The sequence below is a fragment of the Leptospira interrogans genome, from assembly GCF_900156205.1.
Classification (GTDB): Bacteria; Spirochaetota; Leptospiria; order Leptospirales; family Leptospiraceae; genus Leptospira; species Leptospira interrogans.
The window spans coordinates 1-57,671 of sequence record NZ_FTNA01000005.1; the positions used below are offsets into that span (position 1 = coordinate 1).

The window sequence follows — 57,671 nt, forward strand, 5'->3', positions numbered from 1 at the left end:
GTGGGAACTCTCACAAACTTAAAGATTTTACTGCTCAACCTTCAAAACGTGGGAACTCTCACATTTGATATTTACGGAAAAATTTTAATCAAAAGACTCGTTTGTTTTTGAGAATTGGGACAAAATTTGGAAGAGGTCTCAAATTTCCCAAAAAGATTCCGACAAAACATTTTGTCTTTCTCGAAAACCCAAAGTTATTTTAACTCGACTTGATTTCATCTTGAAGATTCGAAATGAAACCGGTCCGGGTCAAGATTTTAGTATCTTCTTGACCTCGCATTCTCACTGCAAGTGTGTTCGATTCCATTTCCTTTTCTCCCAATATCAAAAGATAATTCGCTTTTTTTAATATAGAATCCCTGATTTTAGCTCCAATTTTTTCGTTTCGAGTATCCAGTTCCACTCGAAAACCGGAGTCGAGTAATTCTCGATAAACGTTTTTAGCGTAATCGGTTACTTTTTCGGTTACGGTCAAAATTCGGATCTGATTCGGAGAAATCCAAAGTGGAAATTTTCCTTCGTAATGTTCAATTAAAATTCCGATGAATCTTTCTAAAGAACCGTAGATGGCGCGATGGATCATCACCGGTCTTTTTTTCTGACCATCACTATCCGTATAATCCAAATCAAAACGTTCTGGCATAGAAAAATCCACTTGAATCGTTCCACACTGCCAAAGTCTTCCAATAGAATCTTTAATATTAAATTCTATCTTCGGTCCATAGAACGCACCTTCGCCTTCTTTAATTCCATACGGAATCCCTTTTTTTTCTAAAGATTGTTTTAAGGTGCTCGTAGCAAATTCCCAATCTTCGTCTTTCCCCTGTGATTTTTCTGGACGGGTTGCTATAAAAGTTTTAAATTCTGAAAATCCAAATTTCTTATATACTGTAAATGTAAAGTCTATGATGTCCATGACTTCGGATTCCAAATAATCCAAAGGAGCATAGATATGAGAATCGTCTTGAGTAAATGCCCTAACTCTAAAAAGTCCGTGTAACACTCCGTGTAACTCGTGACGATGTACACTTCCAAATTCGGCAAATCGAAGCGGAAGCTCCCGATACGAATGCAGATGATGTTTATAAATTAAAGAACATCCTGGACAGTTCATCGGTTTGAGTGCGTAATCTTCTTCGTCTATGTCCGTAAAATACATGTTCTCATGAAAATTATCCCAATGACCGGACTTCTTCCAAAGTTCGGAAGAAAGTACCGCAGGCGTTTTGATTTCCTGATAACCTCTTTTGTTACATTCGGAACGAAGATACTCTGCGAGTGAATTCCAAAGAATTGTTCCTTTGGGATGCCAAAAAGGAAACCCTGGACCTTCCTTTTGAAAAGAAAATAGATCCATCTCTTTTCCGATCTTTCTATGATCTCTTTTCTTCGCTTCCTCAATTTGAAAAAGATATTGATCCAATTCTTTTTTTGTTGGAAAGGCAACTCCATAAATACGGGTAAGCATCGAGTTGTTTTTGTCGGCTTTCCAATACGCACCTGAAATTGCAGTTAGTTTAAAAGATTTTAATACTCCAGAATTAGGAACGTGTGGCCCACGACAAAGATCGAACCATTCTCCCATCCCATAGATGGAAACTTCCTCGCTTGGTATTCCGTCTATGATTTCTATTTTATATTTTTCCCCTAGTTTTTGAAAGGTTTCAATCGCCTGTTTTTTAGAGACTACCTTTCTCCAAACTGGATGATCTGCTTTTACGATTTTCTCCATCTCAGCTTCGATTTTAGGAAAATCTTCCGGAGTGACAATCGCTCCTTGAAAGTCTATATCGTAATAAAAAAATCCAGGGCCGTTATCGATCACAGGACCTACGGTGAGATTTGCATTTTTATATAAATTTTGAACCGCCATTCCGAGCAAATGCGCCGCGGAATGTTGAAACGTTTCCCAACCTAATTTTTCGGAATAGGTCAATACTTCTATGTTTGAATTCTTTTCCACAGTCCTGGACAAGTCTAAAATTTCTTCACCATTCAAACGCACTGCAAGTGCTTTGTTCTTTAAAAAGGGTAATTCTTTTTCAATAAAGTCACGATAAGTGAAACCGGATGCAACTTCTTTGATTGATTTGTCCGGCAGAGTCAGTTGATACATATTCTTACGGCTTATCCTAAAATTCTATTTTTTCCTGTCTGAAAAATTCGGCTATAAAATCAAGATTTCACGCCACAAATATTAAACCTTCATTCTCAAAAACGATGATCAAACCTAGATTCTAATTCTATTTTTCAGGTCGGTTTTTTTACTCTCCATTCACAAAAATCGTAGGTATTTTTCAACCGATTTGTAAGGACTCAAAAAAAACCTGTGTTGACTATACTCAATACCTCATTGAGTTTGTAATTGATGAAAGCATTCTTAGTTCTTGATAACGGAACAATCTTCGAAGGTGAATCCTTCGGTTATGAAACTGAATCCGTTGGAGAAATTGTCTTTAATACTTCTATGGCGGGTTATCAAGAGATTTTAACGGACCCTTCTTACTGTAATCAGATCATTACACTGACTTATCCTATGATCGGAAATTACGGAATCCATCCTGATAACATGGAATCTTCTAAAATTCAAGCCAGCGGTTTAATCGTTAAAGAATACGTAGATCTACCTTCTAACTTTAAATCCGAAAAAACGTTATCTCAGTTTTTAAAAGAATATAAAATTCCAGCCATTCAGGGGATAGACACTCGTAAATTGACCCGGTTTATACGCACAAACGGTTCTCCCAATGGTGGAATTTTTGTGGCTTCGGAATATTCTCCTTCTTTTTTAGAAAAGGTAAAATCATTTCCAGGAATCATCAACGCAGATCTAGCTGAGGTAGTAACTACTTCCAGTAAATATATCTTTGGAACTCACACTGGTAAAAAATTTAAACTCGCAGTATATGACTATGGCGTGAAAACAAACATACTACGTCTTTTAGATGCGAATGGTTTTGCAGTAACAGTTTATCCAGCAAAAACTCCTTCAGAAGAAATTATGAAAGAAGGAACCGACGCATTTTTTCTTTCTAATGGCCCTGGAGACCCCGCCCCCTTAGATTACGCGATTGCTTCAACTCAAAAGATTATGGAAAAAAGATATCCTCTTTTTGGAATCTGTCTGGGTCATCAAATCATTGGGCTTTCTTTAGGAAAAAAAACGGAAAAGATGAAATTCGGTCATAGAGGTGGAAACCAACCGGTCAAAAATCTTGAGACTGGTCAGGTAGAAATTACTTCGCAAAATCATGGTTTTGCGGTAATAGACGACCAGAAACAGGATGAACCAATTTCTTTTCTGAACCTAAACGATCATACTGTAGAAGGAATTTTAAAATCTGGTTATCCTCTATTGACCGTTCAGTATCATCCGGAAAGTGCTCCTGGTCCAAACGATTCACGGTATCTATTTCAAAAATTTTATGATTTAGTAGAAAAAACAAAAAAAGGTTAAAACTTATGACAGAATTTACACAACTCCCCGACAGAATTTTAGGACTTCCCGTTGGCAAAGATTTTTCCATAGAGGCTTTGGTCAAAGACGTTTGGAATCCAGAAACGGACGATCTTTTTCCTCCAAAAAATTTTTTAGGCATTGGTTATGGTTTGAACTTTTACGCGATTGCGAGAAAAACCGGGCTACTTTGAAAGAAAGATAAAATTTTCAAAACTACGACAAGGGAATAAAAATTTATATTCTATTTTACAAAAATAGAATATTCAAAAAGAAAGAAATTTCTTATATTCCCTTGTTTGTTTCTTACCTCGTTTTTTATAAACCATTTAGAGTAGCGATTCGCTCGCAATTTTTTCCTGAGTATAGCACGAGAGTTAAAATGCGACCATAGAAAGCATTTTTGTAAATTCTACGCTTTCACTTCAATCCTCGTCAAAAAAAAAAAACATTCAAAAAAACGAATTTTATTCGGTCTTCGTTTCTATGTATTCTTCTATGTTCGGCGAGAATTTTCGTTTCAATTGTTATTGTGGGATCGTTTCATCCATCCTAATCCGTTTTGAAATTAAAAATCTCTTACCGACAATTATAAATCGAATAGAAAAATTTCGTAGTGTCGAACACCTTTTTTCGCACATTATGAATGAAATTCAAAATCGTTCACTTCAAATAAAATCAAATAATGTCCCGACTTCTAAAACCACTAATATACCAGTTAGAATTTGAACATTTGTTTTATATTTTTCGTCTTGAATCTTAACGATAAGCTTCATATACAGTAAAACCTCAAGGTCTCTTTGTAATGTTCGTTTTGACTTTCTTAAGTATTAAAGTTATAAAATATTGTTTGTTTCGATATTTCTTCTAAAACATATTCATTTTCTATATCCATAGAAAGAATCAAAGCTAACCTTCGATTATTTACTGATTTGATTTTCCGCAATAATTACTTGTTTTAAAAATTTCATGAACGTAATTTTTCCAAGCTAATTCGATTTTGGTTTCACGATATTGAAAACTTCTTACAACCGTCTTTAAAATCTTGTAACGCATAGTTTATAAAATGAGTCAAATCCACTTCGTTTTTTGATATCTCATTTAATTTTCTATAATATTCGCTTCTTGTGGAATTATAAAAATTCGATAGGATATGCACTGCTATATCCGGAACACCGCTCGCAATAATAGATAAAATTCAAGGAGCCTGGCCGTATGACTGTTACCATCTCCGAACGGGTGTTTCCACGCACAATCTATACGTGAGAAATTATCGCTTAGATAATCTCTGTTGAAAAGGTTTGACCTTTTTCACAATGGAATTCTACTTTACTCCATTCGCAAAATGAGTTATCAAACTTTCTACGTCTCTATGCTCTGGCGCTTTATATACATGTCCAACTGTAACATTATGTTTTCGGAACTCGCTCGGAATTATAGTAAAGTTTTCACCGAGATCTTTACCGATCAAAGTATGAAATTTTTTAATTAAATTTTTATTAAGTAACTGGTTTTGCAATCTTCAACGATTCTATTTCGAAGCAAGTTAAGCGCATTCCATACGTTTTTAACTTCGATTTCCATATATTGTTTCGATATAGGCAATGATTTCCCTTTGTAAATCAGAGTAATTTCTTCTTCTGACAAAACATTCCCTTCTATTGCAGTAGTCGCCCAAGCCCCCTTTATAAGATTTACGGAATATATTTTCGAACGATAAACAGGAGTATTGGAAATAGCTCGAATGAGTTCTTTACTTTGCCCTAATTTAAACCAAACTTTGTCACTTATCGTCCATTTTTTTAAAAGAGAGAGTCAATACTTGCCATGACAAAAATATCGTCAAAACACTGGTAATTTTTGTCCAAAATTTCTATTACAGACTATGTAAATCCCTAATCGAACCAAAAAATCAAAGACAAAAATCCCACCAGATTTAATCGTTAAATTCGATTGAACTTGAATACCTCGATTATATTCGATCAATATTAGAATAAAGATGCAAGACCTCAAATTAGAATCACATTAAAACGAAACAGATATGAAAGAAAATTATAATATACTTAATATTCCACAAGACTTAGTCGAAGACCTAACTACGGTGAAAAGAATCAACACCAATTCTCAAGGCTGGTTCGATCTCGCTTCCATTCGAGAAATCCAATTCGGTTCCATACAAATCGGCCCGTTTAAGACAAAAGAAAACGGACAATATTATACAAACTCGTTCGGTCTCATCTTAAACTCGGAGATTTATGATGAAAGTCACGAAATACTCGTTTGGCTTCCTCGCTTGCAACACTACGGGACCTGGGATTCGAGTCACGACGAACTTCATATTTTCCCCAATCAAACCTGGACGAGTGTGAAATCCGATTTGATTCCTTTTATAGAAGCTCAGTGGGGAACCTATGAAGGCGCAAATAAAATCAAACACCTAACTATAAAAGGGATAAGTAAATATGCGGACGCTTTCGACTTTATTCCTTATCACTTGAATGAAACGGTAGAAAAACTTTCTGACGACCAATTAATCAATTTTTTGGACCAATACGAAAATACAATCCTTAGACATCCCAATGTTTCCACTTTGGACGAAGCCTATTTCGCATTAGCAAAAGTTTATTTTCGTCTGGGACAAAAAGATCCCAATCAGAAAAATGTATGGAAAGAAAAATGTCTTCAAATTTTAAATTATTATCCACAAGGTCGCTTCCATCGAGAGAAGGATGCCGCCGAAATCTGCGTTTGGGCTTCTGCGGAATTTGGATTGAAAGTTTTTAAAAATCTTCTGGAAAAGGATAAAAGACAACCGGAATACGCCGGTGGAGCCAGCCTCGTCTCTGCGTTTTTAATACATTTTCCAGATCAATGGGAATCTATCTTAGAAATTTCTAAAGTTAAAACAAATACAATCGGCACACTACATTCCATCGAAACTGCAAAAACTTGGGCTCTCAATGTAGCCAATAATGCGCTCGCTGCAAAACTCAAACAAAATCAAAATGTTATGGAACTGATTTCTAAACTTCTGACTCAGATCGAAGAATTCATTCTTTCCGCGCCATTAGGAGAATTCTCCGAACAGGAAATTCACGAAATTCGACACAAAAAGATAGTAGATCGTCTCACTCAAGGCTGGGAGTATTTAAAGAAAAAAGAATATTCTAAAGTAGAAGAATTACTTAATTCTATATTCGCAGCGTATGAGAAGGATGGAGAGGCGCTTTTTTTAGATGCAAGACTTTTTTGGTTAAAAAGCGGTTCGGCGGAAGAAGGAATGAAACGAGCCGAAAAAAATTTACTCTTAGCCTCCAATGGCGACAGATTGGGAAGAGGCAGACTTTACAATCTAATCGGCTGCGCGTTAGACGAATTGGGAAAATGGGAAGAAGCCCTCCTTTCTTTTCAAAAAGCGGAAGAATTATCTCCCCAAGATTCCATTTATGTGGCAAACCTTGCAGAAATTTTCTGGAAATTAGGAAATAAAACATCCGCCGGTCGATACGCTAAAAAGGCCAAAAGTATGGGGAATCAATCGGAGATCGTAGAGACGATCTTTCGAGAAACGACGAAAAATTCCCCAAAAGAATAAAAAAATGTTTTTTGAAACACAGGACTTGAACGCAGAATAATTTGTTTTATCGTAAGCGACGAAGTTGTAGTAGTCACTCGTTCCGCAAAAGATAAAACAACATGAATTGGTTGAAAACCAAGGAGAACCTACTTGGCTATGATAAGCAGTTCTGAACTCTGTTCAATCAATTGCATACAAGAAACGTATACAGCAGTCGCCTTTAGTTTCAAACCCGATCCGTCGAACGATCCATAGAAAATGAGACGTTGAGTTATTTCGAGCGACCCGTAGGAAGCGATAACCAACCCCACAAATATTTGATCTCAATATAAATCTGTCGGAGTTACGACAAATCCTCTGTAAAACTTAGTTCTCACAACGCGATTCATAGAGAGCCTTGTGTTTCAATTCCTTTTCGCGTTATACGAAATTTATAGTAAAACACAAAGGCCGGACTACCGACCAAAAAATTCAAACTTCTAAAATTTTTGTTTTGGGCGTATAGAATGTGGTAGTTCCCACAAAAACGTTGTAGTGTATAATTTGTAGTTTTTTAATCAGTATCATAATAACAAAGCTCCCAATGTTTTACACTAGAACAGGTTCTACGATAAAAATTTACTGAATTCAATTTTATAGGATCAATAACATTTTTTTGTTACTGAGAAGCTAAAACATTTCTCTTTTATAGTCGCTCAAAAATTTTTGTCTCAGACTCCAAGTAGATAAATTCATTTTTTTTGAATATTCTAAAATACTCAAAAATTAACATTTGTCTTCATCTAAATGTCGAGTAAATACTAATATCATTCTAAATTATATCCCAAAAAATCGTAAAATAAGACAGCGAATTTGAATCAGTTGTTCTACAAATATTTCATATTGACAAAAGTTTAATTCTATGCACGTGGAATCCGACTTGACCCAAACTTATCCTTACATTCTTACTATTTCTTTGAAATCTAATGAAAAAAGAGCTATCTTGTGAGTCATAAGTTCCAAGTCAACTTACGTGGAATCATCAATCTACTTTCAGAACATCTTTACAGTGGGCCGCAAGTATTCGTACGTGAACTTTTACAAAACGGAGTAGATGCAATCCAAGCCCGCTCCTATCTCGAACCAGAAAACGAAGGAGAGATCCATCTTGAAATCATTCCCGGAAAGGACGGAACACCTCCAACTCTTATCTTTACGGACAACGGAGTCGGATTGGTAGAATCGGAAATCCACGAGTTCTTGGCAACCATAGGACAAAGTTCGAAACGAGGAGAATTTCAATCTCCGAAAGGATTTATCGGTCAATTTGGAGTGGGTTTACTCTCTTGTTTTATCGTAAGCGACGAAGTTGTAGTAGTCACTCGTTCCGTAAAAGACAAAACACAACCTGCTTTCGAATGGCGTGGAAAACAAGATGGAACTTACTCAATTAAAACCCTTGGAAGCGACTTGCCCTTTGGAACTCAGGTCTATCTTCTTTGTAAACCTGGCTCTGAAGAATACTTTGAACGAGAAACTCTTTGTAATCTTGTAAAAAAATTCGGTGGTCTGTTATCCGTTCCTCTTCAATTTTTAGAAGGAGAGTCCACCGAGCTTCTAAATCCGGAACCTGCACCTTGGAACCGCACGTATCGAAGTAAAGCACAAGAAAGAAAGACATTTCTTGATTTCGGAAAAAAGTTATTTGAAACTTCATTTTTTGACGCAATCCCGCTGACTTCCGACATAGGCAAGGTACAGGGAATCGCTTTCGTTTTGCCTTATTCCCCCAGTCTTGCACAAAAAAACATACATCGCATTTATCTCAAAAACATGCTTTTATCTGAGTCAGCCGCGTCCCTTCTACCAGATTGGGCGTTCTTTGTCAAATGTGTAGTCAACTCTGACGAACTCAGACCCACTGCATCACGAGAAGATTTTTACGAAGATCAATCTCTCGAAAAAGCGAGAGAAACATTGGGGCAATGTCTTAGAGATTATCTGATCGCACTTTCCGAAGACGAACCAGAACGTCTTCGTCATCTGATCAACCTTCATCATCTATCCATGAAAGCGCTTGCGGTTCAGGACTCCGATTTTTTCCGTTTGATCATCGACTTTCTTCCGTTTGAAACTACGTTCGGGAGAATGACCTTAAAAGAATTTCGGGAAAAAAATCCAGTAATCCGTTATGTATCCAGTCATGATCAATATCGACAGATTTCAGGAGTTGCAGCGGCGCAAGGAGAGGCTATTATCAACGGAGGTTACGTCTACGACAGCGAACTACTCGAACGTTTTAGCGAACTATATCCAGTAGAACAGGTGGACGCAGCTGGATTCGCTCAAACGTTCGAAGACATTACTCTCGAAGAACGAGATTCTGTATTCGATTTTTTGCAAGTAGCAGATCAGGTTTTGCGTCCTTTTCAGTGTGTGACCGACATCAAAAAATTTCTTCCGATCGAAATGCCTATGTTGTATCACCTAAGTCAAGAAGGAGACTTTTTACGTTCTGTAGAACATTCTAAAGAAATTGCAAATAAGATGTGGTCTGACATATTAAACAATCTCTCTGATTCTTATTCAAAAGAAATCAACGCGTATCTTTTTTTCAATCTACGGAATCCTTTAATTCAAAAGCTCGTAAAACTAAAAGACGTCCAATTGATAGGCAGAGCCGTTCAGATGCTTTATATACAAGCGCTTTTAATGGGACATCACCCACTTCATGTTAAAGAGTTGTCTCTTCTTACGGGTGGACTTTCGGACTTAATCGAAGGATGTATAAACAATCAAATTAGGGAAAATCAATGATAGAGATAAATCCCAACACAGAAGATTTGTTTCCTGTCCTATGGGACGTGGAATCCATGAAAAACGATTTCTCAAAGTGTCCGCTTTTAGAAGAAATCATCCGTTTGGCAGATTTGAGAAAAAATAAAGAATTAGGTTTCGAAGCTCGACTTGTTTTAGTAGAAGCGGGGATTTTTTCCGGAGCCATTGATAAAGCTTTGGTATCTTTCTCTTGGTGCCTTTCTCAGGTAGATCAAAATCCAGAACAATTCAACGAAGAAGATTTGCTGTGGAAATACAAATGGATCGTAGAGAATCTTCCTGTGTTTCCCCAAATCAAAAAGGAACAGATTTTGGAAATGCTTGAAGATTTAGAGAAACGTTACGAAAAAAATGGAGGGAACAAATATCCGGTTTTAATGCTGAAACGTAGTATTTCAATGATGATGGGAAATATAGAAGAAAGCCAAAAATATCACGAGTTGCTCAAACAAACGACTGCTAAGGGACGCCTTGCGGATTGTGCTGCTTGTGTACAAAATTCGGAAGTATTCTACGCCGTCCATTTGGGTCAAGACGAACTCGCACTCGAAAAAGCCCAACCGATCCTTTCGGGTAAATTGCGTTGTGCAGAAGTACCACATCTAACGTACGGTACTCTGCTATTGCCTCTCCTCCGACTCAATCAACCGGAAGAAGCGGCCCGACTTCATAAGATAGGGTATAAACTGGTTTCGAATTCTACGGGCTTACTCGGAACCATTTCGAACCATCTCTTATTTTTAGGAATCACTGGAGAAATTGCCAAAGCGATTCAACTTTTGGAGAAACATTTCACATCCGCTTTTGGAGCATCTGATCGGAATCATCGTTTTGAATTTTATAGAGCCGTTAAATTTTTAATGGAACGTATTCTACTATCAAACCTAAAATCGATAAAAATCAGGATGCCGAAAACGTTTCCGAACTACAAGGAAGACGGAAATTACGCAGTTATCGATCTGGATTCCTGGTTCGGCGAAGAGGCGTTGAAATTAGCGTCGCAATTTGACAGTCGAAACGGAAACGACTCTTATATGAAAAACCTCGGAGAACTAAAAGCGCTTCACGAACTGGCTCAAAAACATTCACAATAAAATAATCAGTAAACTACTGATCTCTAAAAATTGAGCATCGTTAATTTTATCACAAAACACTGATTCCATGCAAAATATTAGGACTTTATTATATAGATATGAGTAACGTGAGTTCGGCGTAAAAAACCCAGATTCTGAAAAAAATTGGAATTTGAACTTTACAGCTCAATTCTTAAAATGTGGGAACTACCACAGTTTATAAAAATTGAATCTGTCGTATCTAAGTGTAAAAACTCGCACAAAACTTAGATTTGTCTGTAAAATGATGTGGGAACTACTGCAAATCACGATTTTACAAATAAATTCTAAAATTGTAGGAACTCATACTTTTAGAAAATTTTTTCGACCACCGAACTCAAGTTAAAATAGAATTTAAATTTTGATGATGGCCGCAAAACAGCGATTTTGTGCAAAAATTTAATCGGACTATGATTCTTTTTATATTTTATAGTAGTTCCCACAATTTTCAAAGTTGAACTGTAAATCCACGATTTGTAAGAGTTTATACATTTAGAGTTGTTGAAAAATTCGTAGTGGCGATTAATAAAACCGCTTTAATCAACTATTTCATAAAACAGAAACAAAATAAAGAATTAATTTTTCAACAACTCTATTTATTTTTTATGGAAAAATCAGGTTTTTATAAACGAATCGAACCTCTTACACCAAATGTACGTTAAATTAACTTAACATCAATCAGCTGAATTAAAAAGTCGTGCCGTCATTTATAATATTCAATTTTAATGATATTCGTTTTGTTTTATCGGAATCAAGGAAACGGTAAAATCAGAAAATTGAGTTCTTAAAATTAAATCTTTCTTCTTTTTTTCTAATCTTTGTATGTCTAAAGAAACCCTGTGTTGTTTTACTAGTAGGTGTCTTCTTTCCCTTTTAGGAAGTTTATCTTCTTCAAATAATTTTTTGTATTTTAAAAGAAATTCATGATCGATCTCAAGTCTTTTTGTACATTCTTCAAGCGAATCAGTAATATCATTGATTGTTTCATCTACTTTTTCTACGAGTTCGTTATTTCGTAGTTCGATCAAAAAATGATCTTGGCTGGCAAAGGGAATTTTGAATTTTAAATTCGAATTTGTACTTTTTAAGATAAAACCTTTATAGTGATGAACTAAATTTTGAATTTTTTCACGAGAAGTAGAAATCTTTGCAGATTCGATTTTTATATAAAGAGAATGAGAATAAAATCTTCTCTCTAAGTTTCTATGGTCCGCATTCGTTATCGGATTTGCTGCGAGCGAAAAGCCGAAAAAAATAGATACAAATAAAATACGATTTAGTGTCACGGTCGGCATTGTAAGCTAGAATAAGAAATTTTCGAGTTTCGTCAACCTCGCTTTCTACTATTTAACTCTAAGTCTACTTTACTTGAATTCAATAATTTTCTAAAAGTAAGTGTTCCTCTATATTTCGAAAATTTTACTATCAAATCCAAGTTTGTAGTAGTTCCCACAAATTAAGTCACATTGTTTTTTATTACAGACTTTTTCACACTGATGTTCGTATGCAAATTGAGTTTCCAAATTTTCAAAAAGATCTTTATTCTATCCACATCCGAGCCAAAATCTTCCGCTTTTATTCTGTCTTTTTAGATAGCTACTTTTTTAGTTTTCTTGATAAACTCTCATTATTAAAAAATCGATTCGTTTTCATTCTTCAATAAGAATTCGGTAAATTCTCCCAAAACTTGAAAGCCTATTTTTTTATATAACAAAGTCCCATCCGACAACACTTGGAGAATTCCGTAAGAAACTTTCTCTTTTTTAGCCTCTTACAACGCACATTTTAAAATGTGGGAAGCGTATCCTCTTTTTCTAAATTCTTGCCGAGTGCATATATTATAAAAGCCGACCGTATCCTTGTCATAACTAGCCTCACAGGTAACGATTGGAATTCCGTCGGCAAAACCGAGATAAAATCGCAAAGGACAATTCTCTTCTAAAAATAATTCTTGGTTTTGCTCATAAAAATCTAGAACATTTACATCAATAGGATCCCAGCTCATTGCATTAATCTTTGCAAATTCAGATAATTCTTCACAAGTATAAACACGTCTAATTTCAACTAACTCGAGTTCAAAATTAAATTCAGAACATTCAAAAGAATGTATATTCAAATCAATGAACATTGTCAGATTCGATTTTTTTATCTGGAATTCTTTTACTTCCGAATCGTTTCGTTTAGATCGACCGAAGAGATCCAACAGAAAAACGCCCTTCTCGAATTTCGAATATAGTCGCGGATAATTCGAATGTTGTTTTGGTATAAAATTTTATCCGAAGCGGTTACTAAAATCTGATTAAACGTATCACAATCCAAACCCGAATCTAAAATGAATCCGAATTCCAATTTCGGACGTTTTATGAGAGGATTTCGCTCGTGACAATATCCAGCATGAAGAAGTAAATTTTCTTTTGATACTACAAAGAAATTCATATTACAACTTATTTTTATTCCAAGGCTTAAATTTACCTTACGTCTCGTTTCAAAAACTGATTATACTTTATCAAATAAAAAAAATACTCATCCAAAAACAAAAAAGCCCTAGATTTGCATCCGAGCTTTTTAATTTTTTGTAATTGTACATTCTAAAATTATAAAATTTTAAAATGAAGTCAAACGATACGATTTTACGCTTGAAACGCGTCTAAAACAAGCTGATCCTGCTCTTGCAAGTGTAACTTCATATGACCAGCAGCCGGACTAGGGGACTCGTGTCTTCCCGCATATACTAGACGAGCATTCCCTGGAAGAAGTTCTTCGATCCTTTCTCGAACAAAAAACCAAGCTCCCTGATTTTTGGGCTCTTCTTGGCACCAAACGAATTGTTTAGCATTTTTAAAAGTTTTAAGAGAACTTTGGATCTCTTTTGCAGGAAAAGGATAAATTTGTTCGACACGAACCAAAGCTACGTTTTTGATTTTATTTTCGTCTTTGTATTTCATTAAATCATAATATACTTTACCTGCTGAAAATACTACCTTTTCGATTTTATCCGGTTTAGATCCGCTATCATCGATCAGTATTTCTCGAAACGCACCTTGTAGAATATCTTCCACCGGAGAAAGTGAAGCAGGAAAACGAAGTAAACTCTTTGGAGTTACAATCACTAAAGGTTTACGATAATTTCTGAGCATTTGTCTTCGGAGCAAATGGAAATATTGAGCCGCGGTTGTTAGATTACAAACTTGCATATTGTCTAGAGCACAAAGTTGTAAAAATCTTTCCAATCTAGCAGAAGAATGTTCTGGTCCTTGACCTTCATATCCATGAGGAAGTAGCATAATCAAACCGGACAACCTTTGCCATTTTACTTCCGAGCTGGAAATAAACTGATCGAAGATTACCTGGGCGCTGTTCGCAAAATCTCCAAACTGAGCTTCCCACATCACAAGGGCATTTGGATCCGAAAGAGAATAACCGTATTCAAAACCTAAAACTGAAAATTCAGAAAGTGAAGAGTTTATAATTTCCGCCTTAGCCTGTTTAGACGAAATGTGATTGAGAGGAATGTATTTTTCGTTTGTATTTGTATCTACAAGAACCGCATGGCGATGTGAGAAAGTTCCTCTCTGAGAATCTTGACCGGAAAGACGAATTCTAAATCCACTTTCTAAAATAGATCCAAAAGAAAGAGCTTCTGCAAAACCCCAATCCACAGGAATTTTTCCTTCCGCCATTTCTTTTCTACTCTGTAGAAGTTTAACGAGTTTAGAATTGGGAGTAAATCCTTGTGGAACAGAAGTCAAGGCCTGAACGATTCCGTGCATCTGTTCTGCGAGTAGTTTTGTGGCCGGTTCCGAATCTAACGAATCTTTAGAAAATTTAGACCAAACTCCTTGCATGGTATCCACACGAATTTTTACGTCCTGTTCCTTGGCTCTTTGAAAAGAATCTTCCAGTCCGTGCATCGATCCGTTTTTGATAAAATCAATATCTTCCTGTGGAATGTCTCCTTCTTCTACGAGTCTTTTTTCATAAAGTTTTACCGTAGGAGGATGGTTCTTAATAATAGCGTACATTTTAGGTTGAGTAAACGCAGGCTCGTCCGTTTCATTATGACCAAGTCTTCTATAACATACTAAATCGATAATAAAATCTTTTTTGAATTTTTGACGATATTCCATTCCTAGTTTTACAACTCTGTAAACTGCTTCCGGGTCGTCTCCATTTACGTGTATAATTGGAATTTGAAAACCTTTTGCAAGATCAGTTGCATACAACGTAGATCTAGATTCATCGGGAAGAGTGGTAAAACCAATCTGGTTATTGACCACAATATGAAACGTTCCACCGGTAGTATAACCTTCTAAATTCATCAAGTTGAGAGTTTCCGCAACAACTCCCTGACCCGCAAACGCAGCGTCACCATGAATCAAAATCGGCATATATTTGGAACGATCCTTATCTCCGATCAAAGTCTGACGGGCACGAACCGATCCGGTTACCACTGGATCCACACATTCTAAATGACTTGGGTTGAACGCGAGTGAAAGTTTCACTTCTTTACCAGAGGTAGTCATTCTACTGTTAGAATACCCCAAATGGTATTTTACATCCGCATAACTTAAGTTATCTTTGTCCGTTTTTTCTTCAAACTCCGCAAAGATGAGTGACGCAGGTTTTTCGATAATGTTCACGAGAACATTCAGTCTTCCCCTATGTGCCATTCCGATCACGAGCCCGTCCATCTGATGATAACCGGCCTCTTCTACAATCGTATCTAAAAGTGGAATGAAGGATTCTCCTCCTTCTAAAGAGAATCTTTTTTTACCTACGTATTTTTTAGCGAGAAAGGTTTCAAAATAATCCGCTTGAAATAATTTTTCGAAAAGTCTGAGTTTAATTCCTCTAGGCAAAGGCGCCAAAAATTCAGGAGACTCCATCTTTTTTTGAAGCCATTCTCTTTCTTCATCATTTACTAAATAGAAATGTTCGGCTCCGATTGTATTACAATATACTTTTTCATAAAGATCCACAATCTCGGCAAGTTTTACTCTTCCCAGAGTTTCACTATCCACAACAGTATCTATATCTGCGGGAGAAATATTATGCAGCTTAGAATCGATAAACGTGCGGTTCGGTTTTTGAATTCCAAGTGGATCTAATTTTGCGGCAAGGTGACCTTGTCTTCTATAAGCATTGAGAAGGTTGATAATCCCCATTTCTCGGATAGAAGCCGCCTGTGCATCCGCAAAAGAAGTAGCCACCGCAGATTTACCATTACCATTTGTATATCCACTTCCGTTGGCAAGACCATTGGTATCTACTTCTTGAAAGAAAGACTTCCATTCTTTATCCAAAGTTTCCGGATTGAGTTTATATTGATTATAAAGTTCTTCGAGGAGAGCGCCGTTCTCCCCATAAAGCGCCATGAGTTTTTCTATCTTCATTTTTGAAACCTACCTAATACGATTCACGCGTGAATCGCCCACTTATCCACCGCCATTGCCGCTTCTTTAATCACTTCCGACAAGGTCGGATGTGCATGGAAACTTCTCGCTATATCTTCTGCAGAAGCTCCGAACTCCATAGCCACCGCTAATTCCGCCACCATATCCGAAGCCCTTGGGCCAAATACAAAAGCTCCTAAAAGTTTATCCGTTTTTTTATCCGCTAATATTTTGACTTGTCCTTCTGCTTCGTTCATCGCTTTGGAACGAGCATTGGGCCGAAAGAGCGACTTTCCTACTTTATATTCAATTCCTGCAGCCTTCAATTCTTCTTCGCCCTTTCCTACCCAAGCCATTTCCGGCCAAGTATATATGACGTAAGGAACTGCGTTGTAATTGACATGACCGGATTGACCGGCAAGAAGTTCTGCAAGAGCGACCCCTTCTTCTTCCGCTTTGTGTGCGAGCATAGGTCCATCAATCGCATCTCCGATTGCATAAATTCCGGGAACGGACGTTTTAAAATGTGCATCCACTTGAATCCGTTTGCGTTGTGTAAACGCTACACCCACTTCCTCCAGTCCCACTCCTTCCAGAAAAGGTCTACGTCCAACTGCGACCAGAACCACATCCGCCTCTAGATCCTTAGACTCTCCTTTAGAATCTTCGATCTGAACCTTCACTCCGTTCTTTGTAGTAGTCGCACCTTTTACCTTATGTTCAAATAAAAATTCCATTCCTTGAGAAGTAAGAGAACGTTCTAGTAACGAACCCATCTGACGATCTACATTGGAAATGAGTCCGGGCAAAAATTCAACCACGGTCACAGAGGTTCCGAGTCTTCCCCAAACAGATCCTAGTTCAAGTCCGATCACTCCGGCTCCGATGATGATCATTTTTTTGGGAAGTTTACGAACATCAATCGCGTGATCGGAAGTGATGATATTTTTTCCGTCCACGGTTAAACCTGGAATATCAATCGGAACCGAGCCAGTAGCGACTACGATGTGTTTGGCGGAGAGAGTTTCCTTTTTTCCGTCATTGAATGCGACTTCTACTTTTCCAGCAGACAATACCTTTCCAAAACCTTCGTAACGTTTGATCTTATTTTTGTTCATAAGAAAGTCTACTCCATCCGTGACTTCCTTTACAATCTGATCCTTACGGTTCATAAGCTTGTTTAGATCCAAATCCACTTTTCCAACACTGATCCCGTGAACTTCCAGCTTATGCAAAGTTTTATGATATTCTTCAGAAGAATCTAAAAGCGCTTTAGAAGGAATACAACCCACGTTTAGACAAGTGCCTCCGAGGGTTTTTCTTTTTTCGATGATTGCGGTTTTAAAACCAAGTTGCGCGCAGCGGATGGCACAAACGTAGCCCCCCGGTCCCGCGCCGATCACGACTACGTCAAATTCTGCTGACATACTTCCTCTTTCATTAAAGTTCTAGTAAAAGCCGACTTGGATCTTCGATCGCTTCCTTAACCTTTACAAGGAAAGTGACCGCCTCCTTTCCATCTACGATTCTATGATCGTAGGAAAGTGCAAGATACATCATCGGACGAATCACGATCTGATCGTTTACCACCACAGCACGTTTTACTATATTATGAAGTCCTAAAATTCCACTTTGTGGGGGATTGAGAATTGGAGTGGACATCATAGAACCGTAGATTCCCCCATTGGAAATCGTAAACGTCCCACCTTCCATTTCAGCAAGTTCAATTTTTCCGTCTTTGACCCGATTCGCAAGTCTTATAATCTCTTGTTCTACTCCTGCAAAACTGAGCAAGTCCGCGTCTCTTACGACAGGAACGACCAGTCCCTTCGGTCCTCCAACAGCGACCCCTATGTCATAATAATTTTTGTAAACAATATCACTTCCACGGATTTCTGCATTGATCGCCGGAATTGTTTTTAGCGCATGGATCGCAGCCTTAGTAAAAAAGCTCATAAATCCAAGACTTACGTTATGCGCTTCTTTAAATTTATCCTTATATCGATTTCTGAGTTCCATTACGGCACTCATATCTACTTCGTTAAACGTGGTCAGAATTGCAGCGTTGTGTTGTGCCGATACAAGTCTTTCTGCAATTACCTTACGAAGTCGAGTCATAGGAACTACGTTTTCTCTTGGTAGATCCGTTCTTCTCGCAGCCGGAACCGCTTTCGGAATTTCAGGTAAAGTCAGCGTCGCTTTGACAGCCGCTGGAGTTCCTACATTTACGGAAGCGTTTGAAACTGACGACGTCGCTTTTGTTTCAATTGCTTTTAATACGTCTTCTTTTGTGATTTGTCCGTTTTTACCGGAACCAGTAATCGATGCCGGATTGAGTCCGTTGTCTTCGATCAACTTACGGACCGCAGGCGGAAGAGTTTCGTTTATGGTTCCGTTTCCTGATGTTTGAGTCGTTTGTGCTGAATTTGTTGGAGCAGAAGCGGAAGGAGAAGGAGAAGAAGCAGTTGCTGAAGAGTCAATCAGTCCGATGATCTCCTTTACTTTTACGGTTTCTCCAGCCTTTTTATGAATTTTCTGAAGAACACCCGAAGAAGGAGCCGGAACTTCCATGGTCGCCTTATCGGTTTCCAGTTCTAACAAGATCTCGTCTTGTTTTACAGATTCTCCTTCTTTCTTTACCCAGTTTGCAATCGTAGCTTCCGTAATGGATTCCCCCATTTCGGGGACCTTAATTTCTACAGACATGAATGATTCCTTTCGAGAGACAACGCCATCTCGGTTTCAATCCTTCTAAATGAAAAAATTCTGTAAACGAAATTCTCCAAAACGAAATTATTCTGTTCTGGGTTTGAATTTTCGATCCGTTTTTCCTAATTCTTCATCGCTAATCTGATATTCTTTTTGTAAGAATTCTCTAAAATCCATAGACTTATGATGATCTCTTTCTCCATCACACTGACGATTGCCCATCACAGCCTTGGTCACTCCTGCTACTGTGATCGGTTTGAGAGTCAGATTCTGAGTTACGGGACATACTCCCGGTTTTGGTGAAAGTCCGTTGTAAGCACAAGTACCTCCTCCTTGTACTTCTTCCGGTATTACATCTTCCCCAAAAGAAGGATAGTTTTGTCCTCCATAAAATCGATTGTACATTCTTCCCCAAATCGGAACCGCAAGCACAGAAGCGGCCTGTCCTCTTCCGAGGGAAATAGAACTTTTATCAAACCCCAACCAAATTACGGTCGTATAATTTGGATCAAACCCACAATACCAAGCGTTTGTAAAAGAAGAAGTGGAACCCGTTTTTCCTGCGGCGATTCCTCTATAATTTCCTTTTTCCGGATCTCTAAGTCCCATTGCTGCAGTTCCGGCCATCGCTACATTGGTTAACATTTTTTTTAGAATGTAGGCGGTCCCTTCCGAAATTACTTGGATACTTCCATCCTTTGCTTGCCTTTGTAACTCTTCTTGTATCTTTACTTCTTCGTTATAAATTATATTTCCACTCTGATCGATCACATAACGAACAGAAAACGGAATTACCCTTCTACCATTATTAGCGATAGTAGCATATCCAAGAGCCATTTCCAAAGGTGTCAACTCTGCAATTCCAAGCGCCAAAGCAGGGCTAGGCGGAAAACGATTCGGATTGACTCCTAAAAGTCTGGAAGAAAAATCGATGACCGCATCGGGACCAGTTCGTAAGAAAACCTGCACCGAAACGATGTTAAGCGATAAAGATAGAGCCCTGGACAAAGGAACCATTCCTAAAAAGTCTCCGTCAAAATCCTGAGGTGACCAACCTTCTCCTTCTTCCGTTAAAGTGGTAAGAGGTGCGTCCATAATTCCAGTCCCACTTCCTACGACTCTTTCTTGAATTGCAGCTCCATAAACAAATGGTTTAAATGCGGAACCAGTTTGACGTCTTGCCATCGTAGCTCGATTGAACTGGTTCTTTGGAGTGAATTCGTATCCTCCTACCATGGTTTGAATATAACCAGTAGAAGGTTCGATCGTAATCGCTGCTCCTTCTACGTGTAGATTTTTTCCGAAGATCGCGGTTTGTTTTTGAAATTCCGAAATCGCAGCCGACTCGTTTTCTCCAGGAGTTAAAATGGTAAGAATGTCTACTGCGTCTATAAGTTCACGTTCTAAAGCCACCCTATAGTTCGCTTTGTCGTCTAACTTACTAATAAAAGGCATTCCGATCGGAAACACAGAACCCATCAGATAATAAAGACCTACAAGACCCCTATCGGCTCCACCGGAATAATTGACGGTAATCCCAGAAACGAGGTCATCGTGTTTTTTAATCGCTTTGGATAATTCATCCTGAGCGATCTCTTGTTTGCGAGCGTCAAGAGTAGTATATACTTTCAATCCACCTGTATAAACCTTATCTTCTCCGAGCTCCTTTTCTAGTTTCTGGCGAACATACTCCGTAAAATGAGGGGCCTTATTCAGACGATTTCCCCAAGTGGATTGAGAAGGAGATTGAGTGATGACAACAGGCCAATATTTATTCCAAAAATCGTCGTGAATGGTTTGAATCCTATCCGTAGGGATATAACCTTGTTCCGCCATAAGCCTTAAAACACTTAAATGTGCCCCCTTAGAAATGGCTGGGTTTTTAAAGGGAGAATATTTTACAGGAGCCTTAGGCAATCTAGCAAGAAGCGCCGCTTCGGCTACGTCTAAGTCGCTTACGTCTTTTTGAAAATATACATCCGCGGCAGAAGCCAGTCCCGTGGTCCCGTGTCCTAAATAAATAAGATTAAAATAAATTTCTAATATTTCTTCTTTTGAATATTCTTGTTCTATCTGAAGCGTAAATAACGCTTCTATAAATTTTCTCGCAAAGGATCGTTTTCTATTTTGTAAAACCGTTTTGGCGAGCTGCTGCGTAAGGGTGGACCCCCCTTGTTTGATTCTACCCGAAATTACATTTACAATCCCAGCTCTAAGTATCGCCATAAAATCGATCCCGAAGTGATTGAAAAAGTTATTATCTTCCACAGATAAAAACGCCTGCACAACGTGAGGTGGAATGTCTTGGTATTTCAGTAGTTGTTGTTTGTGTTTATAAAGTTCTGCGAATACAACTCCATTGATGTCGTAGAGTCTAGTAGGAGTTGTGGGTTGGTAAGAAGCAAGCATCGCTAATTCTCCTCCTTCGTCTACCTCCGAAAGAATATAACCAAAAAAAAGTCCTCCTAAGAGGGCTATAACGAGCAAGGTTTTAGAAGTTCTATGAAGTCCGATACTTTTCATGTTAGTTTATATACGTTTCCTTCGACGGCGAGTTCTATTTTCATGGAAGAATTGCCGAGCGAAACCGAGTGCGCCCTAGCTTCCTCAAGAATGAGATCCAACACGTCATCCGAGTAAACGGGTTCGTGATGAGTCAATACAAGAGTTTTCACATTCCAGGCAACTGCACAGTTTACGGCCATCGTGTAGGATGTATGTCCCCAGTCAAATTTTTGGAAGGATTCGTCCAAAGTATATTGGGCATCTAAAACGAGTAAGTCTGCGTTTTCAAAAAAAGGTTTCATTTCCGAAATAGAATCGAAGTCCTCCCCGGTGAACTCCGCATCCGTAGCAAAAATAAATACCTTTCCTTTTTCCTCCACTCGGTAGGCATATGATCCGCCAGGATGTTTGAGAGGATAAAAACTGACCCTACAATCTCCTTCCAAATCCAAAGTTTCGCCCGGATTCAAACAGGTAAAGATTTTCGTGGAAGCAAGTCCCGAAAAGGGAATAGGAAAGTATTCAGGAAAATGTTGTTTTTCTAAACGTTCCTGCAGATCCGGAAAAGGTGAATAAAAATGAAATTCATTTCCGGGGATATAGATCGGTTTAAAAAATGGAATTCCTTGAATATGATCCCAGTGAGTATGCGAAAAGAATAAAGAGAGTTTTCCTTCTCCGTTCTGAAATTCTTTCCGCATCAACTCGTCCCCTAAAATTCTAAGTCCGGTTCCACAATCAAAAACCAATCTTTTTCCAGAAGAGGTTGTGACCGAAACACAAGTAGTATTTCCACCTACTACGTGGGATAAATAGGTAGGCAAATTGGAAATAAATTTTTGAATATTGGTAAGAACTTCTGGACCCTTGTCTCGGACGATTTCCAAAATCTGAGTCACTTTTTGAATGTATTCTTTGGTGCGGAGAGGAGAAGGAATCGAACCTCTGGTTCCGTATAACTGAACGATCATATCCGGCCCAGTATTTAACTTCCGAAATTTTCTGTCAAAGAGAAGAGAAACAAGAAATTCCGTTTTACGGTTGTCTTTGAATTCCGAGGAGAAATCATGTTCCTCTATGACAGGAATCTACAATCGAATCGGCCCGGAGCTGACTCCAGTAGTCCGTACCTTATTGATTTTAAACGGGAGTATCTTTGCGGTTCAACTTCTACTTTCCTGGACGGTAGGAGATTACCTAACTCTTTATTTTGGAATGACTTCCGATATGATCACTCACCGTTTTTTTATTTGGCAATTTCTGACATACGCATTCCTACACTCCGTTCAAAATTTCTTTCACATCTTATTCAATATGTTTTCTCTTTGGATGTTTGGTTCGGTTTTAGAAAGTTACTGGGGTAGTAGAAATTTTTTGAAGTTTTATTTATTCTCTTGTTTTATGGGGGGTTTTTTTCCTTGGATTTTGCATAACGTTGGATTTCATCAAGGTACAATCATTGGCGCTTCCGGTGGAATCTACGGTCTTTTGATCGCTTTCGCTTTGATTTGGCCTAACCAAGAACTTCTTTTTATGGGCTTTTTTCCTCTTAAAGCAAAGTATATGGTTGTAATTCTTATGCTCATCATTGCGTTTTCAGGTTCTGGTAGCAACATCGCACACATGGCTCATTTGGGTGGAGCAATAGGTGGAGCGATTTATTTCTTTTATTATAATAAACTAAAGTCTAAAATTCCTGCTTCTTTGTCTCTCAGTCGTTACCTTCAGAAAAGAAAGATGAAAAAATGGCAAGAAGAAATGAATCGTAAAATTCATGTCAGAGAAGAAGTAGATCAGTTATTGGATAAAATTTCTAAATCCGGTATGAATTCTCTTTCTAGAAAAGAAAAAAAATTTTTGAAAGAAGCTTCGAGTAAGTATTACTCAGAAGATTGATTTTTTTAGTTCTTATCCAAAGCTATCTATATTAACAGAAAACAATCCAATCGTTTACACATCCATCCTGTAAATTCAGCGTAAAAAATTTGAACAAAATCCTGTTGTTGGCTGGACCGCGCTTTCTGCTCCAATTCTTCGGAATTTTTCAAACTCAATGCTGTTCTTTATCATAACCAACCCCACAAATAATTGGATCTCAAGATCTATCGTCGGAATTACGACAAAATCTTCTGTAAAACTTAGTTCCCGCCCCACAACGCGACCCATAGGAAAGCGTTGTGTTGAGTTTTCCAACGCGACCCATAGGAAAGCTTTGTGTTGAGTTTTCCAACGCGACCCATAGGAAAGCTTTGTGTTGAGTTTTCCAACGCGATTCATAGAGAGCTTTGTGTTGAGTTTTTCCTATTTTTTGGGTGAGGGACGGTTCGGAAAATTTTTCTCTATCAGAAAAACATACTTTTTGCAAATAAAAAGACTCATTCTTGTCGGAACACTTGAAAAATGTACCTTTTTGAACCCAGAACGGCGATCCATAGAAAGCCCGTTCTGTTGAGTTCATTCTCATTCTAAAATCCTATTAACTTGTGGGGTTGGTTATGGTTCTTTATGGATCGCAAGATAATAATCACTTTTGCACTGGAACTCGCGTTAAATCTGCGCTTTATCACAAGATTTAAGATACTCGTTTTTATAGGGATGAGTCAAGTGAAAGGATAATGTTGTTTTTCTAATATTACACAACACGAACTCGATTTAAGAAAATGAGTTTTCTAAAAGTAGTAGTTCTTACAGTTTTGCAAAATGAAACACCACTTTCCCCCTGAACCTATTTCACTAATCGGAAACCATGTAGAACTTCATCCTCTCAAAATGGAACATTGTGAAGCATTAACCAAAGCAGTGTTAGATGGAGAACTATGGAAACTCTGGTTTACGTTAGTACCTTCTCCTGAAGCTATGAAACAGTGGATCGAAAAGGCTCTGAAAGAAGAAAAAGAAAAAAGCTCACTCCCTTTTGTTGTACAAAGTAAAGTCAATGGAAAAATCATTGGAAGTACACGTTATATGAACATAGAAAAAACAGACAGACGTCTTGAAATTGGTTCCACATGGTATTCCAAAGAATTTCAAAAAACATTTGTAAATACGGAATCTAAATTTCTTCTTTTAGAACATGCATTTGAAAATTTAGATTGTATCGCCGTTGAATTTAGAACGCATAAACTCAATCAAAATTCAAGAAGAGCCATAGAAAGATTAGGAGCGACTTTAGACGGAATCTTACGCAATCACAGGACCATGCCAAATGGAACCCTGAGAGACACCGCCGTTTACAGTATCATTTCAAACGAATGGCCAACCATCCGATCACATTTAAAATTCAAATTAGAGAGAAAATCCGAATAAAACTTATACAATTTTTTTCTAAAAACCACAATTCAAAATAGAACAAAGACTGAAAATGCTACCCAAAGCTATAGAATAGGTGTTTAAATTTTGCCCCAAAAAGAAACCTCTTTCAAAAATTATTACATTCTAATATATCAATATGAGCATCAGCTCCTACGTTATAAGTGTTCAGTCATTAGAACAATCATTTCTAAGTTTTGCGAGAGCTTCCACGCTTTAGGGAATTAGAATATTTTGTATATTAAATTAGAGCTTGTACGAAAGGCATCCAATGTGGGAGCTACTACGAAAATTTAACGACATTAGAACTACTCGAAAGTTCACAAATTGCCAAATGCGACTAATTTGTAAAAACTACTGCATTTTATTAAAAATTTCTAAAGAATTATCGTGTAAAATTTTTTGAGATTTTGGGCAGGCCTTTAGTAAAGTTTTTAAAAAATTTTCAATGGGGATTCGTAAAATTTCTTTAATTGTCCATTTCAATATAACAAAAACAGATGGAGAATTAATTTTTCAAAAATCCTAATGTAGGACTAATGCAGGAGCTTTGTATTTTTTAAATGTATAAACTATTACTAGTTTCTATTGAATATGAGTTCGAAGTAAGAGAAATTAGGAAAGATTTTTTTCTAAAAACAGTAGTTCCTACAATTTTAGAATTGGTTTGTAAAATCGTGATTTGTTATAGCTCCCACGGTATCAAATGATTTTTATTTTTTAATATTCTTTTTCTTTTGTTATTATAATTTCTGTATCAACTCCCCTATTTTTAGGCATCAAACAGACTCTTATTTTTTAGAATATTCTATTTTTTGAATTCTTTGGATAAAAACACTAGATCGTAGGCGTTGATCACAAACCATCTATAAAATTTAAATTTGAAAAAGTTCCAACAAATCAAACCACTTAGATATATTAAAACAATACTATCCCAAACTTGTTTTAAAAATTAAAATGTGAAATCTACCACAAAAAAAGCCAAAGACTTTACAGTTAAATTTGTTCACACGAATTCATATATTTTTGTTACATTCAGAAAACTAAAACAAACAAACTTAGCTTTAGACAGAAGACAGGACAAAAAAAAATAGAATTTTCTCAAAAATAGAAATCAATTATATTATAATTTACTACAAAATCGATCTGTTATATTTTTCCAAGAAAACGAAAACAGCTTTGCCGTCTAAAACTCACTCAAGTTTCAAAGAAATTCATCTCCGATTTCAGTTTATCCGCTTGTTCATTTAAACGAACAGACAATTCGTCTATCTGAGTGACCACACTACTTAAAAATTCGGTCGTTTCCGAAATCGAAACGATCGTTTTTGAAAACTCTTCAGAAGTTTTAGTCTGTTCTTGAGTATGATTTCTAATTTCATCCGAAGAGATAGAAAATTCAGTAAACGCAGATTTTACCTGCTCGCTTGCGGTTAACTGAGAATCAGAAAGTAATGCTACTTCCGAAATACGATCCAAAGTTGTACCTACAGTATTTCCGATTCTTTGAAAAACGGTCTGCATAGACTCGATCACTTCTCTACCACTTTTTGTAGCGCTCAAAGCTTCCGAAATCGCAGAAGTAATTCTCTTAGCATTCTCTTGAGTCTGTTCTCCTAATTTTGCAATTTCTTGCGCTACAACCGCAAAACCTTTTCCGGCCTCACCCGCTCTTGCTGCTTCAATCGAAGCGTTCAAAGAAAGAAGACCAATTCGATCCGTAATTTCTTTGATTACGTTTACTGTAGCACCCATCTTTGTAGTACTTTCATCGATTGCTTCCATCGCTTTTTGAGTTCCCTTCAAAGCTTCTTCGCCACTTTTGGTTTCACCTTTCATTCGATCCGCGTCCGCTTTAGTTTCTACAAGAGCGGAGTGAACCTGACGAATCCTTCCTTCTAATTCCGCCAAAGAAGTTTGTGCTTTTTTAGCAATCAGAGTTTGGCTTTCTGCTCTAGAAGCAGTAGAATGAATCGAAGCTGAAATTTCCTCAACTGCCGAACTCATCTCCTCGGAAGAAGCCGCCTGATCTTCCATTTTTCTAGATAACTCACTTGTATTCTCTCCTAAAGTTTTAGAACTTTCGGAAAGTTTAACCGCTTCCTTAGAAACCCTTTTTACAATAATACGAAGTCGCTTAACAAATTCGCTTAAGGCTCTGGTATTAGAACCCAATTCGTCACTGGAAACGGTGGGAAGAACCTGAGTCAAATTTCCATCTGACATCTTTGCAAAAATTTGAATCATGTTTTCTGAATTTCTTCGGATCGTAGAAGAAAGCTGAAAAGACGCAACTCCAACAGCAATCAACATAAACATCAAAGTAAGAATCAATGGGATCGTAACATCTCCTAACTTGATCCATCCAGAAGTTTCTTCAAATAGTAAATAACCTAAAATTACGATTGGAAGAATTGCGATCGCAGAAATCGTGCTGAAAATTCTAGTATGAATCCCAACGGTTTTTATTTTTTCGGGATCGGTATAAACATCACCCAAACGATCAGATTCTAAAAGTGTCACAAGTGTGGATTCCGTTAAAAAGAAATGAGAAACTCCTAAAACCGGATAAATGATTGCAGGCAAAAAAATAAACGGAAGCGACTCGATCGTTTTTGGAACAAAAAATAAGTGCATAATTCTCCAAGCAGCAAAGATTCCGTAACTCCACTGGATCATATAAAACCAAGAATTATAAAGAGGAAAGTTGAGAATTTTAGTTTTAATCTCAGACTTTTCTTTAGAATTTAGAATAAACCAATTTTTATCCTCTAAGTTTTTTAAAAGTCTTCCAAGAATCACAAAACGAACGGAAGGAACCACAAACGAAGTGGTCAAAGAGATCGTAGAAGAAATGATCAACCCTATCGATTGGTTGAAATCGTAACCTCCAGCAGAAATTACGAACAAAACCGCCAAAGGAACCGCTAAAATTGAAGTTAGTAGTTCCAAACCTATCGTTAATTTCCATCGCAGTTTTTTAGATTCAAATTGATTCATAATATACTCTACCGATTAAATCGAGTTGTAATGTAAATGGTTTTCTATTTACAAACTATCTACTGAACTCATTTTTTTATGCTACCTCGAAAGAAAAGTATCTTCCGAAAATTATTTTTTACTTTATCTCCATAAAATAAAAACGAATCCGATAATAAGAATCTTATTTAGAAAGTTTAATTTTTTAGTAAAAGAGTAAAACGTCAGGGTTGTTATACTTTTTAGTCTTTAAAACCAAAAGATTAGAATAAAGTTACTTTTCAGTAAACGTAGGAACTACTACTTTTAGAAAAAATTTTTCTAAAAACTTTGAAACGTAGTTCAAGTTTTAAATATAAATTCCTCATATAAAATTTTTCAGATAGTATGCTCATCAATTTAAAAAATGAATAGTTTTTGCAATCCAACTTGAGTTGAAACGTGAACAAGAGATAAGAAACCCGTTTTATCTTAGGTCAATTTTTTAGTAAAAAATAAATGTGGGAACTACCACAAATCGTGGATTTACAGTTGGACTTTAAAAATTGTGGGAACTACTATAAAATACAAAAAGAATCGCTGTCCAGTCGACTTTGCGCAAATTGTTGTTTTGCAGCCATCATCAAAATTGAAATCCAATCTTAACGTGAATTCTGGCTAAGAAAGAATTTTTTAAAAGTATGAGTTCCTAGAATTTGTTTGTAATATCGTGGTTTGTGGTGTGGTAGTTCCCACATCATTAGACAAACTTAAGTTTTGTGTGAGTTCCTACTTAAATACAACAAGATTCAATTGTTATAAACTTCTATTTGATAAATTGTGGTAGTTCCCACATTTAAAGAATCGATCTATAAAGCTCAGATTCCAACTTTTTCAGAATCATGAGTTTCTTACATCAAGTTCACGTTAAGACTATTTAAAAACTTAAAATGTGGGATCTCAAACAAAAAAGCCAACAATTTCAAGTTAGATATAATTTTTTAAGAATTTCTGAGTCTTTGTAAAATCGCCCATTCATTTCTGGAATTATTTTCATGCGTTTGAGTCATCAATGTGGAAATTTAGAAATGTTACGACCAGACTTTGAAAATGTAAAATAACGCGAAAGGGATCGACGCGGGGTCAATAAATTGAAACTAAAGATGTAATATTGTATTACGTTTCTTTAATGCAATTTATTGACCAGAGCTGAGAGCCCGGTCCGGCTTGCCATAGGCAAAGCCGGATTCGCCCCGGTTTTCTTACGCCAAACTCATGTTCAGTGATTCAATTTGATAAGAATCAGTAAAACTTCTTTAATTTATTTCCTTTTAAAATTAAACTCAGAATCCTTACCTGAGTTCTTCAAGGAGTTCATAGTTTGTAAATATAATCTTTTAATCACAGAAGATTTCCAATCAAACCAATTGGAAATCTCTTCGTAAGTATAAATAACTTCAGCTCTCAAAAGTTTTTTTCTTAGTTTCCGTTTCTTTTGAGAAGAAAAGTTCGCCGCATCTTTTCGATTGGAAAAAAGCAGTTGATGTGAGATTTCCATTTTCTCTAAAATCATAATCTCTTTACATCGAACAAAGGACGTTCTTTCTACTCTTTCTTTTAAAAAATCTCGTATCGAATTTCTGGACGAAGCAAGGATACTTTTTAAAAGTAAAATATCCTTTCTTTCCAAAAATAGATTGTGTTTGAGTTTAAAGATCAAAACTCCTCTCGGATCTAAATTTTGTAAAATTTCTTGTAAGAAAATTTTATGCGGAGAAGGTTCACAATCATAGTCCGGTTCATAAACCACAGATCCAGGCAAACTATCCGGTTCCAAAAAAATGGGTTTTCTTTTTAAAGAATTGATTTTCTTTTTCCATTGATTCAAAACGAGATGTTTTAAAAACACGATCGCAAACGCCGAAAAATTTTCGAATTTTCCAGTTTCGTATATTTTAGAAAAATATTCTATTTTTTGAATGAACTTGAGTAGAACTTCGCTTCTTTCATCTTCACCGAGAGAATATTTACGTACCGCAATTCTACCAATCCAAAATGCTGCTTGTTCAATTAAATCTTTTGAATCTCCTAGATTCTTATATTTTAAATAAGAATTTATGAATATACAATCCAATTCTGTTTTTTGTTGCATGATCGTAAACTAATTGATTTGCAACTTTTTTGTCTAAGTCATTTATAAAACTAAAATTCTCCAATGAATCAAAATTAAATCGTATTAGCCTAAATTTTAATATTTTTTGATTGGAAAACCAACTTGAGAAGGATACACTTTTGGCAAAGAGAAAGTACATGCAAAGATTTATCAAAAAGATTTTAGTTCCAGTAGACGGTTCGGAAAGTTCTAAAAAAGCTTTGGAAATGGGAATTGCGATCGCAAAAGCTGCAAACGCAAGCCTTACGATCTTGGAAGTGGTAGAAGAATTCGGTCCTCTTCCAGGTTATTACGAAAAAGCTCCCGAAGGAAAGGACAGAGTAAAATGGATTTCGGAACAAAGATTCGAAAAGATTCATTCTCCTTTAGATGAGTCACCAGAAATCAAATGGGATCGATTGGTTTTAGAAGGTTATCCGGCAGACACAATCGTAGAAACGGCTACAAAAGGAAATTATGATATGATTGTAATCGGTTCGAGAGGACTCTCCGCAGTAGGAAGATTTTTAGTAGGTTCCGTTTCCGATCGAATCGTTCATCACGCTACTTGTTCAGTGACGGTCGTCCGTTAACTAAGCGGGTAAAACCCCAGGTCCAAATTCTGGTCCGGGTAAAAGAGTGATTCCGGGAAGATTTTTCCAATCGGGATGATCTCCTATATGCCTGTATCTATGTTCCCATACGATACGATCCTGAACTACAAGAAATACTCCAGGCATCTGCAAAGGATTACTTCCGGGAATTCCATAAAAATGTCCTTTGAGAGTAGCCCTCGCAATTCCCATCCATACTTCAGGACCTGCAAGTTGGATTAAATTTGCGTTTTGTAATCCCAAGTCTTGATAAAATTCCGTATTTGGATCGGAAACCACACAAGCGTCCCTCCAAACTTCTTCAAAAAATTTTTCGCAGTTTTTTAAATTTTCAGGAAAAAAAAATAAAATCGAAGGAAAAGAAAGAGAACTTTCAAACATCTCTTTCAAATCAGCAACCGCCTCCCTAACAAAAATACATCCCGAATGTCTTAAAAAAACTAAAAGACTAAGACGAGGAGGCAGATAAGTAAGAATGTTCTTTCCCCTCAAATGAATTCCAAACGCTTCTCTCGTTTTAAAACTTTCCGGAAGAAACTCCATACCTATACAGTATGCCTCCTTAAGTTTCTTTGTAAATCGATTGATTTATTCCTTTTCGAAAAATTAACTGCAAGGATGGAATTACTTTCTCTCGATAAAGTTGTTGCAATTCTTACTCTTACTCTCATGGAAATCGTCCTAGGGATCGACAATATTGTTTTTCTTTCAATCGTTTCCGGAAAACTTCCTAAAAATAAACAAAATCAAGCAAGAAGTATAGGTCTTACTTTAGCCCTAGGTTTTAGAATCGCTCTACTATTCGCAGTTAGTTGGATCGCATCCTTAACAGCTCCCTTTTTTACAATTGCAAATTTTGCAATCTCAGGCAGAGACTTGATCATGCTCGGAGGAGGTTTGTTTTTAATCGCAAAGAGTACGAGCGAAATACACGGTAAGGTGGAAGGTCTCGAGGAAGATCATTCTAAATCTAAGAAGGAAAAAATTTCTTTCTGGAGTGTAATCGTTCAATTGATTCTTCTAGATATTATTTTTTCCGTGGATTCGATCGTGACCGCGGTTGGACTTTCGGGCCAATTTCAAGTTATGGTCGCAGCGGTTATTCTTTCTATGATTGTTATGCTTATATTTTCCGGAACTGTCAGTGATTTTATCAACGAACATCCTTCTATGAAAATTTTAGCACTTTCATTTTTAATTATGATCGGCGCGATGTTATTTGCAGACGGACTACACTTCCATATTCCTAAAGGTTACGTTTATTTTTCTATGGCATTCTCTTTAGGAGTAGAACTGATCAATATGAGAATTCGAAAGGCAAACTCTAAGAAACATTAATACCCGCTTTCCGATTCCAAACGGACCACTGCCAATTGTAAAAAGGAGCAAAGGTCCGTTGCCGGTTTTTACTTTTGAGTTCGTTTAACAAAGAATTATTCCAAAAACGATATTCCTGCAAAGTCGTGCGGATTGCAGTTTCGCTTAACGTGTCTAAAGTCTTCTGCCCTTTCCTCTTTTTTAGAATTCGATTCGATTCCTCAAACCACAAATTCTCTAAATCCAGGATCCTTTGTTGAACCGCACGTTTCGCCTCCGGATAAAATCTCTGTATTTCTCGGTAGAATTTCTCGTGAGTCCACCAAAGAGAAGAATCAAACGCCGCTCCCGGTTGTTCAAAATTTTTTTCCAAAAAACTCGTTCCCGAAAAACCAGCTGGAATAAAAAACGAAATTGAAGGAATAGAAGTTCCAGTAAACCAAAAACGATTTTGGGAAACGTCTGGATTTAGTTCAGCTACCATAGAACCAGTAGTTCCGTTAGGCGTAATCGGACCGGTCGCGTGAAGACAAACAGAACCCATGTTGGATCTGAAAGGAAAAAACGGTTTGGTAATTCCCGGCTCTCCCTCCTGTCTCAGAATTTCCATCGCTTCTCTTGGACCTAGATTTCCTTTTTGATCCGAGCCCAAATCGGAAGTGATTTTTCTTCGAATCTTACACTTGCTGAAAAAAGTAAAAAAGGAATCGGAAAACGAGGCTCGAAACGAAAACGGTTTTTCCTTTTTTATCCATCCATTTTGATAAGCGAAGTCAATCGCGTTAGGATGAATTGCATCGTAGTTATCTTCAAGAGTCAACCCGTTAGAAATGGAATAAAAACCTTCTATCTTTTTCCAAGCCCAAAATTTTCCTGCAGTCTCCAATACGAATGCGTTTTTAAAATCAGCGATTATAAAACTATTATGATAATAAAAAGAAGGATTTGTATAACCACCACAAGCGTCTTGACCAAATTTTTCTAAAAATTGAAGAATAGTTTCTCTTGCAGTTTCCGCGTCCTTGCTTCTTTCCAATGCAAGTCTAAGCAAATCCATACCGGTCAATCCTTGATTTTTCTTTTCAAAAGGAATTTTTGTAAAGACCGCTTCGTTTCCGATCACCACACCGGACTCATTGGCTCCCATCTCAGCGCCCCACATCTGAAAAGGTTTAGATAAAATTACTTCCTGAGTTTGTTTTGCTCCTGGAACTTGAATATAAGTACAAAATGTCTTAGACTCTTTGGATCTGGCTGGAACTCTCAAAAGGGCCTGTGCCTCGTTTGGTTCTCTATCTGAATTTTTTCCAAAAATCATAGAACTGGTTCCGGTAAAGGAAGGAGTAGCAACAAAAGTATCACACATGGGTTTTGAAGTTTTTCTGTAAAAGCGGATTGGCAAGTCGTTTTTTACTGTTTCGTGCGAGTTCAGTTTCAGAAAATTTGCAATTCAATTTTGAAAATGTGAGAACTCTTACCAATTAGAAAATCCATCATTTTCAAATCATCGTTGAAAAAGTAAAATTCAGACGCGACTTTGAGCAAATAAACTTTTATAGATTTCAGGAAGTTGAGTTGGTTTCTGAGTCACAAAGTTCAGCCAAAGAAACTCTCCGCTTGCGGTCGCCACACAATCCCCTTCTTGATTCCACATCGTACATGAAATTTTAAAAGAACGAGAAGAAACAGAATCCACCTGCATTGTAATTTCCAACGTATCCGGATAACGAACTTGTTTTCTATACTCTACTTGAATGTGTGTAATGACTGGACCTGTTTGCGAAGACGTATCCGAAGTGTCCCATAGTTTTAAATCGGTGAAATAATTCGCCCTTGCATTTTCAAAATACTTTGCATAAACCACGTGATTGACATGCCCAAACGCATCCATATCTCCCCAAGCAACTTTCTGTAGATAACTGTAAGAATAACGGACCGGTTTTGGCATTGGCTAAAATCCCATTTTTAAAATTTATTGATTTCAATTTTTTGGATATAAACTTACTTCATTAGTTTTACAGTTTTTTTCAGTAGCAAGTTTTGACGAGTTCCTATATTTTCTAGTTTTGGAACAAATTTTATAAGTTATTTCTACTGATCTTTATAAAATTGAGTACCGCTAATTTTATCACAAAACACTGGTCCCATGCAAAATATTAGGTACTTTATTATATAATTATGAATAATATTACTCTAATTCCAGCTAAACACTTTAAACTACAATAATATTCAAAAGTAATAAAATAACACTAGATTAAATTGAAACTCACTGTTTTTCAATCATTGACAAAAATTGATTCCTCATTTGACCTACTCAAGAACTACATAATAAAATACCTATTGAATCGTTTACAGTTTAATTATGTGAATTTAGAGAAAAAAATCTGGACAAATAAGCGCAACAACTCCTAAACCCAACATCTCACTCCCTGAATGTCGATCCTTAGAGAGGCATTCGCTGAGTTTTCCGGGTCGTTCGAGAAACTCAACATTTTTTAGCGCAATATAAGAATCGCTTTCAAATTTGATTCTATTGGACTTACAAAAAACGGCACTTTATAATAGACATTTAGGTGCTCAATTTTATAGAGATCAGTAATACAATTTAAAAAAATCTAATATTATTACTCAATCACGTTTACGGATTGTTGGCTTGTTCCAAAATCCGATCCAATTCTTCTACAATTCGAATTTCTCCTCTTTCAAAAAAATATTTTCGAAGAGATAAAATCGTTTTTCTGGCTTCAGAAGTAGAAGAAATTTGTCTAAGAAGTTCTTCATTTAACCCGGATTGAAACTTACCAGAAGAAGGAATATCCTGAAAACTCTTGGTTTCCGATTGTCCGAATAAAGATAAAGTACCAGTTCTTTCTGATTGATTTTCTACACCAGAACTTTGGATTCGATTATAAGTTACAAATACAATTGCAAATACCAAAACTCCCGAAAACGAAAACTGTAAACCTCGATTAGAAAGAACGTTTTCCCAAATTCTTTTCCACCCATTTTCAGGTTCGGGTTGAATGGTCTTGAGCTGGTTTTTCAGTCGAATTGAAAATTCCTGACTCAGATTAATGTGACTCAGCTCCTTGTCTCTAAGTTCAGACATAGTTTTTACAAGCGAATTTTCAATTTTAAGCAGATCTCCGTCTTCCTTTCGAAGAAAAAGCGGAATTCTAAATTTTGAATGTAATTTTTTCATTTTTTTACCTAAAGTATCCTTCACCCTTACCGTCTTGTAGAATCAAATGTTTTAGGAATTCTTTGGCCTTAAAGAGTCTGCTCTTTACGGTTCCTACGTTCGTTCCCAGAACCTCCGCAATTTGCGCGTATGACATTTCCTCAAAGTATCTGAGTTCGATTACCTCTTTATAGAGATCTTCCAAGCCGTTGATTTTGCTAATTAGATAGTTGGACTCATCACTAAGTTCAATTTTTTTTTCGAACCCCAATCGATCGTCCGTCACCTGATATTCCTTATCATCCATAGAATTTTCTTTAGCTCGTTTCCGTTTCGCTAACATATCCTTGGATTTGTTAACTACAATCCGATAAAGCCAAGTGTAAACTCCGGAATCTGCCCTAAAATTACGAATGGATCTATAACCAGAAATGAGAGCGTCTTGAACAATGTCTTCCGCGTCGTCTCCGTCTTTTACCATCGAAATCGCCTTACGATAAAGTCTTTCTCGAAACAGACTGACAAGTTGAATATACGCTTCATCGTCCCCTTCTTTGATCTTCTTGAGTAGACCAATTTCGATCTCCCTTAAAGTAGGCTTTTTAGGAACGATTTGTTTTTGTTCCTTTTTTGTAGAAGAATCCATGATTCAAAGATCCTCAAGGAAGAGAATATGGCAATCCGGAAACTTAGAACGAAAAACTAAGAGTTACGGATTTTGTAAGGAAAGATTGATCAAAACCAGGGATTCAGTCAAAATCAGAGGTTCTCTAAATTTAAGACCGTAGACAAATCGTATCTTATCATCAATCGTTTCTTCGCCGACCCATATAATATCACCTTCAAATTCGATACGTTTTCCGGATTTCTTTTCGATAACCGAACCATAAACAGACTCCGTCATATTCAAATCTTCCCCATTTAGAATCAGACAAATTCCGGTTTCGGAAATATTTCCTATTTTTGCATGAAGAGTGATTAAACCAAATTCAATTTGTATGATATAGTCCGCATAAACTCCAGGATGGTATCTATGACTTCTGGGTTGTTTGTCTGGGCTGCCGGACATATCCGGATCAGAGTCGACGTAGAATGAATGTTTGTCGAGAACGATTTTTATAGGAATTCGTTCAGAATTACAGAGACAGAGTTCCCGTCATTCGCATTAATAAAATTCAGATTAAACGAATTGATTTCATAATCAAAATTGAAAGTAGATGAAAGGAAGCTCTAAATCCGGAGTCAGCAAAGCCAAACCTACGGCAATCACAGGATAAAAGGAAAATTCAAGCCAAACTGGAGGATCCCACTCTTTCTTTTTTTCAAAGATCTGATAACCCAACCAATGTCCTACCATCACACAAAGGATAACCGGAATTCCAGTCTTTAACATATAAGGACGTAAACCTCCTTCATTAAAGAAAAACATCTTCTTCCACATAACCCACCCTTTAGAGACAGATTCCGCTCTAAACCAAGTCGCTACCGCTACCGAAACCAAACAGGTTAGAAAAATTTGGATTGGAGCCAAAATCTTTTCTGGAAGGATCTGTAAATTCGGAAAATGTTTTTCTTTGAAACTTCCGTAAAGCGCTTCTATCAATAAAATCGTACCTTGACAACTTCCCCAGATGATAAAGGTCCAAGCGGCTCCGTGCCAAAAACCGGCCACAAACATAGTAAACCAAAGATTGAATCTATGTCGAAATGCTCCCGCTCGATTTCCTCCCAGAGAAATATATACGTAGTCCCTAAGCCAGGTAGAAAGAGTGATATGCCATCTTCTCCAGTGTTCAGTAACACTCCTTGCGATAAAAGGCATACGGAAATTTTCAGGAAGTTCGTAACCTAACAACAACGCAGAAGCATAAGCCATATCAGTATAACCGCTAAAATCGCAATAAATTTGAATAAGAAATAAAGTAACCGCCAACCAAAGCGCCACGGTTCCAAAGTTTGTAGGATCTGCGAAAATTTTTTCCACGATCGGAGCCGCGTTATCCGAAAGTACTACTTTTTTAATATAACCTAATATAAAATAACGAATCGCCTTTCTAAATCGAATCTCAGTCAGATTTTTAATCGTATCTAACTGAGGTAAAAAAGTTTTTGCAGTTACGATGGGACCTGCAACGAGTTGAGGAAAAAAAGAAACAAACAAAGCAAATCTTAAAAAACTTTTTTCGGGAAGAATCTGTCCGCGATAAACGTCGATCGTATAACTCAAAGACTGAAACGTATAAAAAGAAATTCCCACGGGAAGAATGATGTGCAAAACCGGAAGCGCATTTTTTACACCGAAATTCCCAAGAAATAAATTGATTGAGTCTGCAAAAAAATTATAATATTTGAAAAAACCTAAGATGAATACAAGATTCAAAACCAAACTGGTAGTAATCAGTATCCATCTAATTCTTTGATTTTGGGAAGAATGGATTTTATCGGCGAGTATAAAATCGATTACTGTAGAAAGTAATATCAAACCACCAAATCTCCAATCCCAACTCATATAAAAATAATAACTGACTACGAGTAAAAAAAAATGAGTGAGAGTAAGAGACTTTGTATCTTTTCCGAAAAAATACGGAATTAAATACCAATACATCAGGAATACGAAGATAAAAAATACGAAAAATTCTAAAGTAGGAAAAAGCAAATCCTTCGCTCCCGATGTTCCCTCTATCTTTTTTCAAACGCAACCCAGGTCAAGGAAATATGCCACGATGATCCGTAGGCTCTAATTCGAATTTCCTTTTTTAAAAAAGAAAAACCTTGCATAATTTTAAGGAAAAGATTCAATTTTCAAAAATTCGATCAAGGAGTTGTCCTTTCATGCAACAAAACAAATTTCGTAAGGCTATTGTAGCGATTCTTATGCCGATGATTCTTGTTGTTTCTTTTGGGAACTGTTTCGGTAAGTTTGCAATCGTTAAAAAAGTATATGAAGTAAACGATGGTTTTAACATAGGCAGTGGTTTATTGGCTAAATTTATTAAAACTCTTGTTATGTATTTTCCTTTCAGCATTCTTTATTTCGTCGGATTCTTTTTCGATTTAATACTATTTAACTTAATCGAATTCTGGTCCGGTAATAACCCAGTAGGTTACAACGAATATGACGAAAATGGAAAGTACGTTAAGGCCTACGAAGAAAATGGAGAAAAACTTTTACTGAGTTATTCCGACTTTGGAAAAAGATTGGACATCCAGTTCGCAAAAGAAGGTAACTCTCAAAATCTGATCGTATTTCGTGCTGAACCCGGAAAATTCTTTGTTGAGAAAGACGGCAAATTGGAAGAGATCGTAGTATCTTCGGAAACAGTAGGATCAAAAACGATTTTAAAAATGGCGGAACAAGGCAAACTAAAATCAACTAAAGTTGTAGATACAAAAACATTAAATGACTTAGAAGCAAAGTTAGTTTCCGAATCTCTCTAAACAAAAACCATTAAAAATGCCCTAGGAAATCTTCCTAGGGTTTATCAATTCATATTTTTTAATATTCAGAATTTATGATAAACTTACAAAAACAAGTCGATTATTGAACCGCCCTCACCCGATCCGGAATTTTTAGCACTCCGTATTTGCCTATTTTTCTTTTAATAAACCAACCCTGATTTACTTCTAAGGCATACATTGCTTTTTCGCTAGAATGATACAATTCTTTCGTTTGATTTGGCTTCATATCATGTATATCAGTGATTCTTCGATCACTATTAAAATATGCAATACTGAGAGGAATCAGAGTATTTTTCATCCAAAAACTCAAATATTCCGGTTTTGCAAAAACAAAAAGCATACCTTCGTTTTCTCCCATGGATTTTCGATACATCAAACCCCTTGCTCGATCTGCGGGAGTATTTACAACTTCTACAAGTAGAGGATGTTCATCCACATAGATTGTTATCTTTTCTACATCCTTTGAATATACGTTGTATGAAACACAAAAAATAGAACCCAGTACCAATAGGATTTTAAATACAAATCTTGTTATTTTTACTTTGTACATTAAAAATATCACTTTCATTTTTATCCGATTACAAAAGGTTTTTTATGAATTAACTTGTGTTTGGTGTAAAAGCGAATCTTTTTTGATAATCATTTCTTTTAAAAAGAAATGATCCATGATTTTAAAATACCAACGTAACAGTTTCTATCATTTTATAAATTACAGTAACTCCCACTGACTACATTTCTTTGCGTAATTTTATAGATTTTTCAATCGTTCCGAAAATCGAGATTTTACAGTCTAACTTCGAAAATGTGGGAACTACCACAAGTCGAGATTTTACAGTCTAACTTCGAAAATGTGGGAACTACCACAAGTCGAGATTTTACAGTCTAACTCCGAAAATGTGGGAACTACCACAAGTCGAGATTTTACAGTCTAACTTCGAAAATGTGGGAACTACCACAAGTCGAGATTTTACAGTCTAACTTCGAAAATGTGGGAACTACCACAAGTCGAGATTTTACAGTCTAACTCCGAAAATGTGGGAACTACCACAAGTCGAGATTTTACAGTCTAACTTCGAAAATGTGGAAACTACCACAAGTCAAGACTTTACAGTCTAACTTCAAATTTGTGGGAACTACCACAAATCAAGATTTTACAGCCTAACTCCGAAAATGTGGGAACTACCACTTAAAATTGAGCTGATCTTTTTTCCAAAAACGCGCTCATACCTTCTTTAGATTGCCCTCCGTCAAAACAGTCTCCAAACGCCTTTTCTTCTATAGAAATTCCTTCCTTTAAAGAAACATCTAAACCCTGTTGGATTGTCTTTTTAACTCTTTCGATCGCCTGAGGTCCTTTTTTAAGGATCGAGTTTGCAATCGATTTAGAAAAATCTAATATACTTTCTCCCTCTTTTACGAGTTTATTAAGAATCCCGATTCTATAACCTTCTTCCGCAGAAATCATTTCCCCGGTTATTACAAGCTCAATCGCTCTCGCATAACCGATCAATCTGGCTAGTCTTTGTGTGCCTCCAAAACCTGGAATCAGTCCCAGAGAAACTTCCGGCAAACCCAACTTCGCTTTTTCAGAACCGACTCGTATATCACAGGCAAGAGCAAGTTCTAACCCTCCGCCAAGAGAAAAACCATTGATCGCGGCAATCGAAACGATTCTGGATTGATGCAATTTTTGGAATACAGAATTTCCTAATTTAGAAAACTCGTTTCCCTGAGAAACGTTTAAGTCTTTCATTTCGGCAATATCGGCTCCGGCAACAAACGCTTTACCTTCACCGGTCACAATTAAAACTCTTATGTTTTCATCTTTTTCAAGCGCATCCACTTCTTGACCGATCTGAATTAATACTTCCCGATTGAGGGCATTCAAAGCGGAAGGTCTTTGGATCGTAAGAATTGCAATTTGTCCTTCTTTAGTTATATTGATTAATTTTTCACTCATTTCTATTTTACTCCACTTCCACGATCAAAAAAAGTGTATCGTCTTCTAAAGCTACGTTTCCAAAAAAATCTTCGACCGTTTTTTGTACGTTTGCTTTAAAGGTGCTCAAATCTTTTTCAAATCGGTTCGCATTCAATATTTCAAGCAGCCCTTCCGTTCCAAGAAGTTTTCCTTCTCGATTCTTGTTTTCTATCAAACCATCCGTATATAAAAAAAACCGATCCTTCTCAACGAGAGGAAATTTGACTTGTTCTGCAATTGGCTTTTTAATTCCAAAACCTAAAATGGCGCCTTCCGTTTCTACTTCGTGAAATTCTTTTGAAAAAGAACCGTGGATCAAATACGGATGTCCCGCATTCGAAAAGGTAACTTCCCTAGAAATAAAATCCAAAAACATATAAATCGCAGACGCGTGATAAGACTGAAATTGTTTATGGAGAGAATCGTCTATATAATCCATCAAACGAGAAGGATGTACTTTCAAAATATAAGGCATCGTAGAAACCATAATCTTAACCATCGAAGCAACAAGAGCGGAAGCGATCCCGTGCCCCGCTACGTCTGTAAGAAAAATTCCAGTGTTTCCTTCCCGGAGTTGTACAAAATCAAAAAAGTCTCCGCCTATATGATTGGGCGCAATTCTCATCACTTCATAACGAATCCCTTTGATACTCAGTTTTCCAGGAAATAAATTTTCCTGAACCTGTTTTGCCACGATAAGATCCTGTTGAATAAATTTATATTCTAGATCCAACTCAGACGAAATAGAAATCAGCCTTTTTACGATAATCACGGAAGAAGTACCGATAACGATACAAAGAACATAGACCACGTCTGGCACAAAAAGGATTCTAGGAAAATCATCTAACCCTAATTCCATTCTTTTAATGGAAACGAAAAAGATATGTAGACAAATTGAAACCGTTCCGGTTAAAAAACAAGAGCCCTTTTTCAAACGAAACATTTGGAATATTACAATAAACGATATTAGTAAAAAATAATTATTATAAATCTGAAGGCTTTCTAAATCTCGAAAGTGATAGAAAGATTCGTGAAATAAATTCATCAATAAAAAAATGATGATCACGTTCGAAATGTGAATTACCCAAGAAAGAAACCTTTCCTGAAAAGAAAGAACCAACCCCATTACGTTGACCAGAAAGATAATACCTAAATAAACACCACCCCTTTGTGAACTTCTGACTTCTGGAATCGCAAGCGTAGAATACATCATAAAATGAAGAAGAAACGCAAGCCGTATAAAAGACTGATCGATTCTAGTCTGATCTTTCCAAGACTGAGCCTCGCTATAATTAAATTCCCTTTCAAAGAAAGTGAAAGGGTTTAAAAAATCGGATTTGAATCTACTGAATCGTTTTATCCAAGTCATAACGAACAATTTCCGATCCGGAAAGATAAATTTTCAAATTCCATCCGGACTCTAGATATTGATCCAGCTTTTCCGAAATTTTAAGCGCCTCTTTTTCATCGTTTACCCTGATAAAAAAAGAACCAGATCTAGATTTGTAGTTATAAGGGAAACGTTCGTTTAACAAAATCGAAACTCTAAAATGATCAACTCTAGTTTCTATTATGATATGAGAGACGTGTTTTCGATTGATAATTCTTTCACCGATAGAAAGATTCCAAGGATTTGTTTCAGTCGATTCAAGACGAAAGAATAAAAAAAGTGTAGGTAACAGAAAATAGAACATTTTTGTTTCAGATCTGGGAAATTTGTCATCCAAGTTTATAAGCATCCTAAATAAGCGCAAATCATTCCGATCTTTTTTTCAAAATCAAAAATCCAGATTCGATTCGAGTTTACTTTTAAGGATTTTAGAAAAATCTTTAACCATGCTCTTAGTAAAACATTTACAAACGAATTGGAAAGTATTTGTCTTTTTTGGAATTTTATTTTGTAAACCTTCTCAGACCACAATGGGAAATAATCCCTATTATCAGCTCTTTAGAAAACATCCGATCACCCAAATGGAACGTTATTTTTCAATGGAAGGTTGGGAGCAAAGAATCTCTGGACTCAACTCGGAAGAACAAAATTTCGTTCAGGAAATGAATCGAATCGATGGTATTACCGATTTACCAGAAGCGGAAAACGAATTGAATCCTTGGAAAGAACGTCTAAGTACTGTCCGAAAATCTCTACCCAATTCAGTAAATACGATACTTGATCGTTCTCTTTTTAAAGTAATACTTTGCAAAAATTTAGGAAGTAGCGGTCTGAGTTCCTTTGTTTATGATAACACAGGACCCAAAGGTGGAGTAGTCTTTTTGGATACAAAACTATTGAATCAAACCGCAAACGAATGGATCACTCAAAAAGAAAATTCACCTTTTATTTCTGGAAATATCCAAGTTAAGGTGAGAATCGAATCGGACACAAAAGACAAAATTGAAACCGCAATCGAATACATACTGTTACACGAAGTCGGACATATCCTCTCTGTTCAAAAAAAAATTGTGCCTGATTTTAGGGAAGAATATAGAAACTTTAGCGAATTTGAATTTTCAAAAGGAATTTGGAAAACTGAAGACGTTTCTTACTTAGATTCGTTTTTTCCGCTTCGAAAAGAAATCAAATTTTATACATCCAAACCGATTGAACTTTCTAAAAATTGGGATAGTATTTACCCTACTTTAGAAAAAACTCCATTTCCTACTCTTTATTCTGCTACAAATGCTGACGATTTTTTTGCAGACTCTTTTGTATCCTACGTGCATACAAAACTACAAAAGAAGACCTGGAACTTGGAAATCTTTCAAAACAAAAAAAGAGTTTTTAGGATGAAAAACGGAATCCAAGAACCCAGATGCAAAGTACAAAAAGAATATCTAGACAATATCTTTTCGGAAACGTTTTGAAAATGTTATAAACTTATATATGAATTTAACAAATCCAGTTTCAAGTTCATAAACTGTTGAATCCTTGGAAACTACCGCATTTAATTTTTTCATGGAAAGATTTAGTTTTTACACCAAACTCACGTTAGGTTAAAAATTCATAACAAAATTGAAACATCCGTTCAAAACTATTCTTGGATTTATTTTGTAATTATAAAAAAGGATACCCAAATATAATTTTATTCTTAATTTCTAAAAAATGATTCCAGAGACATAACTTGTATCTTTAGAAACGGTCTTTTGAACAGCACCAAGATTTTTTTAGACTATAAATCTTATTTTTTATAGTTACGAATTTGTATTAAAAACTCTAAGAGATAAAAAAATCGTCTTCTTATATAGAACGCAGCGAGTTTCAAAATGGATTCCGTATAAAAAGTTCTCTTAAAAAACGCAAAATTGTCTCAATTCGGTTTTTAGATACACCATCCAATAAAAGTTAAATCGAAAAGATTCGATTCTTTGATTACAAAATTCGTTTTTTATAAAAACTTATATAGAATACCGATTTAAAACTTAACGTGACTCTTTATATTTTCGAAAAATTTTCAAAAACAAAAAAATTAAAAACGTTTTAAGGACAAGCCAAGATATACTTAACGCTCAAAGAAAATAGGTTTCTTAAGATTTACTTTATCCATTCTTTGAATCCGATTCAAAAAAAATAAAAAGTTTTTCCGAGTTGATTCCTAACTTTCTCTTTTATTTTGTTATTTTTTCCGGGGTCGTTTTGAGTCGAAGCCAAAAAATCATAAACTTCGGAAATATTCAATTCTGCTTGAAATTTGAAAAATTAGGAAATAAAAAATTTACAAAGTGGTTAACGTATGAAGCTTAAATCTTATCTTCTATTTTTATTCTGTTTGTTCTTTTGTTTTGAGTCTCACTTAATTGCAGCTGACATAGTACGTTTAAAAAACGGTTCTGTACATCGAGGTAAGATCCTTTTAGAAGATGATGAAAAAGTTTTTCTGGCAGAACATGAAGACTACATCCGTTATATCAGTAAAGATAACGTGGTTAGTATCACGTATGAAAAATCACAGGATAAAAATAAAAATGCATTTTTTGCTTCCGACAAAGAAAAATCTTCAACGACAACTTCTAAACCAGAACGTTCCAATCAGTATTCGGGAATTGCAGCTCCAATAGAAAGAGAACCACCCCATTCGCATCCTCAGGGAACCGATACAACCATAGACGTAACTCACGAAATTGTCACAGACTTTATCTGGAGAGGACTTAGTTTTTCAGGTGAAATGGCCAATCGCCGTAGAAACGAAAGTTATCCTTCTACAACGGTAATTCCTTCTTATCAACCTACCATCAATATCAATACTCCTCTCAAAGGATTTATGATTCAATTTTGGGGTAACTTTCAGCTAACAGATAGAAACGACAAAGATAACGACGGACGTATCCAATTGTTTCCGGGAGGTCCGGGACCTGCTTATCCGGGACAAGGAAATCCATTTACTGCACCAGATCCGGATCTTCTCAATCAAAGTTGTGTATATGACACTCAAAATAATTTAATGAATGGAAACTTATCCACTGGGCAAACCTGCGGTGGATTGGTTCCAAAATCTTATAAAGAACAAAATGGAATGAAACGAGCCGACGGTTTATTCTATGCGTTTTATTATACTTTCGAAAAAACGAGTTGGGGAAAATTCACCGTCGGAACTTGGTTCTACAATACGTTTCACAAAAATCCATCTTATATTTCGACTCCATTAGGAGGTTTTAATTCTCTTGCCGCACAAGGAATTACAAGTTCCAACAATACTTCTAATCAGATAACAAGGCTCGCTTGGCAGGAATACTATATCTTTTGGCAACTTCCGGAAATTTCATTTCTTCCTTTTATTGCTTATCTAACTCCTACCATTTCTTTTTATACTCAGATGAGTCAGGAAAATTCTGGTTTGGCGGCGGGGAAAAATTACCTTTCCCTTTATATAAGTCATGAATATTTTAAAGAGGATTTTTTCAGAATTACACCCGCAGTAAACGTAGGATATGCAATGTCTAATAATATCGTAGATAACCGATACGGAATTCAAGACATCACTAGTAGTTTAACGTTTTATTTTGGAAAATTTTTCATCAAAGGAAACCACGTTTATAGACCTAATCTGTATATGTACGATACGGATAACTACTACGGAGCCACAGGAGGATACGTTAACCGAAATACAAAAGATGGACTGATAGTAGATCCTTCTAAAGTCAATGGTCCTCTCAATCAATTCATATTGGATCAAATAGCAAGTAGTCCTTTAATCCCGGACGCGGGAGACGGTTCACTCAGACAGATGGTTCGAGAATCGTATTTATTGCAGAAAATCCCGGCGCATTTATTTTGGTTTAGCATCGGATTTTCCCACAGTTTTTAAGATACACAAAAAGAGGAGGAAATTCATGAGTATCCGATTTAGAATATCCCTGTATCTTGCCCTTGTGCTTATGGCAGGAAGTATAGCAATCACAGCCATCAATGCAGTTTCAACTTATTTCAAACTAACACAGGATATCAAAGATTCTTCCTCCTTGATAGCATCCAGATACGCTTTCGAAATCCAAGACTTTTTTGACAAGGCATTGGGAGGGCTAAGAGGAATAGAATTCCAACTTTCTCATGCAAGACCTACAAGAGAAGAAACGATCGAATCGTTGAAAGACCTGGCCGATTCGGACCCAAACTACTTCGGAACCTGGTCGGTATTTGAACCCGGAAAGTTCGACTCGAACGATTTACAATATGTAAATAAACAAGGTTATGACTCAACCGGAAGGTTTATTCCATATCTCAATAAGTCCGCCGGTGTAGACAGACCGCTCGTATTGGAACAAGTAGTCTATTACGAAAATCAAGATATGAGTGGATACTTTTATAATATTCCTAAAAAAACCGGAAAAGATTATATCGCAGATCCATTTGCCTATCCGGTATCCGGAAAAGACGTTTTGATGATCTCAGTGGCTAAACCGTTACGCAGAAATGGGGAATTTGCCGGAGTAGTAGGCATGGACATAACCATGAAAAACATGCAGGAGATGATTGCTCCCATACGTCCTTACCAAGGAAAAGGTTATTTAAATTTAATTTCTCCCGGAGGTTTTTATGCAGCGAACGGATTACAACCCGAACTCGTAGGAAAACCAATCCCAGATCCAGAATGGAAAAAACTAATACTAGAAGGAAGTCAGAAACAAGAAATCCAAATCTATGAAAAAGACAATTCCACACATTTTTTCTATTCCTTTTATTTAGGCAATTATGATAAGAAATGGATTTTAGAAGTAAGTGTACCTTACGATATTTTTTGGAAAAATTTATCCATGATCATTTTGGAAACAATTACCACCTCATTAATCACCATGGTCGCGATTCTACTTGTGTTAAATCTAATATTCCAAAAATTGATTACGAATGGAATCAATACAGCGATTTCTTTTTCCGAAGAAATTTCTTCTGGAAACTTAATAGTAGTCAATCAATACGAGCGAAAGGACGAAATCGGAAAGCTTCTTCTTTCTCTCAATCAGATGAAGAATAACATCAAAAAAATCATATTCGAAATCAAAGGTTCTTCCGAATCCCTCAACTCTACCTCCGATAAAATGGCGGAATCTTCTAAAAGTTTTTACGACGTAGCCCAGGAACAAGCATCTGCATCAGAAGAATCTTCAGCAGCAATCGAAGAATTAGCCTCTTCCGCTGAGAACGTAGGCAGGTCGATGGAAAAGGCGATTTCACATATGAAAGATATAGACGGAAACGTAATTCTTTTGAAAGAACAAATCGTAAAAATTAATGAAGAGATGAAATCACTTTCCTTTCTCGCAAACGAATCACAACAACAAGCCGTTACGGGCGAAGGCTCCATGAATCAATCCACAAAAGCGATGGACGAAATTGGAGACAGCGCCTCTAGAATCAACGAAATTCTATCGATCATCACTGATATATCCGAAAAGACAAACTTACTCGCGTTAAACGCCGCAATCGAAGCGGCAAGAGCAGGAGAAGCCGGAAAAGGTTTTGCGGTAGTTGCGGAAGAAATTTCTAAACTCGCCTCTCAAACCTCCAATAGCGTTCAAGAAATAGGACAACTTGTAGAATCTACAAATCGTGCCGTAATGAACGGAACTGGAAAAGTAAAGGAAGCTTCCGAAATTCTTGCAAAACTTAGAAGTTCTGTGGATATGTTCGGAGTTTCAGCAAAAACGGTTTTGGATTCAGTAAACGCTCAAGAAAAGAATACTGAAAAAATTCATAGTAGCGCTAGTTCTCTTATGAATTTTAGTCTTCAAATCGAAGAAGCTGTACAAGAACAAAGACGAGCTTCTGATGAAATTGCAAAAACAATCCTAAGTATTTCAGAAGGAACTCAAGAGATTGCAAGCGGTGCAGATGATTTGACCGGATTTTCTAAAAATATGCATACCCAATCAGAAGGATTATTGCGCCTTATCAATCAGTTTAAGATTTAAGAATATTTAAGAAACGACAAAACCCAGTTTAATCCTGGGTTCCGTTTTGCCTTCTTAGAAAAAAACCAGGATCTACGGAATCTAAAATTCTTTTGGATTCCTGATAGATTTCTCCATACTGCATATTTCTACATACGTCTAAAATTAGACAGGCGTGTTGTAAAATTCTACAACGGATTTTAAAATCGTATAAATCCTTTCTAGAATTTAACGTATCTTTCAAACGAATTAAATTGTTATAATATACTAAAATTTCTTTTTCGGAATAATTTCTAGTCTCTTCGAAAATCCCGCGCTCTGCCAAAACAACCGGCAGAACCTCTTTTAGATCCGATTCATCCTGATAAGAACCTTTTAATTTTTCGACCCAAAAATAAATCGGACCCGATTTCAAAACGGCGAGAGGAGCAACAGAAGGATCTTTTAAAAAGGCTTCTCTAAAAAGAAGGAGGGCTTTTCTTTCTTCGCCGGTTTGAAAAAGTGATTCCGCTCTCAAATAAAGAAACTCGGGAGAATTTTTTTCCACCGAAGAAGAATAATTTAAGATTTCGAGCGCATTTTTATAATCCCTAAAACGAATGAGTTCACGTATCAAACTTAATAACGCAGAAGGATCTTGAAAGTGAAGACCTTCTCTTTGAACCGATATTTTTAATTGATCCACTGCTTCTGATAAAACCGATTCCGAAACCGCACGAAAAGAAGAAGTTCCAGTAAATTTTTTTAGTTCGAACGCGTTTTGAAATTCTGAAAAATATTGAACAAGAATATGGCTTCTATCTCTTCCTTCTTTTGTGTTATGAATCCGATCCAAACGATTATCCCAATAGGAAGATATAAAATAACCAGCAATCGTTTCCGGGTGTTCTGGATCTTCTCCCAGAAGTAAATCGAAAACTTTTTTAGCCTTATCAAAATCTCCGTCTGATAGATGTTGATTAGCTTCTTCGAGTTTTCTGGAAAACGACATTAAGATTCGGGTATTGAATTTGAAATCCGGCAGAAGAACTCCACCGGAGGATTAATGATTCACTTTCTTATCATGATGTTTACTGACTTGTTTAACGATCTTATCTTCCAGACCGTCGATACAAGCATATATATCTTTATCTGAATTTTGTGCGTTGAATTTATTACCATCACCGTGTAGATTCAAGTTTGCAGTGACTTCTCCGTGAATCATTTCGAAAGAAATTTCGAAGGATTGAACCGTATGAAGATATTTTGAAACTCGATCTAGTTTGCTATTTGCGTATTTTTCAGCGGCTTTAGAATGATCTACGTTTTTCCAATTATAATTTATTTTCATACGCTGCTCCGAATTATTTTTGTATTTAGATCTATTAAAATAACAGTATCCGGAGTTTCAGGTTAGTCTTGAAATGAAGAGAGTCAAATCAAAAAAAATCCCGCCCTTTTCAGGGCGGGTCAAATCAGTTAGAACTAGAGATGGGATGAATTCGAGACTTAAAATTATTCTGCTTTTGCAACATTCTCCATATGGATGGAACAAGCTTCTTGGTACTTTTTATAAGCTTCTTCTTCCGCATTGAGAGCAGAATCGATATCTCCGATTTTTTGATAGATAGAAATTACGTTTTTGATGTTCTCAAGCGCAGGGCAATACTTTCCTTGACGGAATTCTGAAATGGATTTGAGATAAAGAACCAAAGCATAACCAGAAGATTCTTTTTCTCCCATCTTTTCACGAACATGAAGGGATTGGTTATAAAGATCGATTGCAGAATGATAATCTCTCACCTTTTGTTTTAAGGTTCCCAAAGCACTGAGTTTATTTGCGAGTTGGGTTTCATTCTGAGGTGTAAACTTATTAAGCTCTTCCTCTACCCTTTCGGCTTCTGGAGTAGCATAAAGTCCGGTAAAAATGCTTAAAAAAAGAGCAATTGCCGCAAACTTGTTCATCTTATCACCTCAATTCCAGTGTTCTTGTATAGATATATGCAAGCAGCGTGCCAAAATTTATAAAGATTCTTTCTTTTTTTCTGGTTTTGTTTAGGCTTTTAAAAAATAGTTAAAATCAAGCATTCTGTCGGATGATCGCGCTTCTTTTTTAGAAATAAAAAGGGTGAGGAAAGTCCGGACACCTGGAAACACGGGACCGGGTAATTCCCGGAATTCTCTATCTTGAGAGTAATTTCAGGATCGAGAATATGGAAAGTGCAACAGAAAAGATACCGCCTTGGTAAAAGGTAAGGGTGAAATGGTGGGGTAAGAGCCCACCTACGATTTCGAGAGAAATCGGGAATGGCAAACCCTCCCGGGTGCAATCTCAAATAGGCAGCCTATTTGTAGTTTCCGCAGGGCTGCGGGTAGAGAGCAAGGACTTCGATCGGTAACTTTCGAAGCAAGATAAATGATCATCCATCTCTTAGGAGAGGACAGAATCCGGCTTATAGACAGAATGCCCGTAGTTTCATTTTTGGATTTTATGATCTCTTTCGGTAATTGTAAATATAGCGTGAGTTCGGCGTAAGGATGTTTTTATAAAAATCTGATTTTTCCATAAAAAGTGAATGTGGGAACTCCCCGACTCGAATCACAAAAAAAGAATGTTTAAAAATTTATTATGTGACTTAATCTGTGGGAACTCTCACAAATCTATATTTTACGGTAAAACTTTGAAATGTAGGAACTACCACAATTTATAAAATAGAAGTTTATAAGAATTGAATCTGTCGTATTCAAGTGCAGGAACTACTACAAAACTTACATTTATCTGTAAAATGTGGGAACTCTCACAAATCACGATTTTACGATTCAATTCTTAAATTTTAGGAACTCATACTTTTAGAAAATTCTTTCTCATTCGAGTTGTTGAAAAATTCTATGCAGCGATTAATAAAACTACTTCAATCATCCATTTCAATACAACGAACAAACGGAAAATTAATTTTTCAATAACCTATTGCTAAAAATGAAATTATTTCTTAATTTTAAATCAGATCAGATGGATGTTCCAGTTTTGCTACGAAAACAAATACCAATCACATACATTCATAAAATACAATATATTATATATATTAATAAAATTTAATATCCTGGCGTTTAAGTTTTAATTACTCAAAGCCGTAGTAATCGTGGAGACCAATTCTCTTTCGTCCCAAGGTTTTTTGAGATAAGAACGAAGGTTAATTTCTTTTTTAAGTGCTTCGATAGAAGAATCGTCCGCATGACCGGTAACGATCACTTTTTGAATGTCAGGATACTTATGATGAACCTGTCTTAAAAATTCATCACCTTTAACGTTAGGCATCAACCAATCAGAAATGATAATTAGAATTCTAACATCTTCATGAACCAATTCTTCGATAATCTGCCACGCCTCACCTGCATCAAGCGCGGTTTCATATCGATAACCTTCTCCAAAGTGACGTTTCACCTGAGACTTCATGCTCATTAGGATCAGAGCCTCATCATCCACAAAAAGAATCGCTTTATCCAATTGAAGTACTCACCCTCACCTAATTCATTCGACTCGCTAAATCGTCAAAAATCGCAAAGCATTAGATTATTTAGAAAAAAAATAATGACAAGCGAATTTTAGAAAAAACGTTTTCATTCTTTAAACAGAAACTTGAGGAATCGGAAAAATTTCAGGCACGGGCTGCATAATATAATATCCCTGACAATATTCCACACCTAAGGAACGAACCGTGTCAAATTCTCCTTTTCCCGCTACAAATTCGGCAATTACTTTTGCTCCGATACGATGTGCCATCTCCGTCATCGCAGAAGTGAGCAGATATGGAGTTCTACTCAAATGAATCCCTTGTATAAATTTACCATCTATCTTAATAAAGTCTGGATCGATTTCCATCAATCTCTCAAAATTAGATTGGTCTACTCCAAAATCGTCTATCGCAATCTTACAACCGGATTCCTTCAATTCCTTTAAGGTTTCAAGTCCTCTCTCCCCTCCACGCAAACGGTCCGTTTCTAAAATTTCTAAAGTAAATCTTTCTGGTACAATCTTATAATGCTCCAAACGACTGATAACCCAAGATGCAAATCCTTTTTTTTCCAGATCCGATTCCGATATATTCACAGAAAAAGAATATTCCGGATACTGTGCAAAATATCGGATCGATTTCTCAATCATGATCGGAGTCAAAAGACGAATGATCCCAGTAGATCTTGCGATCGATATAAAACTTGCCGGAGAATATACCCTATCTCCGTCTTGAATTCTCGCAAGACATTCAAATTTTGTAATCTTCTCTAATGTGTTGTCGTAGATTCCCTGGAAATAAGGTATTACGTTGCCTACGTGTATTGCGTCGTTTAATTTCCTTCCTAAAATAAGATTAATCTGATACTGATCCCCCTCTTCCATTGCCTGCGAATAGTTCATTAGTTCAAGTTCAACGTTTTGAGCCGCATGCATCATCGCTATCCTAGCTTTATAATAAAGAGAATGTTGGTGGGTAGCCACTCCTATAGATACGTTTACGCGAAAAGCAACTCCATCCGCTTGGATATATTCTGATCTAAGAAGTATTCTAAATGCCACCAAAAGAGAATGAAATCTATCCTCATCTACGTTGGAAAGTACAGCTACCTCGTCCTGATAAAGATGAAATAAACTGCCCGAGTCTCCCATAAATGAAGAAAGTGCCGCCAAAAGTTGATTTAGTACTTTATGATATACTCCTACTCCAAAATGATGAGTTGTGGCAGTAGAAGATTCAATTCTAATTACGGCGAGAGTAGACTGGGCTTCTTTAGCCTCCCTTTCTTCTAGTATTTTTCTCAGACTTTCGAAATTGGGACGACCCGTTTCCCGGTTATAAAGTAAGGTAGTTTCTAATTTTCGATTGAGTTCTACAAGGGAAAGATCCGAAAAATAAGATTTTAACGCCTCTCGAATTGTAAGGATCAAATCGTTGGAATCCCAAGGTTTAGATAAATATCTATATAAATTTGCGTGATTTAAAGCGTTACCCACCGCATCTGCAGAAGCCTGTCCGGTAAGCATGATCTTTCGTATATCCGGTTTTTTATTGTGAATTCGAATGAGTAACTCATCTCCTTTTACTCCAGGCATCACTTGATCACATACTACAACCGGAATATCGATCCCTTTCTCTACGTATTCTTCCAAAATTTCCCAGGCAGCTTCAGCGTCTTCGGCGATTTCAATGTCGTAGTCCTTACCAAACGCAAGTTTAAGTTGTTCTTTTAGTCCTCTCAATATGATTGGTTCGTCATCTACCAATAGTATGATTGGCCTAGAATCCTTATTTTCTTCCTGAGAATTTATATTTCCGTCCATTCGACTTTCCTAAAATGGCAATTCGTTTAACGCTACTTTCACGATTATTTCGGACAGAGTCTCTTTTCTAAGAACAGGACCTGCCGAGTTCTTCTATTGACAACCAGGTCTGTAATTCTCTACCCTTCCATATAGGACGCCAATTATTTTTTTATATCTCCGTGAAATCCGGTAGGTTTTAATGATTCTTGTAAATTTTGAAAACGAAAAAGAAATTAGTTTATCCAAGCCCCAGAACCTGTTAGAAATTAGTCTAAACAACGGTATTCCACATACACACGCCTGCGGCGGAAATGCTCGATGCTCTACTTGTCGCGTTTTGGTTTTAGAAAACCCTTCTCATCTATCTCCTCCAGAACAAAAAGAAAAAGAACTCTCTCAAAAAAAAGGTTTTCCTAAATCCGTTCGACTTGCGTGCCAGACAACAGTTTTAGGCGACGTTCGGGTTCGAAGAATCGTTTTAGACGAAGAAGATTATAATCTTACAATTCCAGGATCAGCCACAATTTCAGGAGAAGAAAAAGAAATCGCGATCCTTTTCAGCGATATTCGAGATTTTACTCTATTTTCCGAATCACATCTTCCTTACGATGTAATTCATATACTCAACCGATATTTTTATAAAATGGGGGACGTGATTTTAAAACACGGAGGTAAAATAGATAAATATATCGGAGACGGACTCATGGCTCTCTTCGGAGTTAACGGTGGTTCTCCTCAAGAAATTTGTATCTCCGCTCTGCGTGCCGCCAAGGAGATGGAGTTAGAACTCTACTCCCTTAACGAATATCTAAAGTCTCATCTTCATACTTCGTTCCGTATCGGCGTAGGAGTACATTACGGAAATTGTATATTAGGACAATTGGGTCATCCTGCAAATATGTCTTACACGGCTATCGGTGATTCCGTAAACATAGCGAGCAGAATCGAATCTAAAACCAAAAAATCGGGCGCTTCCGTTTTGATTTCCGAATCTCTCTACAAACAAGTAAAAGAAAAAGTTGTCAAAGGCAGAGTTTTTTCCGCACAACTCAAAGGAAAAACCGGAAATTATAAACTCTATGAGATTCAGGAAATTTTGGAAAAAGTAGATGCGAATCTCTGGGAAGAAGCTAAAAATTCTCTCCGAAGAATCATACTTGTTCGAGAAGTAGGAAGTTGGTTAAAACTAGTTTACCATCTCTCTTGTCTTTTTGACGAAAATCAAAACTGGATCGGACTTTCTGCTGCAAACTCTTTTCAAAAGTTTTCCAAACTTCCGGAAAACGGAGATTTGGTTCAAAATTTTTATCAAATCAAAGATACGTTTAACGAACAATTTCAAAACTCTTTTTCCTTTGCAGACCTTTTAGCTCTCGCCGGTGCAGTCGCTATCGAAAAATCAGGTGGCCCAAAAATCCCGATTCAACCTGGAAGAAAAGATCGATTGTTAAGCGAAGTATTTCAAATTCTTCCACTGAGTATGCAGACTCAAAAAGACCAACTCCCATATCTTCAAAAAATGAAACTGGGAATTAGAGATATAGTCCTGATTTCAGGAGCGCGTACAATCGGATGGTTAGGCGGGGAATCGTTTACTTCGAACCCTTATAACTTTGATAATAGTTATTTCCATGTTCTTCTCAAAGCGGGATTAGAAGGTCCATTATTGATTCCGAACGATAGAGAACTTTTGAAAAACGATGAATCCAGAGCCTTTGTGTTGGATTACGCCCTGGATCCTTCTAAGTTTTTCGAAGACTTTACTTCTACATACTTAAAACTTACAAGTTAATCTACAAATCGTCTTCTAACGGGAAAAGTTCTTGAATTTCATTTCCCACGAGGCGATCAAAATTTTCGAACGACTCTAGTATTTCTTGCATTAAACTATCTCCGTCTAAAAGATCTTTTAAATATTCCAGATCTTTTTCTTTATTATCTCCGTGAAACAACGAGTCTTTCATTTTTATCACCAAGCTCTCTAACGAATACCCGGAATTAGAAGAAAAAAAATTTCGGAATATAACGAACGAAAATATTTTTTTCCGGAGTTTGATACAAATGGATTCTTAAATCGATTTCCAAAATTTTTCCCATCCAAAAGCATGGGAGTGATGATTCCATTTCGATCTATATTGAACTCTCTCAAAAGTTACGAAGCCGGAAAACCAATCGAACTTGTGGTTCGAGAATTCGGAATTGATCCAAATCGTATAATCAAATTAGGTTCGAACGAAAATCCTTTCGGTTGCGCAGAATCCGTTATGGAAGTTGTTCGACAAGCGATTTCCAAAATGTCTTTTTATCCGGACGATTCTTATCTAGATTTAAAAACTGCGATCGCTTCCAAGTTTGATCTTACCACTGATCGTATCATTCCGGGAAATGGAAGCGACCAGGTTTTAGATTTTGTTTGCAGATGTGTTTTAGATCAGGGAGATTCCGTTCTGATCAATCGAATTACTTTTGCGATGTATAAAATTTACGCTTTGCAATGTGGAGCAAAAATTCATTCCACAGACAGCGTTACTCATGATTTAAACGCGTTTTTGGATCTGGCAAAATTGATTCGTCCTAAGATTATTTTTTTGTGCACTCCTTCCAATCCCGCAGGAGATGCACTTTCTAAATCTGACGTTTATGAATTTTTAAGTAAAATCTCTTTAGATACGTTAGTCGTAATTGATGCGGCTTATATGGAATTTGGAAAAAAAAAGGATCCGAATAAATTTATCCCTGCGAAAGAAGTTACCGATCTTTTTCCGAATGTTTTTTATACTGGTACCTTTTCTAAAGTTTACGGACTGGGCGGAATGAGAATCGGGTACGGGATCGGAAATCAAGAATTGATCTCCAATTTATATAAGATGCGCCCTCCTTTTAGTGTTACCAATCTTTCTGCTCTGGCCGCCACGGAAGCTCTCAAAAATGAATCTTATGTGGAATCATATCTAGAAAATAATTGGAATGAAATGAAACGATATGAAAAATTTGCCGCCGAACAAAGTATAGAGTTTATTGATTCTTACGCAAACTTTATTACATTTTTTGCAAGAAAGCGCGGTAAATCTTCTTCCGAAATTGCCCATTCCCTTTTAAAACAGGGAATTATTCTACGAGACTTAAAAAATTATGACCTAAATGCACTTAGAATCACAATCGGTAGGCCGGAGCAAAACGATCTAGTTTTAGAAGCTTTAGAAAAAGAATTTCATTAATAGGGACAGACGTTTTATAATTCAAATGTATTAAAATAGCTCCAAAAATCAAAGATGATCTTATAAAGAAAAGATGCAAAAATTCTTAAAAATTAATTATAGCTTGGCTTTTTGAATAGATCCCACATTAACGTTTGAAACAAGTTCGTTAGAAAATTGTCCAAATAATCCTGAACGTTAATTCGATATAAGAAAATCAGGAAATTTTTTAAAAGCAGTAGTTCCTACAATTTTAAAATCTACTGTTAAATCTCAATTGTGGTAGTTCCCACACTTTCAGAACCTACTGTTAAATCTGGATTGTGGTAGTTCCCACACTTTCAGAACCTACTGTTAAATCTCAATTGTGGTAGTTCCCACATTTTCAGAACCTACTGTTAAATCTCAATTGTGGTAGTTCCCACATTTCAGAACCTACTGTTAAATCTCAATTGTGGTAGTTCCCACATTTCACACTGGCACTAAAATGGACATCTCAAGCAAATCTCTTACGCCAAACTTATGTTAAGATTGTTAAAAGTCGTAAATCTTACAATGAGCATCTAGGCCTAGGAACTCCCATGTTTTTTAAGAATTTAAAAATGATTTATTCTATTCTATTCTATAATTTTAATACAAGTTTATAGATTATAAAAAATCCATGTGATTTATCAAGAGGAAACAAAACCAAAAAGAGTAATCATCCAGTTAAATTTCTGAATATAATTGTAGTTTTACGACTATCACTCAATTAAAAATTCATTTTATAAAAATTCCCAAAAGCCAATATTGTTAGATCTCGTAATTTGACTGGCGTACAACTTTTAAAATGTGGGAACTCATACTCACCTTCTACTCAAAATTCACCATTCTTAAATCGAATTATAATTTTCTCTTTAAAAAAAGATTCAGATTTTTACCAAAAAGAACGAAACATTTATTAAACCTTGCCGGTCTTACGACCCAAGAAGGAAAAATGTTCAATTCTGAATATAAATATAAAAAAACAAAAGAGCCGACACAACACACGACGGTGTACCGCCAAAATTCGGACTCAAATCGGAATTCAATCGAATTTGACCTAGAAAATTTAGAATCCAAAACCAAACAAATCAGAATCGTTCGTCCAGAACTCTATGATAAATAATTAATTTCCTTTTTTCCAGGGAGTTTTTTCCCAAATCTTGTCCAGATATTCTTTCAATTTTAATTCCGCTCCGTTCCCAGTTGGAAAATAAAACTTAGGCGGATTTTCGG

At 36.4% G+C, this 57,671-nt stretch carries 46 protein-coding genes and 1 other RNA gene (1 of these 47 running past the window's edge); 17 read left to right on the forward strand and 30 right to left on the reverse strand.

Going from position 1 to position 57,671, the window contains the following annotated elements:
* Positions 1 to 199: 199 nt before the first annotated feature.
* Positions 200 to 2,116, reverse strand: a complete 1,917-nt coding sequence (gene thrS, locus BW942_RS05590) for a threonine--tRNA ligase (protein ID WP_000284477.1) — start codon at positions 2,114 to 2,116, stop codon at positions 200 to 202.
* Positions 2,117 to 2,368: 252 nt separating this feature from the next.
* On the opposite strand from thrS, the gene carA reads away from it, so the two are divergent.
* Together carA and BW942_RS05600 are read left to right on the forward strand one after the other, a co-directional pair.
* Positions 2,369 to 3,457 carry a glutamine-hydrolyzing carbamoyl-phosphate synthase small subunit gene (gene carA / locus BW942_RS05595; RefSeq protein WP_000643183.1) on the forward strand — a complete coding sequence of 363 codons (1,089 nt, stop codon included), beginning with the start codon at positions 2,369 to 2,371 and terminating at the stop codon, positions 3,455 to 3,457.
* A 5-nt stretch (positions 3,458 to 3,462) separates the two neighbouring features.
* Positions 3,463 to 3,651 carry a hypothetical protein gene (locus BW942_RS05600; protein ID WP_000134554.1) on the forward strand — a complete coding sequence of 63 codons (189 nt, stop codon included), beginning with the start codon at positions 3,463 to 3,465 and terminating at the stop codon, positions 3,649 to 3,651.
* A 1,130-nt stretch (positions 3,652 to 4,781) separates the two neighbouring features.
* On the opposite strand, the gene BW942_RS05605 is transcribed toward BW942_RS05600, so the two are convergent.
* Entirely contained in the window at positions 4,782 to 4,976 is a 195-nt protein-coding gene (locus tag BW942_RS05605; RefSeq protein ID WP_001180937.1) for a hypothetical protein, read from the reverse strand.
* A gap of 522 nt (positions 4,977 to 5,498) precedes the next feature.
* Here BW942_RS05605 and BW942_RS05610 point away from each other — a divergent pair.
* The 3 genes from BW942_RS05610 (at position 5,499) to BW942_RS05620 (ending at position 10,945) form a co-directional block, all read left to right on the forward strand.
* Positions 5,499 to 7,052, forward strand: coding sequence for a tetratricopeptide repeat protein (locus tag BW942_RS05610; protein ID WP_002970184.1), 1,554 nt, complete (start codon positions 5,499 to 5,501; stop codon positions 7,050 to 7,052).
* A 966-nt stretch (positions 7,053 to 8,018) separates the two neighbouring features.
* Positions 8,019 to 9,830: an HSP90 family protein gene (locus BW942_RS05615; protein ID WP_000018463.1), complete on the forward strand. Its 1,812-nt coding sequence runs from the start codon at positions 8,019 to 8,021 to the stop codon at positions 9,828 to 9,830.
* The gene (locus tag BW942_RS05620) at positions 9,827 to 10,945 is read left to right on the forward strand and encodes a hypothetical protein (protein WP_000570103.1); all 1,119 of its coding nucleotides are present in this window, start codon (positions 9,827 to 9,829) and stop codon (positions 10,943 to 10,945) included. Before BW942_RS05615 ends, BW942_RS05620 begins: the two co-directional genes overlap by 4 nt.
* Positions 10,946 to 11,685: 740 nt before the next feature.
* On the opposite strand, the gene BW942_RS05625 is transcribed toward BW942_RS05620, so the two are convergent.
* The 8 genes from BW942_RS05625 to BW942_RS05660 form a co-directional block, all read right to left on the reverse strand.
* A complete protein-coding gene (locus BW942_RS05625; RefSeq protein ID WP_001143626.1) occupies positions 11,686 to 12,258 on the reverse strand; it encodes a DUF4349 domain-containing protein in 573 nt (190 codons plus the stop codon).
* A gap of 476 nt (positions 12,259 to 12,734) precedes the next feature.
* The gene (locus BW942_RS05630; protein WP_001983574.1) at positions 12,735 to 13,091 is read right to left on the reverse strand and encodes a hypothetical protein; all 357 of its coding nucleotides are present in this window, start codon (positions 13,089 to 13,091) and stop codon (positions 12,735 to 12,737) included.
* A 32-nt stretch (positions 13,092 to 13,123) separates the two neighbouring features.
* Positions 13,124 to 13,399 carry a hypothetical protein gene (locus BW942_RS05635; RefSeq protein WP_001009023.1) on the reverse strand — a complete coding sequence of 92 codons (276 nt, stop codon included), beginning with the start codon at positions 13,397 to 13,399 and terminating at the stop codon, positions 13,124 to 13,126.
* Positions 13,400 to 13,593: 194 nt separating this feature from the next.
* Entirely contained in the window at positions 13,594 to 16,356 is a 2,763-nt protein-coding gene (locus BW942_RS05640; RefSeq protein ID WP_017861826.1) for a 2-oxoglutarate dehydrogenase E1 component, read from the reverse strand.
* A 23-nt stretch (positions 16,357 to 16,379) separates the two neighbouring features.
* On the reverse strand, positions 16,380 to 17,783 hold the full coding sequence (gene lpdA, locus BW942_RS05645) for a dihydrolipoyl dehydrogenase (protein ID WP_001271670.1): 1,404 nt from the start codon (positions 17,781 to 17,783) through the stop codon (positions 16,380 to 16,382).
* Positions 17,784 to 17,796: 13 nt separating this feature from the next.
* A complete protein-coding gene (gene odhB / locus BW942_RS05650; protein WP_000110035.1) occupies positions 17,797 to 19,062 on the reverse strand; it encodes a 2-oxoglutarate dehydrogenase complex dihydrolipoyllysine-residue succinyltransferase in 1,266 nt (421 codons plus the stop codon).
* A gap of 87 nt (positions 19,063 to 19,149) precedes the next feature.
* Entirely contained in the window at positions 19,150 to 21,588 is a 2,439-nt protein-coding gene (locus BW942_RS05655) for a penicillin-binding protein 1A (RefSeq protein ID WP_000835640.1), read from the reverse strand.
* Complete coding sequence (locus BW942_RS05660; RefSeq protein WP_000636970.1) at positions 21,585 to 22,541, reverse strand: MBL fold metallo-hydrolase; 957 nt, start codon at positions 22,539 to 22,541, stop codon at positions 21,585 to 21,587. The genes BW942_RS05655 and BW942_RS05660 overlap by 4 nt, the downstream gene beginning before the upstream one ends.
* Positions 22,542 to 22,647: 106 nt before the next feature.
* On the opposite strand from BW942_RS05660, the gene BW942_RS05665 reads away from it, so the two are divergent.
* Together BW942_RS05665 and BW942_RS05670 are read left to right on the forward strand one after the other, a co-directional pair.
* Positions 22,648 to 23,466, forward strand: coding sequence for a rhomboid family intramembrane serine protease (locus BW942_RS05665; RefSeq protein WP_000145885.1), 819 nt, complete (start codon positions 22,648 to 22,650; stop codon positions 23,464 to 23,466).
* 804 nt (positions 23,467 to 24,270) lie between these two features.
* Positions 24,271 to 24,876: a GNAT family N-acetyltransferase gene (locus tag BW942_RS05670; RefSeq protein WP_000680361.1), complete on the forward strand. Its 606-nt coding sequence runs from the start codon at positions 24,271 to 24,273 to the stop codon at positions 24,874 to 24,876.
* 1,200 nt (positions 24,877 to 26,076) lie between these two features.
* Here the strand turns inward: BW942_RS05670 and BW942_RS05675 are convergent.
* Positions 26,077 to 27,879, reverse strand: coding sequence for a methyl-accepting chemotaxis protein (locus BW942_RS05675; RefSeq protein WP_001071261.1), 1,803 nt, complete (start codon positions 27,877 to 27,879; stop codon positions 26,077 to 26,079).
* Between the two features lie 1,279 nt (positions 27,880 to 29,158).
* Positions 29,159 to 29,989, reverse strand: coding sequence for a hypothetical protein (locus tag BW942_RS05680; protein WP_001186437.1), 831 nt, complete (start codon positions 29,987 to 29,989; stop codon positions 29,159 to 29,161).
* A gap of 158 nt (positions 29,990 to 30,147) precedes the next feature.
* Between BW942_RS05680 and BW942_RS05690 the strand changes: the two genes are divergently transcribed.
* On the forward strand, positions 30,148 to 30,582 hold the full coding sequence (locus BW942_RS05690; protein WP_001188723.1) for a universal stress protein: 435 nt from the start codon (positions 30,148 to 30,150) through the stop codon (positions 30,580 to 30,582).
* Here BW942_RS05690 and BW942_RS05695 read toward each other — a convergent pair whose 3' ends face one another.
* Positions 30,583 to 31,146, reverse strand: coding sequence for a peroxiredoxin-like family protein (locus BW942_RS05695; protein WP_000395061.1), 564 nt, complete (start codon positions 31,144 to 31,146; stop codon positions 30,583 to 30,585). It abuts the gene before it with no gap.
* 75 nt (positions 31,147 to 31,221) lie between these two features.
* On the opposite strand from BW942_RS05695, the gene BW942_RS05700 reads away from it, so the two are divergent.
* Positions 31,222 to 31,941 (forward strand): TerC family protein, encoded by a 720-nt coding sequence (locus BW942_RS05700; RefSeq protein WP_000422110.1) that lies wholly within the window; start codon positions 31,222 to 31,224, stop codon positions 31,939 to 31,941.
* Here the strand turns inward: BW942_RS05700 and BW942_RS05705 are convergent.
* From BW942_RS05705 to BW942_RS05730, 6 genes are all read right to left on the reverse strand, one after another.
* Entirely contained in the window at positions 31,928 to 33,286 is a 1,359-nt protein-coding gene (locus tag BW942_RS05705) for a peptidase C69 family protein (protein WP_000332925.1), read from the reverse strand. The genes BW942_RS05700 and BW942_RS05705 overlap by 14 nt on opposite strands.
* A 159-nt stretch (positions 33,287 to 33,445) precedes the next feature.
* On the reverse strand, positions 33,446 to 33,868 hold the full coding sequence (locus tag BW942_RS05710; RefSeq protein ID WP_001125898.1) for an acyl-CoA thioesterase: 423 nt from the start codon (positions 33,866 to 33,868) through the stop codon (positions 33,446 to 33,448).
* 690 nt (positions 33,869 to 34,558) lie between these two features.
* Positions 34,559 to 35,122: an LIMLP_12425 family protein gene (locus BW942_RS05715; RefSeq protein ID WP_000733128.1), complete on the reverse strand. Its 564-nt coding sequence runs from the start codon at positions 35,120 to 35,122 to the stop codon at positions 34,559 to 34,561.
* 4 nt (positions 35,123 to 35,126) lie between these two features.
* Complete coding sequence (locus BW942_RS05720) at positions 35,127 to 35,747, reverse strand: RNA polymerase sigma factor (RefSeq protein WP_000378482.1); 621 nt, start codon at positions 35,745 to 35,747, stop codon at positions 35,127 to 35,129.
* A gap of 63 nt (positions 35,748 to 35,810) precedes the next feature.
* Positions 35,811 to 36,170, reverse strand: coding sequence for a PilZ domain-containing protein (locus BW942_RS05725; RefSeq protein WP_000016913.1), 360 nt, complete (start codon positions 36,168 to 36,170; stop codon positions 35,811 to 35,813).
* A gap of 132 nt (positions 36,171 to 36,302) precedes the next feature.
* A complete protein-coding gene (locus BW942_RS05730; RefSeq protein WP_000898728.1) occupies positions 36,303 to 37,757 on the reverse strand; it encodes an MBOAT family O-acyltransferase in 1,455 nt (484 codons plus the stop codon).
* Positions 37,758 to 37,933: 176 nt separating this feature from the next.
* On the opposite strand from BW942_RS05730, the gene BW942_RS05735 reads away from it, so the two are divergent.
* Positions 37,934 to 38,539: a DUF3332 domain-containing protein gene (locus tag BW942_RS05735; RefSeq protein WP_001186895.1), complete on the forward strand. Its 606-nt coding sequence runs from the start codon at positions 37,934 to 37,936 to the stop codon at positions 38,537 to 38,539.
* A gap of 100 nt (positions 38,540 to 38,639) precedes the next feature.
* Here the strand turns inward: BW942_RS05735 and BW942_RS05740 are convergent, their stop codons facing one another.
* The 4 genes from BW942_RS05740 to BW942_RS05760 form a co-directional block, all read right to left on the reverse strand.
* Positions 38,640 to 39,110 carry a DUF192 domain-containing protein gene (locus BW942_RS05740; RefSeq protein WP_000278813.1) on the reverse strand — a complete coding sequence of 157 codons (471 nt, stop codon included), beginning with the start codon at positions 39,108 to 39,110 and terminating at the stop codon, positions 38,640 to 38,642.
* Positions 39,111 to 39,746: 636 nt separating this feature from the next.
* Positions 39,747 to 40,520 carry an enoyl-CoA hydratase-related protein gene (locus BW942_RS05750; protein WP_001291080.1) on the reverse strand — a complete coding sequence of 258 codons (774 nt, stop codon included), beginning with the start codon at positions 40,518 to 40,520 and terminating at the stop codon, positions 39,747 to 39,749.
* A gap of 7 nt (positions 40,521 to 40,527) precedes the next feature.
* On the reverse strand, positions 40,528 to 41,910 hold the full coding sequence (locus tag BW942_RS05755) for a PP2C family protein-serine/threonine phosphatase (RefSeq protein ID WP_000219857.1): 1,383 nt from the start codon (positions 41,908 to 41,910) through the stop codon (positions 40,528 to 40,530).
* Complete coding sequence (locus BW942_RS05760; RefSeq protein WP_000906752.1) at positions 41,885 to 42,280, reverse strand: hypothetical protein; 396 nt, start codon at positions 42,278 to 42,280, stop codon at positions 41,885 to 41,887. The genes BW942_RS05755 and BW942_RS05760 overlap by 26 nt, the downstream gene beginning before the upstream one ends.
* Before the next feature lie 97 nt (positions 42,281 to 42,377).
* Here BW942_RS05760 and BW942_RS05770 point away from each other — a divergent pair, with 97 nt between their 5' ends.
* From BW942_RS05770 to BW942_RS05785, 3 genes are all read left to right on the forward strand, one after another.
* Entirely contained in the window at positions 42,378 to 43,403 is a 1,026-nt protein-coding gene (locus BW942_RS05770) for a hypothetical protein (protein WP_000927885.1), read from the forward strand.
* 866 nt (positions 43,404 to 44,269) lie between these two features.
* Positions 44,270 to 45,841 (forward strand): LA_0442/LA_0875 N-terminal domain-containing protein, encoded by a 1,572-nt coding sequence (locus tag BW942_RS05780; RefSeq protein ID WP_000769790.1) that lies wholly within the window; start codon positions 44,270 to 44,272, stop codon positions 45,839 to 45,841.
* 25 nt (positions 45,842 to 45,866) lie between these two features.
* Entirely contained in the window at positions 45,867 to 47,942 is a 2,076-nt protein-coding gene (locus BW942_RS05785; protein ID WP_000027575.1) for a methyl-accepting chemotaxis protein, read from the forward strand.
* Between the two features lie 28 nt (positions 47,943 to 47,970).
* Here the strand turns inward: BW942_RS05785 and BW942_RS05790 are convergent, their stop codons facing one another.
* The 3 genes from BW942_RS05790 to BW942_RS05800 all read right to left on the reverse strand — a co-directional run bounded on the left by BW942_RS05790 (position 47,971) and on the right by BW942_RS05800 (position 49,865).
* On the reverse strand, positions 47,971 to 48,912 hold the full coding sequence (locus BW942_RS05790; RefSeq protein ID WP_000010627.1) for a tetratricopeptide repeat protein: 942 nt from the start codon (positions 48,910 to 48,912) through the stop codon (positions 47,971 to 47,973).
* A gap of 51 nt (positions 48,913 to 48,963) precedes the next feature.
* A complete protein-coding gene (gene hpf, locus BW942_RS05795) occupies positions 48,964 to 49,251 on the reverse strand; it encodes a ribosome hibernation-promoting factor, HPF/YfiA family (RefSeq protein ID WP_000701011.1) in 288 nt (95 codons plus the stop codon).
* 164 nt (positions 49,252 to 49,415) lie between these two features.
* Positions 49,416 to 49,865, reverse strand: coding sequence for a tetratricopeptide repeat protein (locus BW942_RS05800; RefSeq protein WP_001031671.1), 450 nt, complete (start codon positions 49,863 to 49,865; stop codon positions 49,416 to 49,418).
* Positions 49,866 to 49,984: 119 nt separating this feature from the next.
* Between BW942_RS05800 and rnpB the strand changes: the two genes are divergently transcribed.
* Positions 49,985 to 50,372, forward strand: an RNA gene (gene rnpB / locus BW942_RS05805) — RNase P RNA component class A.
* Positions 50,373 to 51,015: 643 nt separating this feature from the next.
* Here rnpB and BW942_RS05810 read toward each other — a convergent pair.
* Positions 51,016 to 51,405 (reverse strand): response regulator, encoded by a 390-nt coding sequence (locus BW942_RS05810; protein WP_000356374.1) that lies wholly within the window; start codon positions 51,403 to 51,405, stop codon positions 51,016 to 51,018.
* Positions 51,406 to 51,525: 120 nt separating this feature from the next.
* Positions 51,526 to 53,235, reverse strand: a complete 1,710-nt coding sequence (locus tag BW942_RS05815; protein ID WP_000348938.1) for a GGDEF/EAL-containing response regulator — start codon at positions 53,233 to 53,235, stop codon at positions 51,526 to 51,528.
* 181 nt (positions 53,236 to 53,416) lie between these two features.
* Here BW942_RS05815 and BW942_RS05820 point away from each other — a divergent pair, with 181 nt between their 5' ends.
* On the forward strand, positions 53,417 to 55,009 hold the full coding sequence (locus tag BW942_RS05820) for a peroxidase family protein (protein ID WP_000604736.1): 1,593 nt from the start codon (positions 53,417 to 53,419) through the stop codon (positions 55,007 to 55,009).
* A gap of 1 nt (position 55,010) precedes the next feature.
* On the opposite strand, the gene BW942_RS05825 is transcribed toward BW942_RS05820, so the two are convergent.
* The gene (locus BW942_RS05825; RefSeq protein WP_000655293.1) at positions 55,011 to 55,181 is read right to left on the reverse strand and encodes a hypothetical protein; all 171 of its coding nucleotides are present in this window, start codon (positions 55,179 to 55,181) and stop codon (positions 55,011 to 55,013) included.
* Positions 55,182 to 55,322: 141 nt separating this feature from the next.
* Between BW942_RS05825 and hisC the strand changes: the two genes are divergently transcribed.
* Positions 55,323 to 56,435, forward strand: a complete 1,113-nt coding sequence (gene hisC / locus BW942_RS05835) for a histidinol-phosphate transaminase (RefSeq protein WP_000538654.1) — start codon at positions 55,323 to 55,325, stop codon at positions 56,433 to 56,435.
* An 808-nt stretch (positions 56,436 to 57,243) separates the two neighbouring features.
* On the forward strand, positions 57,244 to 57,561 hold the full coding sequence (locus BW942_RS22205; protein ID WP_000263734.1) for a hypothetical protein: 318 nt from the start codon (positions 57,244 to 57,246) through the stop codon (positions 57,559 to 57,561).
* Here BW942_RS22205 and BW942_RS05845 read toward each other — a convergent pair whose 3' ends face one another.
* Positions 57,562 to 57,671 carry the end of a replication-associated recombination protein A gene (locus tag BW942_RS05845; RefSeq protein WP_001281336.1) on the reverse strand. It continues 1,162 nt past the right edge of the window, so only the last 110 of its 1,272 coding nucleotides appear in the window; its start codon lies off the right edge, out of view; it ends in the stop codon at positions 57,562 to 57,564.

Excerpts from the sequence above, each read along its gene's own strand:
- thrS (WP_000284477.1), bottom strand. The coding sequence starts at position 2,116 with ATGTATCAACTGACTCTGCCGGACAAATCAATCAAAGAAGTTGCATCC.
- carA (WP_000643183.1), top strand. The coding sequence starts at position 2,369 with ATGAAAGCATTCTTAGTTCTTGATAACGGAACAATCTTCGAAGGTGAA.
- BW942_RS05600 (WP_000134554.1), top strand. The coding sequence starts at position 3,463 with ATGACAGAATTTACACAACTCCCCGACAGAATTTTAGGACTTCCCGTT.
- BW942_RS05610 (WP_002970184.1), top strand. The coding sequence starts at position 5,499 with ATGAAAGAAAATTATAATATACTTAATATTCCACAAGACTTAGTCGAA.
- BW942_RS05620 (WP_000570103.1), top strand. The coding sequence starts at position 9,827 with ATGATAGAGATAAATCCCAACACAGAAGATTTGTTTCCTGTCCTATGG.
- BW942_RS05625 (WP_001143626.1), bottom strand. The coding sequence starts at position 12,258 with ATGCCGACCGTGACACTAAATCGTATTTTATTTGTATCTATTTTTTTC.
- BW942_RS05630 (WP_001983574.1), bottom strand. The coding sequence starts at position 13,091 with ATGTTCATTGATTTGAATATACATTCTTTTGAATGTTCTGAATTTAAT.
- BW942_RS05635 (WP_001009023.1), bottom strand. The coding sequence starts at position 13,399 with ATGAATTTCTTTGTAGTATCAAAAGAAAATTTACTTCTTCATGCTGGA.
- BW942_RS05640 (WP_017861826.1), bottom strand. The coding sequence starts at position 16,356 with ATGAAGATAGAAAAACTCATGGCGCTTTATGGGGAGAACGGCGCTCTC.
- lpdA (WP_001271670.1), bottom strand. The coding sequence starts at position 17,783 with ATGTCAGCAGAATTTGACGTAGTCGTGATCGGCGCGGGACCGGGGGGC.
- odhB (WP_000110035.1), bottom strand. The coding sequence starts at position 19,062 with ATGTCTGTAGAAATTAAGGTCCCCGAAATGGGGGAATCCATTACGGAA.
- BW942_RS05655 (WP_000835640.1), bottom strand. The coding sequence starts at position 21,588 with ATGAAAAGTATCGGACTTCATAGAACTTCTAAAACCTTGCTCGTTATA.
- BW942_RS05660 (WP_000636970.1), bottom strand. The coding sequence starts at position 22,541 with ATGATCGTTCAGTTATACGGAACCAGAGGTTCGATTCCTTCTCCTCTC.
- BW942_RS05665 (WP_000145885.1), top strand. The coding sequence starts at position 22,648 with ATGACAGGAATCTACAATCGAATCGGCCCGGAGCTGACTCCAGTAGTC.
- BW942_RS05670 (WP_000680361.1), top strand. The coding sequence starts at position 24,271 with ATGAAACACCACTTTCCCCCTGAACCTATTTCACTAATCGGAAACCAT.
- BW942_RS05675 (WP_001071261.1), bottom strand. The coding sequence starts at position 27,879 with ATGAATCAATTTGAATCTAAAAAACTGCGATGGAAATTAACGATAGGT.
- BW942_RS05680 (WP_001186437.1), bottom strand. The coding sequence starts at position 29,989 with ATGCAACAAAAAACAGAATTGGATTGTATATTCATAAATTCTTATTTA.
- BW942_RS05690 (WP_001188723.1), top strand. The coding sequence starts at position 30,148 with ATGCAAAGATTTATCAAAAAGATTTTAGTTCCAGTAGACGGTTCGGAA.
- BW942_RS05695 (WP_000395061.1), bottom strand. The coding sequence starts at position 31,146 with ATGGAGTTTCTTCCGGAAAGTTTTAAAACGAGAGAAGCGTTTGGAATT.
- BW942_RS05700 (WP_000422110.1), top strand. The coding sequence starts at position 31,222 with ATGGAATTACTTTCTCTCGATAAAGTTGTTGCAATTCTTACTCTTACT.
- BW942_RS05705 (WP_000332925.1), bottom strand. The coding sequence starts at position 33,286 with ATGTGTGATACTTTTGTTGCTACTCCTTCCTTTACCGGAACCAGTTCT.
- BW942_RS05710 (WP_001125898.1), bottom strand. The coding sequence starts at position 33,868 with ATGCCAAAACCGGTCCGTTATTCTTACAGTTATCTACAGAAAGTTGCT.
- BW942_RS05715 (WP_000733128.1), bottom strand. The coding sequence starts at position 35,122 with ATGAAAAAATTACATTCAAAATTTAGAATTCCGCTTTTTCTTCGAAAG.
- BW942_RS05720 (WP_000378482.1), bottom strand. The coding sequence starts at position 35,747 with ATGGATTCTTCTACAAAAAAGGAACAAAAACAAATCGTTCCTAAAAAG.
- BW942_RS05725 (WP_000016913.1), bottom strand. The coding sequence starts at position 36,170 with ATGTCCGGCAGCCCAGACAAACAACCCAGAAGTCATAGATACCATCCT.
- BW942_RS05735 (WP_001186895.1), top strand. The coding sequence starts at position 37,934 with ATGCAACAAAACAAATTTCGTAAGGCTATTGTAGCGATTCTTATGCCG.
- BW942_RS05740 (WP_000278813.1), bottom strand. The coding sequence starts at position 39,110 with ATGTACAAAGTAAAAATAACAAGATTTGTATTTAAAATCCTATTGGTA.
- BW942_RS05750 (WP_001291080.1), bottom strand. The coding sequence starts at position 40,520 with ATGAGTGAAAAATTAATCAATATAACTAAAGAAGGACAAATTGCAATT.
- BW942_RS05755 (WP_000219857.1), bottom strand. The coding sequence starts at position 41,910 with ATGACTTGGATAAAACGATTCAGTAGATTCAAATCCGATTTTTTAAAC.
- BW942_RS05760 (WP_000906752.1), bottom strand. The coding sequence starts at position 42,280 with ATGCTTATAAACTTGGATGACAAATTTCCCAGATCTGAAACAAAAATG.
- BW942_RS05770 (WP_000927885.1), top strand. The coding sequence starts at position 42,378 with ATGCTCTTAGTAAAACATTTACAAACGAATTGGAAAGTATTTGTCTTT.
- BW942_RS05780 (WP_000769790.1), top strand. The coding sequence starts at position 44,270 with ATGAAGCTTAAATCTTATCTTCTATTTTTATTCTGTTTGTTCTTTTGT.
- BW942_RS05785 (WP_000027575.1), top strand. The coding sequence starts at position 45,867 with ATGAGTATCCGATTTAGAATATCCCTGTATCTTGCCCTTGTGCTTATG.
- BW942_RS05790 (WP_000010627.1), bottom strand. The coding sequence starts at position 48,912 with ATGTCGTTTTCCAGAAAACTCGAAGAAGCTAATCAACATCTATCAGAC.
- hpf (WP_000701011.1), bottom strand. The coding sequence starts at position 49,251 with ATGAAAATAAATTATAATTGGAAAAACGTAGATCATTCTAAAGCCGCT.
- BW942_RS05800 (WP_001031671.1), bottom strand. The coding sequence starts at position 49,865 with ATGAACAAGTTTGCGGCAATTGCTCTTTTTTTAAGCATTTTTACCGGA.
- BW942_RS05815 (WP_000348938.1), bottom strand. The coding sequence starts at position 53,235 with ATGGACGGAAATATAAATTCTCAGGAAGAAAATAAGGATTCTAGGCCA.
- BW942_RS05820 (WP_000604736.1), top strand. The coding sequence starts at position 53,417 with ATGATTCTTGTAAATTTTGAAAACGAAAAAGAAATTAGTTTATCCAAG.
- BW942_RS05825 (WP_000655293.1), bottom strand. The coding sequence starts at position 55,181 with ATGAAAGACTCGTTGTTTCACGGAGATAATAAAGAAAAAGATCTGGAA.
- hisC (WP_000538654.1), top strand. The coding sequence starts at position 55,323 with ATGGGAGTGATGATTCCATTTCGATCTATATTGAACTCTCTCAAAAGT.
- BW942_RS22205 (WP_000263734.1), top strand. The coding sequence starts at position 57,244 with ATGTGGGAACTCATACTCACCTTCTACTCAAAATTCACCATTCTTAAA.